This window comes from Nocardia terrae, from assembly GCF_009760405.1.
Classification (GTDB): Bacteria; Actinomycetota; Actinomycetes; order Mycobacteriales; family Mycobacteriaceae; genus Nocardia; species Nocardia terrae.
The window spans coordinates 226,417-276,198 of sequence record NZ_WRPP01000011.1 but is presented as its reverse complement, the minus strand read 5'-3'; the positions used below and the strand labels follow the sequence as shown (position 1 = coordinate 276,198).

49 protein-coding genes (1 of these 49 only partly in view) are annotated in these 49,782 nt (G+C 67.8%); 30 read left to right on the top strand and 19 right to left on the bottom strand.

The features are described from left to right. The first annotated feature begins 214 nt into the window (after window positions 1-214). Window positions 215-1,840 (top strand): peptide chain release factor 3, encoded by a 1,626-nt coding sequence (locus tag GPX89_RS38260; protein ID WP_328602778.1) that lies wholly within the window; start codon window positions 215-217, stop codon window positions 1,838-1,840. 3 nt (window positions 1,841-1,843) lie between these two features. Here the strand turns inward: GPX89_RS38260 and GPX89_RS38255 are convergent, their stop codons facing one another. Both GPX89_RS38255 and GPX89_RS45115 read right to left on the bottom strand, forming a co-directional pair. Further along, window positions 1,844-2,365, bottom strand: coding sequence for a nuclear transport factor 2 family protein (locus GPX89_RS38255; RefSeq protein WP_157392627.1), 522 nt, complete (start codon window positions 2,363-2,365; stop codon window positions 1,844-1,846). Between the two features lie 83 nt (window positions 2,366-2,448). Continuing rightward, window positions 2,449-3,330, bottom strand: coding sequence for a DUF4393 domain-containing protein (locus GPX89_RS45115; protein WP_157392668.1), 882 nt, complete (start codon window positions 3,328-3,330; stop codon window positions 2,449-2,451). Window positions 3,331-3,714: 384 nt separating this feature from the next. On the opposite strand from GPX89_RS45115, the gene GPX89_RS38245 reads away from it, so the two are divergent. Together GPX89_RS38245 and GPX89_RS38240 are read left to right on the top strand one after the other, a co-directional pair. Beyond that, window positions 3,715-4,998: a hypothetical protein gene (locus GPX89_RS38245; RefSeq protein WP_157392626.1), complete on the top strand. Its 1,284-nt coding sequence runs from the start codon at window positions 3,715-3,717 to the stop codon at window positions 4,996-4,998. Continuing rightward, window positions 4,989-5,852 (top strand): Abi-alpha family protein, encoded by an 864-nt coding sequence (locus GPX89_RS38240; RefSeq protein ID WP_157392625.1) that lies wholly within the window; start codon window positions 4,989-4,991, stop codon window positions 5,850-5,852. Before GPX89_RS38245 ends, GPX89_RS38240 begins: the two co-directional genes overlap by 10 nt. Window positions 5,853-5,866: 14 nt before the next feature. On the opposite strand, the gene GPX89_RS38235 is transcribed toward GPX89_RS38240, so the two are convergent. Together GPX89_RS38235 and GPX89_RS38230 are read right to left on the bottom strand one after the other, a co-directional pair. Then, complete coding sequence (locus tag GPX89_RS38235; protein WP_328602777.1) at window positions 5,867-7,666, bottom strand: ABC-F family ATP-binding cassette domain-containing protein; 1,800 nt, start codon at window positions 7,664-7,666, stop codon at window positions 5,867-5,869. A 128-nt stretch (window positions 7,667-7,794) separates the two neighbouring features. Further along, a complete protein-coding gene (locus tag GPX89_RS38230) occupies window positions 7,795-8,718 on the bottom strand; it encodes a 4-(cytidine 5'-diphospho)-2-C-methyl-D-erythritol kinase (protein ID WP_328602776.1) in 924 nt (307 codons plus the stop codon). 140 nt (window positions 8,719-8,858) lie between these two features. Here GPX89_RS38230 and GPX89_RS38225 point away from each other — a divergent pair, with 140 nt between their 5' ends. From GPX89_RS38225 to GPX89_RS38210, 5 genes are read left to right on the top strand one after another with little or no spacing between them, the layout of a single operon-like run. After that, a complete protein-coding gene (locus GPX89_RS38225) occupies window positions 8,859-9,065 on the top strand; it encodes a heavy-metal-associated domain-containing protein (protein WP_157392624.1) in 207 nt (68 codons plus the stop codon). Next, window positions 9,062-9,958: a hypothetical protein gene (locus GPX89_RS38220; RefSeq protein ID WP_328602775.1), complete on the top strand. Its 897-nt coding sequence runs from the start codon at window positions 9,062-9,064 to the stop codon at window positions 9,956-9,958. Before GPX89_RS38225 ends, GPX89_RS38220 begins: the two co-directional genes overlap by 4 nt. Next, window positions 9,955-12,195: a heavy metal translocating P-type ATPase gene (locus tag GPX89_RS38215; protein ID WP_157392623.1), complete on the top strand. Its 2,241-nt coding sequence runs from the start codon at window positions 9,955-9,957 to the stop codon at window positions 12,193-12,195. Before GPX89_RS38220 ends, GPX89_RS38215 begins: the two co-directional genes overlap by 4 nt. Continuing rightward, a complete protein-coding gene (locus tag GPX89_RS45675) occupies window positions 12,192-12,320 on the top strand; it encodes a hypothetical protein (protein ID WP_268893436.1) in 129 nt (42 codons plus the stop codon). Before GPX89_RS38215 ends, GPX89_RS45675 begins: the two co-directional genes overlap by 4 nt. 40 nt (window positions 12,321-12,360) lie before the next feature. Beyond that, complete coding sequence (locus tag GPX89_RS38210) at window positions 12,361-12,861, top strand: LpqN/LpqT family lipoprotein (RefSeq protein ID WP_157392622.1); 501 nt, start codon at window positions 12,361-12,363, stop codon at window positions 12,859-12,861. Here the strand turns inward: GPX89_RS38210 and GPX89_RS38205 are convergent. Then, entirely contained in the window at window positions 12,858-13,052 is a 195-nt protein-coding gene (locus GPX89_RS38205; RefSeq protein WP_328602774.1) for a DUF397 domain-containing protein, read from the bottom strand. The two genes, GPX89_RS38210 and GPX89_RS38205, sit on opposite strands and share 4 nt — an antisense overlap. Continuing rightward, entirely contained in the window at window positions 13,049-13,921 is an 873-nt protein-coding gene (locus tag GPX89_RS38200; RefSeq protein WP_235949014.1) for a helix-turn-helix domain-containing protein, read from the bottom strand. The genes GPX89_RS38205 and GPX89_RS38200 overlap by 4 nt, the downstream gene beginning before the upstream one ends. A 223-nt stretch (window positions 13,922-14,144) precedes the next feature. Here GPX89_RS38200 and GPX89_RS38195 point away from each other — a divergent pair, with 223 nt between their 5' ends. Continuing rightward, window positions 14,145-14,354, top strand: coding sequence for a hypothetical protein (locus tag GPX89_RS38195; protein ID WP_157392620.1), 210 nt, complete (start codon window positions 14,145-14,147; stop codon window positions 14,352-14,354). Between the two features lie 378 nt (window positions 14,355-14,732). Here GPX89_RS38195 and GPX89_RS38190 read toward each other — a convergent pair whose 3' ends face one another. Further along, window positions 14,733-15,293 carry a dihydrofolate reductase family protein gene (locus tag GPX89_RS38190; RefSeq protein WP_157392619.1) on the bottom strand — a complete coding sequence of 187 codons (561 nt, stop codon included), beginning with the start codon at window positions 15,291-15,293 and terminating at the stop codon, window positions 14,733-14,735. Window positions 15,294-15,303: 10 nt separating this feature from the next. Then, window positions 15,304-15,708, bottom strand: coding sequence for a hypothetical protein (locus tag GPX89_RS38185; RefSeq protein ID WP_157392663.1), 405 nt, complete (start codon window positions 15,706-15,708; stop codon window positions 15,304-15,306). A gap of 149 nt (window positions 15,709-15,857) precedes the next feature. On the opposite strand from GPX89_RS38185, the gene GPX89_RS38180 reads away from it, so the two are divergent. The 6 genes from GPX89_RS38180 (at window position 15,858) to GPX89_RS38155 (ending at window position 20,457) form a co-directional block, all read left to right on the top strand. Beyond that, window positions 15,858-16,484 carry a TetR/AcrR family transcriptional regulator gene (locus GPX89_RS38180; protein ID WP_328602772.1) on the top strand — a complete coding sequence of 209 codons (627 nt, stop codon included), beginning with the start codon at window positions 15,858-15,860 and terminating at the stop codon, window positions 16,482-16,484. Between the two features lies 1 nt (window position 16,485). After that, window positions 16,486-17,310 (top strand): helix-turn-helix domain-containing protein, encoded by an 825-nt coding sequence (locus tag GPX89_RS38175; protein WP_157392618.1) that lies wholly within the window; start codon window positions 16,486-16,488, stop codon window positions 17,308-17,310. A gap of 22 nt (window positions 17,311-17,332) precedes the next feature. Beyond that, on the top strand, window positions 17,333-18,451 hold the full coding sequence (locus GPX89_RS38170; RefSeq protein WP_157392617.1) for a serine hydrolase domain-containing protein: 1,119 nt from the start codon (window positions 17,333-17,335) through the stop codon (window positions 18,449-18,451). 252 nt (window positions 18,452-18,703) lie between these two features. Then, on the top strand, window positions 18,704-19,651 hold the full coding sequence (locus GPX89_RS38165) for a helix-turn-helix transcriptional regulator (protein ID WP_328602771.1): 948 nt from the start codon (window positions 18,704-18,706) through the stop codon (window positions 19,649-19,651). 165 nt (window positions 19,652-19,816) lie between these two features. Next, window positions 19,817-20,278, top strand: a complete 462-nt coding sequence (locus tag GPX89_RS38160) for a sigma factor (protein WP_157392616.1) — start codon at window positions 19,817-19,819, stop codon at window positions 20,276-20,278. After that, window positions 20,275-20,457 (top strand): hypothetical protein, encoded by a 183-nt coding sequence (locus tag GPX89_RS38155; RefSeq protein ID WP_157392615.1) that lies wholly within the window; start codon window positions 20,275-20,277, stop codon window positions 20,455-20,457. The genes GPX89_RS38160 and GPX89_RS38155 overlap by 4 nt, the downstream gene beginning before the upstream one ends. Here GPX89_RS38155 and GPX89_RS38150 read toward each other — a convergent pair. Beyond that, the gene (locus tag GPX89_RS38150) at window positions 20,450-21,217 is read right to left on the bottom strand and encodes an SDR family NAD(P)-dependent oxidoreductase (protein WP_157392614.1); all 768 of its coding nucleotides are present in this window, start codon (window positions 21,215-21,217) and stop codon (window positions 20,450-20,452) included. The genes GPX89_RS38155 and GPX89_RS38150 overlap by 8 nt on opposite strands. A gap of 167 nt (window positions 21,218-21,384) precedes the next feature. On the opposite strand from GPX89_RS38150, the gene GPX89_RS38145 reads away from it, so the two are divergent. Continuing rightward, complete coding sequence (locus tag GPX89_RS38145) at window positions 21,385-22,542, top strand: alpha/beta fold hydrolase (protein WP_157392613.1); 1,158 nt, start codon at window positions 21,385-21,387, stop codon at window positions 22,540-22,542. A gap of 73 nt (window positions 22,543-22,615) precedes the next feature. Here GPX89_RS38145 and GPX89_RS38140 read toward each other — a convergent pair whose 3' ends face one another. Further along, window positions 22,616-24,124, bottom strand: coding sequence for an alpha/beta fold hydrolase (locus GPX89_RS38140; protein WP_157392612.1), 1,509 nt, complete (start codon window positions 24,122-24,124; stop codon window positions 22,616-22,618). A 159-nt stretch (window positions 24,125-24,283) separates the two neighbouring features. Between GPX89_RS38140 and GPX89_RS38135 the strand changes: the two genes are divergently transcribed. Both GPX89_RS38135 and rsmA read left to right on the top strand, forming a co-directional pair. Then, complete coding sequence (locus GPX89_RS38135) at window positions 24,284-25,456, top strand: lipase family protein (protein WP_157392611.1); 1,173 nt, start codon at window positions 24,284-24,286, stop codon at window positions 25,454-25,456. Between the two features lie 26 nt (window positions 25,457-25,482). Continuing rightward, window positions 25,483-26,364, top strand: a complete 882-nt coding sequence (rsmA, locus tag GPX89_RS38130) for a 16S rRNA (adenine(1518)-N(6)/adenine(1519)-N(6))-dimethyltransferase RsmA (protein ID WP_157392610.1) — start codon at window positions 25,483-25,485, stop codon at window positions 26,362-26,364. Between the two features lie 211 nt (window positions 26,365-26,575). Here rsmA and GPX89_RS38125 read toward each other — a convergent pair whose 3' ends face one another. Then, window positions 26,576-27,703, bottom strand: a complete 1,128-nt coding sequence (locus GPX89_RS38125; RefSeq protein ID WP_157392609.1) for a resuscitation-promoting factor — start codon at window positions 27,701-27,703, stop codon at window positions 26,576-26,578. A 210-nt stretch (window positions 27,704-27,913) separates the two neighbouring features. After that, window positions 27,914-28,741 (bottom strand): TatD family hydrolase, encoded by an 828-nt coding sequence (locus GPX89_RS38120; protein ID WP_157392608.1) that lies wholly within the window; start codon window positions 28,739-28,741, stop codon window positions 27,914-27,916. Between the two features lie 54 nt (window positions 28,742-28,795). Here GPX89_RS38120 and metG point away from each other — a divergent pair, with 54 nt between their 5' ends. After that, window positions 28,796-30,355 (top strand): methionine--tRNA ligase, encoded by a 1,560-nt coding sequence (gene metG, locus GPX89_RS38115; RefSeq protein WP_157392607.1) that lies wholly within the window; start codon window positions 28,796-28,798, stop codon window positions 30,353-30,355. A 279-nt stretch (window positions 30,356-30,634) separates the two neighbouring features. Here metG and GPX89_RS38110 read toward each other — a convergent pair whose 3' ends face one another. Together GPX89_RS38110 and GPX89_RS38105 are read right to left on the bottom strand one after the other, a co-directional pair. Next, window positions 30,635-31,438 (bottom strand): MmyB family transcriptional regulator, encoded by an 804-nt coding sequence (locus GPX89_RS38110; protein ID WP_157392606.1) that lies wholly within the window; start codon window positions 31,436-31,438, stop codon window positions 30,635-30,637. Window positions 31,439-31,445: 7 nt separating this feature from the next. After that, window positions 31,446-32,252 carry a helix-turn-helix domain-containing protein gene (locus GPX89_RS38105; RefSeq protein WP_157392605.1) on the bottom strand — a complete coding sequence of 269 codons (807 nt, stop codon included), beginning with the start codon at window positions 32,250-32,252 and terminating at the stop codon, window positions 31,446-31,448. Window positions 32,253-32,410: 158 nt separating this feature from the next. On the opposite strand from GPX89_RS38105, the gene GPX89_RS38100 reads away from it, so the two are divergent. The 9 genes from GPX89_RS38100 (at window position 32,411) to GPX89_RS38060 (ending at window position 43,032) form a co-directional block, all read left to right on the top strand. Next, window positions 32,411-33,082 carry a TetR/AcrR family transcriptional regulator gene (locus tag GPX89_RS38100; protein WP_157392604.1) on the top strand — a complete coding sequence of 224 codons (672 nt, stop codon included), beginning with the start codon at window positions 32,411-32,413 and terminating at the stop codon, window positions 33,080-33,082. Between the two features lie 102 nt (window positions 33,083-33,184). Beyond that, entirely contained in the window at window positions 33,185-33,877 is a 693-nt protein-coding gene (locus GPX89_RS38095) for a TetR/AcrR family transcriptional regulator (RefSeq protein WP_157392603.1), read from the top strand. Between the two features lie 382 nt (window positions 33,878-34,259). Continuing rightward, window positions 34,260-35,312, top strand: a complete 1,053-nt coding sequence (locus GPX89_RS38090; protein ID WP_328602770.1) for a 3-oxoacyl-ACP synthase III family protein — start codon at window positions 34,260-34,262, stop codon at window positions 35,310-35,312. An 11-nt stretch (window positions 35,313-35,323) separates the two neighbouring features. Continuing rightward, entirely contained in the window at window positions 35,324-36,235 is a 912-nt protein-coding gene (locus GPX89_RS38085) for a beta-ketoacyl-[acyl-carrier-protein] synthase family protein (RefSeq protein WP_157392602.1), read from the top strand. Next, on the top strand, window positions 36,232-38,046 hold the full coding sequence (locus GPX89_RS38080; RefSeq protein ID WP_157392601.1) for a fatty acid CoA ligase family protein: 1,815 nt from the start codon (window positions 36,232-36,234) through the stop codon (window positions 38,044-38,046). Before GPX89_RS38085 ends, GPX89_RS38080 begins: the two co-directional genes overlap by 4 nt. A 2-nt stretch (window positions 38,047-38,048) precedes the next feature. Beyond that, window positions 38,049-38,318, top strand: a complete 270-nt coding sequence (locus GPX89_RS38075) for a hypothetical protein (RefSeq protein ID WP_198347784.1) — start codon at window positions 38,049-38,051, stop codon at window positions 38,316-38,318. 88 nt (window positions 38,319-38,406) lie between these two features. Next, window positions 38,407-39,447, top strand: a complete 1,041-nt coding sequence (locus GPX89_RS38070) for an NAD-dependent epimerase/dehydratase family protein (RefSeq protein WP_328602769.1) — start codon at window positions 38,407-38,409, stop codon at window positions 39,445-39,447. 12 nt (window positions 39,448-39,459) lie between these two features. Then, entirely contained in the window at window positions 39,460-40,644 is a 1,185-nt protein-coding gene (locus GPX89_RS38065; RefSeq protein ID WP_157392599.1) for a peptide synthetase, read from the top strand. A 216-nt stretch (window positions 40,645-40,860) separates the two neighbouring features. Next, window positions 40,861-43,032 (top strand): MMPL family transporter, encoded by a 2,172-nt coding sequence (locus GPX89_RS38060; protein WP_407939544.1) that lies wholly within the window; start codon window positions 40,861-40,863, stop codon window positions 43,030-43,032. Here the strand turns inward: GPX89_RS38060 and GPX89_RS38055 are convergent. From GPX89_RS38055 to GPX89_RS38045, 3 genes are read right to left on the bottom strand one after another with little or no spacing between them, the layout of a single operon-like run. Further along, window positions 42,978-43,784 (bottom strand): alpha/beta fold hydrolase, encoded by an 807-nt coding sequence (locus GPX89_RS38055; protein WP_157392597.1) that lies wholly within the window; start codon window positions 43,782-43,784, stop codon window positions 42,978-42,980. The genes GPX89_RS38060 and GPX89_RS38055 overlap by 55 nt on opposite strands. Next, on the bottom strand, window positions 43,784-44,329 hold the full coding sequence (locus GPX89_RS38050; RefSeq protein WP_157392596.1) for a dihydrofolate reductase family protein: 546 nt from the start codon (window positions 44,327-44,329) through the stop codon (window positions 43,784-43,786). The genes GPX89_RS38055 and GPX89_RS38050 overlap by 1 nt, the downstream gene beginning before the upstream one ends. Then, on the bottom strand, window positions 44,326-44,910 hold the full coding sequence (locus tag GPX89_RS38045) for a dihydrofolate reductase family protein (RefSeq protein WP_157392595.1): 585 nt from the start codon (window positions 44,908-44,910) through the stop codon (window positions 44,326-44,328). Before GPX89_RS38045 ends, GPX89_RS38050 begins: the two co-directional genes overlap by 4 nt. Window positions 44,911-44,967: 57 nt before the next feature. Here GPX89_RS38045 and GPX89_RS46095 point away from each other — a divergent pair, with 57 nt between their 5' ends. Further along, window positions 44,968-46,167 (top strand): alpha/beta hydrolase fold domain-containing protein, encoded by a 1,200-nt coding sequence (locus GPX89_RS46095; protein WP_157392594.1) that lies wholly within the window; start codon window positions 44,968-44,970, stop codon window positions 46,165-46,167. Window positions 46,168-46,176: 9 nt separating this feature from the next. On the opposite strand, the gene GPX89_RS38035 is transcribed toward GPX89_RS46095, so the two are convergent. Both GPX89_RS38035 and rsmI read right to left on the bottom strand, forming a co-directional pair. Beyond that, on the bottom strand, window positions 46,177-47,415 hold the full coding sequence (locus GPX89_RS38035; protein WP_157392593.1) for a cytochrome P450 family protein: 1,239 nt from the start codon (window positions 47,413-47,415) through the stop codon (window positions 46,177-46,179). 30 nt (window positions 47,416-47,445) lie between these two features. After that, the gene (gene rsmI, locus GPX89_RS38030) at window positions 47,446-48,300 is read right to left on the bottom strand and encodes a 16S rRNA (cytidine(1402)-2'-O)-methyltransferase (RefSeq protein ID WP_328602768.1); all 855 of its coding nucleotides are present in this window, start codon (window positions 48,298-48,300) and stop codon (window positions 47,446-47,448) included. A gap of 366 nt (window positions 48,301-48,666) precedes the next feature. On the opposite strand from rsmI, the gene GPX89_RS38025 reads away from it, so the two are divergent. Continuing rightward, window positions 48,667-49,782, top strand: partial view of a dolichyl-phosphate-mannose--protein mannosyltransferase gene (locus GPX89_RS38025; protein WP_407939543.1) — the 5' portion only. 492 nt of this gene lie beyond the right edge of the window; only the first 1,116 of its 1,608 coding nucleotides appear in the window; the start codon lies at window positions 48,667-48,669; the stop codon falls past the right edge of the window.

Genomic DNA, 49,782 nt, shown 5'->3' with positions numbered 1-49,782 from the left:
GTCGGGCACCAGCAGCGGCAGCAGCTCGATCACCCCGCTGCTGAACGGTCTCACCGGGACCGGCTCGGCCGCCGCCCAGTCCGGCGGAGTGGGCGCTTCGGTGTCCTAGCGATCCGTGGCCGGTCGCCCGGATCCCGGTGGATCCGGGCGACCGGCCGGGGACCCGGTCGCGTACCCTGGTGCGGTTGCCTCGTCCGCACAAAAGGAGTCCCCCGTGAGTTCCCCGACTGCCAGCGCGCCCTCAGCCACCTCCGGGCGGCTGGCCGACGAGGCGGCGCGGCGGCGCACCTTCGCGGTGATCTCCCATCCCGACGCCGGTAAATCCACCCTCACCGAAGCCCTTGCCCTGCACGCCAAGGTGATCTCCGAGGCCGGCGCCATCCACGGCAAGGCCGGGCGCAAGTCCACCGTCTCGGACTGGATGGAGATGGAGAAGGCGCGCGGTATCTCCGTCAGCTCCACGGCGCTGCAGTTCGAATACGGCGACTGCGTCATCAATCTGGTGGACACCCCGGGTCACTCCGACTTCTCCGAGGACACCTACCGTGTGCTGACCGCGGTCGACGCGGCGGTCATGCTCATCGACGCCGCCAAGGGCCTGGAACCGCAGACGCTCAAGCTCTTTCAGGTCGCGCGCGATCGCGGCATCCCGGTCATCACCGTCATCAACAAGTGGGACCGCCCTGGTCAGGCCCCCCTCGAATTGCTCGACGAGATCGTCGACCGCATCGGCCTGACGCCCACCCCGCTGTTCCTCCCGGTCGGCATCGCCGGCGACTTCCGCGGCCTGCTGCGCCGCGGCGAGGAGGGCGCGGCCACCGAGTACATCCACTTCACCCGCACCGCGGGCGGCGCGACCATCGCCCCCGAGGAGCACTACACGCCCGAGCAGGCCGCCGAGCGCGAGGGCGACGCGTGGACCAATGCCGCAGAGGAGAGCGAACTGCTCTCGGCCGCCGGACAGGACCACGATCAGGAGCTGTTCCTGGCCGGGCACACCTCGCCGGTCATCTACGCCTCGGCCATGCTGAACTTCGGTGTGCGCCAGATCCTCGAGACGCTGGTCGAGCTCGCGCCGCCGCCGCGCTCGCGCAAGGACGTCAACGGCAACGAGCGCGAGACCACCGCCCCGTTCAGCGCCGTCATCTTCAAGGTGCAGGCGGGCATGGACACCGCGCACCGCGACCGGCTGGCGTTCATGCGCATCGTCTCCGGCGAGTTCGAGCGCGGCATGGTGGTGACCCACGCCCAGACCGGGCGGCCCTTCGCCACCAAATACGCGCTGACCGTGTTCGGCCGTGAGCGCACCACCGTCGACACCGCCTACCCGGGCGACGTGGTCGGCCTGGTGAACGCGACCGCGCTGGCCCCGGGCCACACCCTGTTCGTGGACAAGAAGGTCGAGTTCCCGCCGATCCCGTCCTTCGCGCCCGAGCACTTCGCCACCCTGCGCGCCAAGACCGCGGACAAGTACAAACAGTTCCGCAAGGCCATGGACCAGCTCGACTCCGAGGGCGTGGTGCAGGTGCTGCGCAACGACGCGCGCGGCGACGCCTCGCCGGTGCTGGCCGCGGTCGGCCCCATGCAGTTCGAAGTCGTCACGGCCCGAATGCAATCCGAGTTCAATGTCGAGACCCAGCTGGACTTCCTGCCGTTCCAGCTGGCGCGGCGCACCGACGCCGAATCGGCGGAGGAGCTCAGCCGCCAGCGCGGCGTCGAGGTCTTCACCCGCACCGACGGCGCGATCCTGGCGCTGTTCAGCGACAAGTGGCGGCTGCAGTACATCGTCAAGGAAATGCCGAAGCTGACCCTCGAACTCCTGGTCGCGGGAACCGAGTAACGCTCAGCCGAGCGTGCCCGACCCGTCGCTGCTGGGTTCGATGCGCGGCGAGTCGGCGGGGTCGCGGGCGATCAGCCCCCAGCGGCTCGACGTCAGGCGCAGGCTCGGCAGGTCGGAGAGCGAGAGCACGACCTCGTAGGTGCGTTCGTATCCGGTGTGGGCGATGCGCCACCGGCCGTCGTCGCACAGCACGTAGCGGTCCGAGTAGAAGGCGGCCCCGCGGAGCAGCATGTTGTGCCCCGGGATGAGCACCGTGTCGGCGAGGTACCAGGTGCCGACCGCCTCGTCCCCGTCCACGTCGATTTCCGGATGGTCGCAGCGGTGTTCGGTGATCACGTGCGGTCCGAGCGTGTTCCGCATGAAGGCCAGGAACGCGTCGCGCGATTCGAACTGGAGGTACTCGCTGTAGGTGGCGGTGGCCTCCGGAATCATGGTGTCGGCGAACTCGTCCCACGCCTTGGTGTCCAACGCCCGCAGGTATCGGAACTTCAGCCGGCTGATCGCTGCGACGGCATCGGAATCCATACCATCAACAATCCCATCAGGTGTAGGAAACCTTTGGGGATCGGCACGGATTTGTACCGGATCGCTATCAGCCGGATACCGAGTCAGCCCTGGATGCTGAAGCAGGTGTTGCAGAAGTCCTCACCGAACTCGGTCAGGCGCAGGCTCTTTCGGACGATCTTGGGGACCCGACCGGCCTTTTTCAGGGCCTGCTCGACGATCGGCTGCACCTCGAGCACCATGTAACGGGACAGGATGACCGGATCCTCCGAGGTCATGGTCAGGCCCAGACGGTTGAGGTTGATCAGGTAGTGCCGCGATCGGTCCGGGTAGCGGACGCCGGACTGCTCCGGAACCGAGGTCAGATCGCCCGCGACCAGCTCGGAGCCGATGCCCAGCGGCCGGTTGGTGCGCACGTCGACCGACGGCTGCGGGCCCTGCAACGCCATGAACCGCAGAATCCGCGCCTCGTCCGGCGCGAGCTGATCGAGGATGCGGTCGTAGGCCGGGTGCACGTCCTCGGTGAAGTAGACGTCGGCCGAGCGGGCCAGCAGCGCGTCGCCGCGGCGGCGCAGCTCATCATTGGTGGCCGAGCGCAGCAGCCCGGTGGTGATGGCCTGCTGCGGCTGGCCGATGGGAGTCGGTACGTAGCTGACGATCTCGCGCACCGAACCCTCGGTGACGCCCAGCGCGCTGCGCGCGATGGACCGGAGCGCCGCCCCCGTGCGCTCGGCGATATCGGCGGAGGACTCGCCGTCCAGCGCGGCCTGGGTCAGCTGTTTGGTGATCTCGAAGCTGGTGCCGACCGCCCACTCGGTCCCCCGCACCGCGGTACCGGCTGCCAACCCCGCCGCCCGGAAGACCCCGCGGATCAGGCGGGCCTCATTGCTGATCTGCCGCTTCTCCACATCCGAACTGCGTTCCACGGCACGAGGTCCCGGACGGGCCACGTCCTGCCCCGGGATCCTGTCTTCCGCCACGTCCATCTCCGAATATCGCCAGGTGAACCAATCGTTCACAGATTATTGCCCCCGACGGACCTTCAGGCATGTTGAACCCGCAAGCCAGACGAAGGTTACCCCAGTCATCGCGCGCCCCTGCGACACGCATGACCCCCAACACAACCCGTTACAGCGCCGATATGGATGTGGTCCCCGCCATTCTCGTGTTCCCATCGAGATACAGGAACATCGAGGCCGTACAGTGTGACTGAGATCTCCGACTCAGACACTCCGCGGCTGGACTCGATTCCTAAAGAGCCAGTAAGGTCCGAGTCGCCGAGGGGTTGTCAACGCCAACGGCGGTGCGTTGCGGGTCGGCAGGAGGGTGTCGTGCTAGAGAGTGTCTTTGGGGTACATCCGACTCTCCTGATGGAATTGATCACGATCCCGCTGTTCACGGGCGTGATCGGCTATATCACCAACTGGACCGGCATCCTGATGCTGTTCAAGCCGATCCGGTTCCACGGGTTCCGGGTGCCCGGTCTGGCCGCGGTGTTTCCCTTGCTGCCCAAGCGGATTCAGGTGCTGCCGCTGCTGCAGTACGACGGGCGCTTCGGCTGGCAGGGGATCGTGCCGTCGCGCGCGGACAAGATGGCCAGCATCGCGGTCGACAAGGGTCTGGCGAAACTGGGGAACGTCGCCGACTTCTATCGGGAACTCGAGCCCGACAAACTCGCTGAACATTTTGTTGAAATCGCGGATTTGCAGATTCGCGACATCGTCGAGGACATCCTCAAGCGCGAGCATCCGCAGCTCTGGTACAACCTGCCGGGTGGGGTCCGGGAGATGATCCACAGCCGGGTGCGCGAGCAGCTGCCCGACATCCTGCGCGAGCTCACCGATGAACTCGGGAACAACATCGATCAACTGCTCGACGTGAAGTCGATGACCATCCGCTACTTCCAGGCCCGACCGCAGATGCTGAACTCGGTGTTCCAGGTGCTGGGGGCCAAGGAACTGCGGTTCATGCAGAACTTCGGCTTCTACTTCGGCGCGCCCATGGGTCTGGTGCTGGTCGCCATCCTGCACTTCACCGGCTGGTCGTCGCTGGTGGTGCTGCCGATCGGCGGCGTGGTCATCGGCTGGGTGGTCAACTGGATCGGCATCAATATGATCTTCGCGCCGGCCTACCCGAAGTGGTGGTGCCCGTGGCGGCAGGGCCTGCTGATCAAGCGGCAGGACGAGATCACCGAGGGCTACGCGGATCTGGTGGCCAGCGAGATCATGACCGTCGCCAATATCGGCGACGAGCTGCTCAATGGGCCGCGCGCCGACCGCACCATGCAGATGCTCCAGGACACCCTCAAGCCCGCGGCCGATCGGGCGCTGGGCCCGGCCAAGTCGGTGGTCAAGTTCGCCCTGGGCGGGCGCGAATACGACTCGCTGCAGGACTCTTTCACCTCCGAGGCGATGACCATCGCGCCCATCGCGTTCGCCGATCCGGCGTTCAACGCGCGCCAGGGCAAGCAGGTGCAGGAGTACATCGCCAAACAAATGGCGGCGCTGCCCCCGCCGGAGTTCGTGGATATGCTGCGATCGGCCATCAAACAGGATGAATGGCTTTTGTTCGTCCATGGCGGCGCGCTGGGCCTCTTCGCCGGTTACGCTCACCTTCTGATCTTCGGTACAGGAGTGGCGAGCACATGGCTATAACCGAATCCGGCAGTGGCGACGACGATCTCGACGTCGTCGGGAACGACCTCGCTGTTCGCGAGGACGCGCCGCTGCCGGTGCCGGTATCCCCCGAGGCGAAGCCCCCGTCGGCGGGGCCCGTGCGCGCGACCGCCGGAGTGGTCGCGGTGGCCGTGTCCGCGGCGGTCGAGGCGAGCTTCTGGAGCCTGCACACCGCGCTGGGCGTGACCTCGGTCGTGTTGCGCGGCAGCATGGCCGGGCAGCCGCCGCGCGCGATCCTGTCCGAAGCCGGTGCGCAGGTGCGGCATTCGGTGCGCCAGGCGCTGGGTGTCGGCGTGACCGAGACCGCCGAGAGCGTCCCGGATTCCAGTCCCACCAACGCATTGCGGGCCCGCGGGGCCGAATTGCTACGCCGCTCGGCCGATTTCCACGCCGACGACGACAACCACCATCACACCGCCTACGCCCGCATCCTCGGCGAGATCACGCCGGACGAGGCGCGCATCGTCCGCCACCTCTACCTGGACGGCCCGCAGCCCGCGGTGGAGGTGCGCGCCGGAAGGACCTCGCACCGCGGCACTTTCAACCTCCTCGGCGAGGACGCCGCGCTGCGCTACCCGAACCGGATCACCGAGTACCTGGCCAACCTGGACCGCCTCGGCCTCATCCACCTCACCCGCGAAGCCCTCGGCAACCCCAACCGGTACCAGCTGCTGGAAGCCATGCCCGAGGTGCGCCGACTGCTCAAGCGCGCGAGCTTCGGCACCAAGGTGCTCTATCGCACCATCGAATTGAGTTCCTTCGGTGCGGGATTCGTGCGCACCTGCCTGCCCGTGCCGGTGCTCGACTCGCAGGCGCTCGAACAGCACGGGTAGCCCGCGACAATCGGTTATCCCGCGTTCTCGGCCAGTTCGAGCCAGCGCTCCTCGGTCGATTCCTTCTCGGCCTGGACCTGCTTCAGCTCGGCGCCGAGGGTGATGAGCTTGTCCGGGTCGGTGGCGGCTTCGGCCAACTGCGCGTGGAGCTTCTCCTCGCGATCGGCGAGCTTCTCCAGGGCGCGTTCCAGCTTGGCCAGTTCCTTGCGAGCCGCGCGGTAGGCGGCCGAATCCGTGGCCGGGGCGGCCGAATTCGAGGCGGCCGGGGCCGTGGCCTTGGCCGGGGGCGCGATGAGGGCGGCGCGCCTGCGCAGGTACTCGTCGATCCCGCCGGGGAGGTTGGTGAGCTTGCGGTCGCCGAACAGGGCCCAGGTCGTGTCGCAGATGCGCTCGATCAGGTAGCGGTCGTGGGAGATGACGACCATGGTGCCCGCCCAGCCGTCGAGCATGTCCTCGAGCTGTTGCAGGGTGTCGATGTCGAGGTCGTTGGTGGGCTCGTCGAGCAGCAGGACATTGGGCTCGGACATGAGGATTCGGGTCAGCTGCAGGCGGCGGCGCTCGCCACCGGACAGGTCGCCGACCGGGGTGCGCTGCTTGGCCGGGGTGAAGCCGAGACGCTCGGCCAGCTGACCAGCGGAGATCTCCTTGTCGCCCAGCATCATTCGCTGCGCCACATCCTGGACCGCTTCCAGCACACGCATGTTCAGCGGCAGGTCGTCGAGTTCCTGACGCAGCCAGCCGATCTTGACGGTCTGGCCCTGAACCCGCTTGCCGGACTTCAGTTCCGCGTCACCGGCCAGCGCGCGCAGCAGTGTGGTCTTGCCCGAGCCGTTCACGCCGACCAGGCCGACGCGCTCGCCGGGCGCGAGCCGCCAGGTCAGGTCGGTCACCAGTTCCCGGCCGTCCGGGGTGGCGAGGGTGGCGTCCTCGAGCTCGATCACCACGCGGCCCAGGCGCTTTCGCGCGAAGGAGGCCAGCTCGACCTTGTCGCGCGGGGCGGGCACATTGGCGATCAGCGCCTCGGCGGCCTCGATGCGGTACTTCGGCTTCGATGTGCGGGCCGGTGCGCCGCGGCGCAGCCAGGCCAGCTCCTTGCGGGCGAGGTTCTGGCGGCGTGCCTCACTGGCGTCGGCCTGCCGGGACCGTTCGGCGCGGGCGAAGATCCAGTCGTTGTAACCGCCCTCGTAGGTCTCGACCTTGCCGCCCTGCACCTCCCAGGTGCGGTTGGCGACGGTGTCGAGAAACCAGCGGTCGTGGGTGACGACGACGAGCGCGCTGCGGCGGTTGATCAGGTGCTCGGCCAGCCACTGCACGCCCTCGACGTCGAGGTGGTTGGTGGGCTCGTCGAGGACCAGCAGGTCGAGGTCGCGGACCAGGGCGGCGGCCAGCGCGGTGCGGCGGCGCTCACCACCGGAGAGACCGGCGACGGGGGTGTCCATGCCGAGGTCGGCGATGCCGATGCCCTCGACCACGGAACGGATGCGGGGGTTGGCGGCCCATTCGTGTTCGGCGACACCGTCGGTGCGCTGATCCTCGGCCAGGCCCGCTAGCACGACCTCGCCGACGGTCGCGCCCTCGGGGAGCACACCGCGCTGGGTGACGACGGCCAGTCGCAGATCACCGCGACGGCTCACGCGACCGGAGTCCGGTTCTTCCAGCCCGGTCAGCACCTCGAGCAGCGTGGTCTTACCGCCGCCGTTCAGACCGACGACACCGATCCGCTCCCCGTCCTGAACCCCGAGGGACACGTTGTCGAGCAGCGGTTTGATGCCGAAGCTCTTGGAGACCGATTCAAGGTTGATCAGGTTGGCCACGGGACAGTCCCGCCTCTCCGTGTCTTTTTACCGAACTGCAAGAGCCTACTCACCGGCCGTTGCGGACCGGCGGTCGCGTACGGAGAGACTCAGCCCGTCCCCGACGAGTTGCCCCCGCAGTTACGAGATCAGTTGTCACCGACAATGCGACGCGCACCCGGGACAGGCCCGTAGGCGGTGCGCACGCTGCGGCACACCCCCGCGCCCGCGAGTTCGGCGGCGACGGTGACCGCAGCATCCTCGCTCTCGCAGAGGAAGGCGCAGGTCGGGCCGGAGCCGGAGACGATGCCCGCCAGCGCGCCCGCGGTGACGCCCGCGCGCAGGGTCCGGCGCAGTTCGGGTTTCAGCGAGAGGGCGGCCGCCTGCAGGTCGTTGCCCAGCAGCGGGGCGAGCTGTTTGGCCTCGCCGGAGGCCAGGGCCTGCAGCAGTTCCTCCGGGCTGTCGAGCCGCGGCGGGTCGCCGACCTCGCGCAATCGGTCCAGTTCGCGGAAGACGGCCGGGGTCGACAGGCCGTCCTTGGCCAGCGCCAGCACCCAGTGAAAGGTATTGCGGGACAGCACCGGGAGCAGTTTCTCGCCGCGACCGCGGCCGAGCGCGGTGCCGCCGTGCAGGGAGAAGGGGACGTCGCTGCCCAGTTCGGCTGCGATCTCGGACAATTCGGTACGGCCGAGGCCGATCTCCCAGAGATCGTTCAGTCCGACCAGGGCCGCGGCGGCGTCCGCGCTGCCGCCGGCCATGCCGCCCGCCACCGGAATGCCCTTGGTGATGGCGAATTCCACCAGCGGCGCGCGCCCGGCCATATCGGCGAGTTTGACCGCGGCCTGCCAGACCAGATTGCCGCGATCGGTGGGCACGTCGTCGGCGCCTTCGCCGGTGACCTTCACCCGCAGGGCCGAGGACGGCGCGATCTGGACGTCGTCGGACAGCGACAACGCCTGGAACACGGTGGTGAGGTCGTGGTAGCCGTCCTCGCGCAGGTCGCCCACGCCGAGGTGCAGGTTCACCTTCGCGGGCGCGCGCACGACGAGCGGGCTGGGCACAACTGAGAGCACGCGCACAGCCTAGTCGACAGATTTCCCGTTCGAGTACTTGCGCAAGGTACCCACGGGGGGTATGTTTCTGGGTGTCGGGGATACCCCCACACCGTATGAATCACCACCGAATCGAAGTTCGACGACACGAGGAGACCGCCATGGCCACCAGCACCTACACCGTCACCGGCATGACCTGCGGCCACTGCGTCGGTTCGGTGCAGAAGGAAATCGGCAAGATCGACGGCGTCACCAGCGTGGACGTGGATCTCGCCACCGGACTGGTCAAGGTCGAGTCCGCCGCCCCGCTCGCCGACGCCGATGTGGTCGCCGCCGTCGACGAGGCCGGGTACGAGGTGGCGGTGTGAACGATCGACTGAGGTTCGCCGCCTTCGGCGGCGGACTGGTCGTCTTGTTCGGAGCCGCGCTCGGCATCGGAGCCCTGGTGGGCGACCGATCCGGCGCGGCCCCGGGCCCGGCCACCTCCGACCACAGTCAGCACGCGGCCGCCGCGACCGGACTCGAGGACAGCCGCTCCGGCTACAGCCTCGGCGAGATCAGCGCCCCGGCCACCCCCGATCAGCCTGGCGCACTGCGCTTCCGGATCACCGGACCGCAGGGCACCGTCACCAAGTACAACGACCTCCACGAGCAGGACCTGCACCTGATCGTGGTCCGCAGCGACGCGAGCCAGTTCCGGCACGTGCATCCGACGCGGGCCGCCGACGGCACCTGGTCCATCGACTGGAAGTGGGCCGCACCCGGCAGCTACCGCGTGTTCGCCGACTTCTCCCCCGCCGACGGGCCGGGCGAGCTGGTGCTGAGCCGCGCCTTCGCGGTCGCGGGCAATGTCACCGACAAGCCGCTGCCGCCGGTTTCCAGGACCGCCGACGTGGACGGTTACCGCGTCACCCTGACCGGCGACCTGACCACCGCGGGCAGCGAGGTGAAGTTCACCGTCACCCGCGACGGCAAACCGGTGACCGATCTGCAGCCCTACCTGGGCGCGTACGCTCACCTGGTAGCGCTGCGGGCCACGGATCTGGCCTACCTGCACGTCCATCCCGAGGGCGAGGTCGGCAAGACCGCACCCGGCCCCGACGTCGTCTTCGAGGCGCAAGCGCCCAGCGACGGCAAATACCGCCTCTACCTGGACTTCCAGCACGGCGGCGCGGTACACACCGCGGAGTTCACCGACGAAGCAGCCACCGCCGCACCCGATTCGGATGCGCCCGCCCACCACGAAGGAGGTCACTCATGAGCGCCCCGGCACCCGAGCGTTCGATCGAACTCGATATCGGTGGGATGACCTGCGCTTCCTGCGCGGCGCGCATCGAGAAGAAGCTCAACCGGATGGACGGCGTCACCGCGTCCGTCAACTACGCGACCGAGAAGGCCAAGGTCAGTTTCCCGGAGTCGGTGACGACGGATGACCTGATCGCCAAGGTCGTCGATACCGGCTACACCGCGGCCGTGCACCACAACGAACCGGTGAAAACCGAGGCCATCGAGAGCGATTCGGGTCCGTCACCGGCGGATCTGTTGCGGCACAAGCTGTTGGTGACGCTGGCGCTGGCCGTGCCCGTGGTCGCCATGGGCATGTTCCCGGTGTTCCAGTTCACCAACTGGCAGTGGCTGTCGCTGACGCTGGCCGCGCCCATCGTGGTGTGGAGCGCGTCGCAGTTCCACCGGGCCGCGTGGGTGAACGCCAAACACGGTGCGGCGACCATGGACACGCTGATCTCGCTGGGCACGATCGCGGCCTTCGGCTGGTCGGTGTACGCGCTGTTCTGGGGCAACGCCGGCATGCCGGGCATGAAGCACCCGTTCAGTTTCGCCATCGAGCGCGGGGACTCGTCCTCGGCCCTGTACTTCGAGGTCGCGGCCACCCTGGTCACGGCGATTCTGGCGGGACGCTACTTCGAGGTCCGGTCCAAGGAGAAGGCCGGTTCCGCGCTGCGCGCCCTGCTGGAGCTGGGCGCCAAGGATGTCTCGGTACTGCGCCATGGCGTCGAAACCCGCATTCCCATCGGCGATCTGCGGGTCGGCGAGGAGTTCCTGGTCCGCCCCGGCGAGAAGGTCGCCACCGACGGCGTTGTGGTGAGCGGCAATTCGGCGCTCGACATGAGCATGCTGACCGGCGAGTCCGTGCCGGTCGAGGCGGGTCCCGGCGATCAGGTGGTCGGCGCGACCGTGAACGCGGGCGGTCTGCTGACCGTGCGCGCCACCCGGGTCGGCGCGGATACCCAACTGGCGCAGATGGCTTCGCTGGTCGAGGAGGCGCAGAACGGCAAGGCGCCCGTGCAGCGGCTGGCCGATCAGGTCGCGGGGATCTTCGTGCCCATCGTCATCGGTATCGCGGTCGCGGCGCTGGGCTTCTGGCTCGGAACCGGCGCGGCGGTGTCCACCGCCTTCGGCGCGGCCGTCGCGGTGCTGATCATCGCCTGCCCGTGCGCCCTCGGATTGGCCACGCCCACCGCGCTTCTGGTGGGCACCGGCCGCGGCGCACAGCTGGGGATCCTGATCAAGGGCCCGCAGGTGCTGGAGTCGACCCGGCGCATCGACACGGTCGTGCTGGACAAGACCGGCACGGTCACCACCGGCAAGATGACGCTGGCGGAAGCGATTCCGGGCGAGGGCGTGGATGCCGACGAGCTGTTGTCGGTGGCCGCGGCCGTCGAGCACGGTTCCGAGCACCCGGTCGCCAAGGCCGTGGTCGCCGGTGTCGCCGAGCGCGGACTCGACACCGAGAAGGTGGAGCAGTTCGTCAGCCACGGCGGCAAGGGCGTGCAGGGTCTGGTCGGTGAGCGCGCGGTCGTCATCGGACGCACCGAGCTGCTGGAGGATTGGTCGATCACCCTGCCGGAAGCCTTGGCGGAAGCCAAGCTTCGGGCCGAGCAGGCGGGCAAGACCGCCATCGTGGTGGCCTGGGACGGGCAGGCGCGCGGCGTGCTGGTCATCGCCGACGCGGTGAAATCCACCAGCGCCCAGGCGATCTCGGAAATGAAGGCGCTCGGGCTCACCCCCGTGCTGCTGACCGGCGACAACGCGGCCACCGCCCGCACCGTCGCGGATCAGGTGGGCATCTCCGAGGTCATCGCCGAGGTGCTGCCCAGCGACAAGCTGGACGTGGTGAAGAAGCTGCAGGACGCGGGCAAGGTGGTCGCCATGGTCGGCGACGGCGTCAACGACGCGGCCGCCCTGGCCCAGGCCGATCTGGGTCTGGCCATGGGCACCGGCACCGATGTCGCCATCCAGGCCGCCGATCTCACCCTGGTGCGCGACGACCTGCGGGCGGTCCCGACCTCGATCAAGCTGTCCCGCGCCACACTGCGCACCATCAAGGGCAACCTGTTCTGGGCCTTCGGCTACAACGTGGCCGCCATCCCGCTGGCCGCCGCCGGCCTGCTGAACCCGATGCTCGCCGGTGCCGCCATGGCGTTGTCCAGCGTGTTCGTGGTCAGCAACAGCCTGCGCCTGCGCCGGTTCAAGGGATGACCACAGCCGATCGACACCCGAGGGCCGCCCGGATCACCACGACCGGGCGGCCCTTCTCGTTGCGCGCCGCCCCCTTCTCGCTGCGCGACACCATCGAGCAATCCGTCGCGGCCGCATCGTGTTGAATGGCTGGTGGACCACCCACCCCCTCACCGAGGAGCCCCGTTGACCACCATCGCCGAATACCTGGCCACCAACCAGATCCAGGCCGCCCCGGTCGACCCCGCGGCCCCCGGCGCGCCCAAGGTCACCGTCGGCATCCCCGAAGGCTGGCAGCAGGTTCCGGCCGGCATGTTCCCCGGCTCCTACGGCGTCTGGACCCAGCCCCCGGTCAATGGCTGGGCCGACAACGCCGTCCTCCTCGTGGCGTCCTTCACCCCGGCTGTCGACCCCGCCGAACTCCTCGCCCACGCCTTCGCCGACGCCCGCCAACTCCCCAACTGGCAGGACCTCGACACCGACACCAACGACTTCGAGGGCTACCCCTCCGCCGGCATCACCGGCACCTACGACGTGGAACAGCTCACCCTCTGGGCCTACAACCGCTACATCCTCGTCAACTCCCCCACCGGCCAGTACATGGTCCAGCTCACCATCACCACCCGCACCGACAGCGACGGCGCCGCCCCCACCACCCTCCTCGAGGGCCTCTCCATCTCGGCCTAGCGCTCCCACACCCCGCTACCGAGAAAGCGGTCCCACTGCTCCCCGGAGAACACGAGCGCGGGACCGCCGGGGTTCTTGGAGTCGCGCACCCCGACCTCGCCGCGGGATAGGAATGCGATTTCGACGCAGTCCTGTCCGCCCGCACTTCGACTGCTCTTGAACCACTCGGCTTGGGCCAACTCACTTTTCACGCTGAGTACTCCTTCGCCAGTCGTCGCAGCAGATTTCTGCTGTCCGCCGGGTTCAACGCTACTCGCTCGAGGGTCCCGAACGCGGTCCGATACTGATCAACGGTGTCCCGCATCTCGAAGTACATTGCGCCCATGTAGCTCTCGACATAGACGACCGTAGGCTCCTCGGGCTCCCCGTCCTCGTCAACTGCGAAATCGAGGATGGTGAACGGGCCTGGCGACACTCCCAGTGGAAACCCTACTGCGGCAGGCAGGATTTGGACGGTCACGTTCGACGGCAGGCCCGCAAGATGCCTCAGCTGGGCGGCCATGACCTTCGGTCCGCCGACCATTCGCCGCAATGCAGCTTCATCGATGACCAGACGTACGGTTGCCGGTTTGCGCTTCCGCGTGATCAGGGATTGTCGTCGTATCCGCAGGTTCACGCGGCGCTCGATCGCCGTCGGCGACTCCCACGGGAAATACGTGTGGTCGAGGGTACGAGCGTATTCCGGTATCTGAAACAGACCGGACACCATGTCGGGTCGGTAAATGGTCAGCCGTTCAGCGGCAGACTCCAAACCCACGTAGACATTGAAGCTGGCGGGAATCACGTCCCCGTATTCGTGCCACCACGATTTCACATTCGACTGCTGTGCAAGCCCTTTCAACGGCTCCACATAGTCCGGTGCGTCGTAGATCCGGCACAGCTCCTCGATATCGCTCGGCTGGATCCGGTCCGTCGCACCGGTTTCCAGTCGTTGCAGGCTGCCGGAGCTGCGCTCGGCGAGCTTGGCCGCCTGCACGATCGACAGCCCGCACTGCTGACGCAGTTCTCTCAAGTACCGCCCGAGTTGGCGACGCGGCAGATTGCTGGAGCGCTTCGACATGACCATCTCCTGGCGTCGGCTCCGAGACCTGAACAAAGTTTGCGCCGAAATCGGGTGGCGTGCTGGGAAAACGCACAGAAATCCTGCGCGCGCAAGAAATCCCCTTCCCAACCCGCAATCGCGGATGTCCCATGACATCGCGCCCCGATCCCAGCCAACCATCCGAGACCTCAACGGTATCCGGGCGAATACCCGACAGTGCACCAGACTCAGGAGGCTCGAAATGCCTTGGGAAACCTGGCCCCTGCTCGCGATCACCGTCCTCTGCATCAGCGTGATCATCTGGTCCTGGTGGGGCTTCCACAGCCAGGCCCACCCGACAGAATCCGCGAACCTACGGCTCACCGTCATCGGCGGCGGCTACCTCGAAGTCCCCTACCGGAGCGGATGCCCCTCCGGCCGACACCGAATCAGGCGGGGGCGGTTCGCATGACGCCCGCCGAAGTGGCCGTTCTCTCGGCCCTCACTCCCGAGCAGAGCCTCACGACCACTCAAATCCAGCAGGTCTCGTCGTTGACCAGTTGGCGTACCCGAAATGCCCTGACCCAACTCAAATCTCGGGGCCTCGTCACCGCTACCCACCCCCGCGGTCGCTGGCGCATCACATCCCGAGGTCGTATCGCCCTCCGAATCAAATCGCCCAGGTTCCGCTGACCCCGAACAAGATCACGGAGCTGTCAGCGCCCAGCTCGCACCGGGAATGGGCTTGGACGTGCACTGCGGCGGTGAGATTGGTCGAAACCGCCATTCGGCCCCGAAGAATGCACGAATAGGCCCATCTCACGCTACGGGGAAGAGGACCCGGCTCGGGTCAGCGGGTGCGCTGGTAGCGGAGGTAGGTGACGCCGGAGGTCAGGGGGCGGGATTCGACCAGTTCGAGGGCGAGGGGTTTCGGGAGGGGCGGGAAGTAGGGGGTGCCGCCGCCGAGGATGATCGGGTAGACGAATTGGCGGTATTCGTCGATCAGGTCTTCGGCCATGGCGGCCGCGGCGAGTGCGGCTCCGCCCAGGGCCACCACGCCGTCACCGGGTTGGCTGCGGAGGCGGTCGATTTCGGTGGCGATATCGTCGGTCGCCAGGCGGGCGTTGCCTGCTACCGAGTGCAGGGTGCGGGAGAACACCACTTTGGGAATCGGCCGCCAGATTCGCGCGAATTCCAAGTCGGCCTCGTCGGACATGGTTTGCTCGGCGGTCTCCCAGACCAGCATCGCTTCGTAGAGGCGGCGGCCGCACAAGTGGGCGGCCACGTCGCGGGTTTGCTCGATGTGGAAGCGGAACAGGTCCGGGTCGGGGGCGGTCCAGCGGATGTTGCCGTCCGGTCCCTCGATGTATCCATCCAGCGAGACGCCCATCGAAAAGATCACGGGCAGCATCAATGCCTCCTCAGCGAACGATCGGTGCGGTCGAGTGGCGATGGACAAGAGTCTGCCAGCGGCGATGGCGATAGCGGTAGATCGCGAGGGCGACCGCGGCGACGAGCGGGGTGAGGCGGCCCGCTTCGATGTCGACGGTGTCGGTGTAGCGGCAGCGGTCCGACGAGAGAGGTTCGACGTGGAGGGTGTGGTTCCAGGTGGTGATCACTCCGCCGTATTCGTGGGTGCGGATGGTCGAGGTGGATTCGTCGACCTCGATCACCTCGATGGTGTGGCGGTATGCCGGGATGAGGTGAAAGGCGAAAAGCCATGCGGTGCCGCGTTCACCGACATGCAGCGGATCCATGCGACCTCGCAGGGCCGGGATGCCGATCAGGCCGCGGCAGACGTAGAGGAACGTGGACGGGGCAAGCATCGCCGCCCATACTCGTGGCGCGTCGGTCGGCAGGTCGGTGTGAATCTCGATGGTGCGCACGGTGTTTCCTCCGCTCGGGCCATTAGGGTTACCTAAGTCTGCGGAGTGATCCGCGGGGTGACTACTCGCATTTCGAGGGGGAGGACGCCGTGACGCCCACCGATCGGTTTCGGCCGCGCAGCCAGCCGAAACAGGAGCGATCCGTCGATACTCGGCGGTGGATTCTCGAGGCGGCTGCTCAGGTTTTCGGCGAGTTCGGATACGGCGCGGGGACGACCAATCGCATTGCGGAGCGGGCGGGGATCTCGATCGGGTCGCTGTATCGGTACTTCCCGAACAAGGACGCGATCCTGCGGGCGTTGATGGAGCAGCACCTCGATGCGGGAGCCGCCCTGTACGAGCAGCGCCTGGCCGCCGGACTGCCACCCGAGCTGGAGGACTGCCTGCGGGTGTTCATCAAGGCCACCATTGACAATCATCGCGACAATCCGCGCCTGCATCGTGTGCTCTTCGAGGAGGCGCCCCGCTCCCCCGATCTCCTCGCTCGGCTGCACGAATTCGAGCAGTTCGCCGTCGCGTCGGTCGCCGCACTGCTCGAGCATCATCCGCAGGTTCGGGTCGCCGATCCGGTGCTGAGTGCCCGTATCGTGGTGGTGACCGTCGAATCGATGGTCCATCGCCTGATGACCGCGGCGAATCCCGTTCCCGCACCACGAATCGAGGACGAGACGGTGATTCTGCTCAGTGGGTATCTGCGTCGAGAGCCGGGGGTCTGACATGGACTGGGATTTCGCGGGGCCGGTGCGGGCCACGCCGGCGGGCGGGACCGTCATCGGGTATCGCGATGTGGGTGGGGCCGGGCTGGATCTGCAGGTCGCGGGGACGGCGGCGGTCACCCTGGTGATCGGGTTCGAGGGGAGCGAGGTGACCGTCGACGACGCGCTCGGGCAGCGCTCGATGGGTGGGTTCGTCGCGGGACTTCCGATCGAGGCCATGCGAATTCGCGGCGAACGGGCCGAATGCGTCGAGATTCGGCTGTCGCCGTTCCAGGCGTATTCGGTGCTGGGCATCTCCCCCATGGAATTGGGCCGGGGCGTCACCGATCTGGAGGAGCTGTGGGGTGAGCGCGCTCGGCGATTGCGCGAGCAGCTCGCGGCCGCCGGGACCTGGGACGAACGGTTCGAGCTGACGAAAACAGCTCTCGCGCAGGGTGGTCGGCGCGCACGCGGGCCCGATCCCGAGGTGCTGGCGGGGTGGGAGCACATTCTGGCCTCCCGCGGACAGGTGCGGATCGGCGAGCTCGCGCAGGAACTCGGCTGGAGTCACAAGCGGTTGTGGGCGCGGTTCGAATCCCAGATCGGGCTGACGCCCAAGCGGACGGCGATGCTGGTCAGATTCCGGTGCGCGGTCGACGGACTGCTGGCGGGCGGGCCCGCCGCCGAGGTCGCGGCCGGCTGCGGGTACGCCGATCAAGCCCATTTGTGTAGGGACATCTCGGCTTTCGCGGACCGCACGCCGGGCGCGTTGACGGCGGACTACCTGCCCGACATCGCCCGGCAGCGCTATCGGGCATGGGGAAAATTTCTTCAATACCGGGCATGACCTGGCGGTTGATAGTGGTCCCATGACCAACACCCTCGATACCGCGAAGCTCCGGGCCGCACTGAAGGGTATCCATCGGGCCGGTGTACCCGGCGTCTTCGCCGAAGTACGCGACCACGACCAGATCTGGTCCGGCGCAGCCGGATTCGCCGACATGACCACCGACAACCCCGTCACGCCCGACATGCGCCACCGCGTCGGCAGCCTCACCAAGACCTTCACCGCCGCCGCCGTGCTGTACCAGGTCGACAGCGGGGAGGTCGAACTCGACAAACCGATCGGACACTATCTGCCGCACCTGGTTCCGGGCGAACGCGGCGAACAGATCACCGTCCGCAGCCTGATCAACCACACCAGCGGCCTCGCCGAATACCTCCCGTACGCCTACTCGTCCCTGCGCGCGTTCCCCGTCATGGCGAAAACGACGCCCCAGAGCCTGGACGACAACCGATTCACCCACTTCGACCCGTTGGAGCTGATCGCGATGGGCGTCTCGGCGCCGGCCACCGGCACCCCGGGCGGCAACCCCGGGGTGTACTCGAACACCAATTACCTACTGCTCGGCCAACTTCTGGAATTGGTCACGGGCACCTCCGCGGAGAAATGCATCACCCGCGACGTGATCGAGCGAGCGGGCCTGCGGGACACCGAACTTCCGACCGGGACGCGGATCAGCGGCCCGCATTCCCTGCACTACGAATCCTGGTTCGGCATGATCGACCCGCCCCGCGACTACAGCGTCTACGACATGTCCTTCGTCGGCCCAGCGGCTTCCCTGATCTCGACGGTCGCCGACCTCAACCGCTTCTACGGGCTACTGCTGGACGGCGAGATCATCAGCGAATCCGCCCTCGAGCACATGCAGCGCACCGTCCCCGTCATCTCCTTCGAAGGCAAGACCCTCGAGTACGGCCTCGGCCTGCACCGCATGACCATTCCCGGCCACGGCACCTTCTGGGGTCATGACGGTTCCGTCTGGGGCGGCGGCGCGATCACCTGGACCCGAGACGAGGGCGAACGGCAGCTGTCGCTAGCGGTGAACCTGCAGCGCTGGAACCGCCTCGACGCCACCGGCCGACCACAACCCCACCCCATCGACACCGCACTGCAAACCTTCGTTCAACTCGCCCTGTGCGGCTGATCGGGATTGCAGAACAAGGAAGCTCTCGCCGGGGAATTCCGTCCGAATTCCCTCGGCGCGGGCTCCTTGCTCCTTGGTCCCCGCACGTTCGACCACCAATGGACCACCGACGCGGACCGGCACGGGCGAGAACGAGGTGACCGTCATGAAGGTTCGGAAGTAACTGAGAAGTCGCGGCACGAGCGGGATTCGGACGCGCGGAAGCGGGTATCCGTGGAGTTTGATCGACCGGAGCCCTGAGGAGGTGCGTTCGTGCGAAATCTGGTTTTCGAGAGTGACGACCTCGGTGCGACCGAGGACTTTCTCAACAGCGCGTATACGAAGATGTCGATCGGCAACGACAGCCCGGCCGGTGGGTCGGCCAGCATTCGCCGGGACATGCTCGGCCAGGTGAGCCTGGACCGGTTGGATCTGCGGTTCGCCATGCGATACGACGCCGATCCACTGGAGAAGGTGTGCCTGTGCGTCGTGGAGACCGGCTCGATCGAGGAGACCTACCGCGATACCGGGGTGGACGTGTTCCTGCCCGGGCAGGTCGGGTTGCTGACGCCGCCCGAGCTGCCCTATGAGGGCGTGATCCATTCGTCCCGGTACCGCATCGTCATGTTCGATCCGCGGCTGCTGAATCGGGTCGGCGGCACGGCCGACGACCGCGAGGCGATCCGGTTCACCGGACACCGCCCGATCTCCCCGGCGGCCGGGACACGCCTGAAGCGGGTGCTCGAACACCTGCAGGACGTCGCGGCCGACCCGGACGCCTCGGCGTCACCGCTGGTGGCGTCCACCGCCGCGGACTATCTGGCCGCCACCGTGCTCGACACACTGCCGACGACCACGGTGGCCGAACCGAGCGCGGCCGACCGGCACGACGCGCACGCCGACACCGTGCGCCGCGCGATCGCCTACATGGAATCGCATCTGCGCGAGGACATCTCGGTCGCGGAGATCGCCGCGGCCTGTTTCGTCACGGTCCGATCCCTGCAGTTGGCGTTCCGCCGTCACCTGGACACCACCCCCACGGGCCGGCTGCGCCGGATGCGTCTGCACGCGGCACGCGAGGAGTTGCGCGCGCTCTCGCCCGGTGACGGTCACACCGTCACCTCGACGGCCCAGCGTTGGGGGTTCGCCCATCCCGGCCGGTTCGCGATCGAGTACCGCCGGGCCTACGGGCAGTCCCCGAGCGCCACGCTGCGTGGCTGAGCCGTTCGTTTCCCGTACAGGGACCGGTACGGCGGTTTCGTTTCCCGTACTGACAGCCCCCGCACCGGCCTGACAGGGTGGATACAGCGGTACGGGAAACGAGACGGGCAGCGTTCAACCCCAGAGCGTGCGGTCCGCTCGCAGGGTGCCGCGGAAGAGACGCTGATGACCCAGCCCACCGACACCCGCCCGCCGACCCGTGAAGGCGGCGTTGCGCGAGAAGACCTCCTGCATCGGTACGCTCCCCTGGCCCAGCAGCTCGCCCGCCGCTTTTGCGGGCGCGGGGAAACCTACGACGACCTCTATCGGGTGGCCTCTCTGGGCCTGGTCTTCGCGATCGAACGCTACGACCCGACCCGGGATGGCCCGTTCCTCGATGTCGCCGTGCCCGCCATGGTCGGCGAAATCGGGCGATACCTCCGCACGCACGGCCTGTGCGGTCGAAATCCGCAGCGGGTCAGCGAGATTCAGCGGCGACTCGATCCGACCATCGACAGCCTGCGTGAACGCCTGTCCCGCATGCCCACCGGCTACGAGATCGCCGCGGCACTCGGCGTCGACATCGCCGAGGTCGTCCAGGCCATGGTCGGCCGGCGCGAACCTCCGAGAGACAGGAGCCAGCCATGAACACGAAACGAGGTCGCACCCCGCTGTCGCTCATCCAGGTCCGATGGTCGCCCACGCACCACGCCTACGTGGCCTGGCACCGGCACGATCCCCGGCTCGTCACCCGCGACCCCCACTCCTCCCTCGCGGCGCTCGACGGGCTGCTCCGCCTGATCGAACAGTCCGAACCCGCTACATGAGGGCGCCGCCGTCGACGCGGAGTTCGGTACCGGTCATGTAGCGGCCGTCGTCGGAGGCGGCCATGGCGACTACGCCCGCGATGTCTTCGGGCTTGCCCAGGGCGCCGCCCTCGATCCAGCCGGGGAGGCGGGCCATGAGGGTCCAGTCGGCGTCGGCGGGCAACTCCAGGCCGGAGGTGATGCCGGTGCTGATGCCACCGGGGACGATGTTCACCGCGCGCAGGCCCTTTTTCACGTATTCGAGGGCGATGGAGTGGGTCAGGGCGTTCACGCCCGCCTTCGACGCCGAGTAGGCGGCCATGTACGGGTTGGAGCCGAAGGCGGCGGTCGAGGAGAAGTTCACGATGACGCCGTGGCCCGATTCGACGAGGGCGGGCAGGTTGGCCTGGATCATGAGGAAGGTACCGGTCAGGTTGACGCCGATGACCTTGTTCCAGGCTTCGAGAGGCATGTCGTGGGTGTGCGCGGCGCGCAGGATGCCCGCGGCGTTCACGAGAACGTCGAGGCCGCCGAGGAATTCGTGCGCCTGGGTCGTGGCGGCACGCACGGCGTCCTGATCGGAGATGTCGAGGGTCAGCGTGCGCAGGCGATCGCGTTGCTCGGCGGGCACGGCGTCCACCATCGCGGCGAGCCCGCTCTCGTTGACGTCCGCGGCGACCAGCCGCGCGCCCTCGGCCAGCAGGCGCACGGCGACAGCCTGCCCGATGCCCGACCCCGCTCCGGTGACAATGACGCGACGACCTTCATATCTGCTCGACATGGCGAGAAATTAGAACAAGTTTCAAGACCAGTCAATGGGTAGGCTTTCCCGCACCCCGATAGCTAATTGCCAGAGTGTTCTCATACTGGTCCGTCGTTCAAATGCCTTAGGCTCGAAACCCGAATATGGCTCGTGTTTCGGGTCGGGAGAAACCTGATGGAGGATTCATGCGGTTGGATGGTTGGCGGACGCGGTTCTTCACCGCGGCCCTAGCGTCGACGGGTGCACTGCTGGTCATGCCGGGCAGCCCGGCCCATGCCGATCCGGCGGGCACCACGATCGCCACCACCGCCGCACCCGACGGCTTCCGGGGCCTGAGCAACGGCACCATCATCGACTACTGGACCACCCGCTCCAATGGCGAACCGGTGAAAGCCAGTGGCGCGCTGTTCGTTCCGTCCGGCCCGGCCCCCGCGGGCGGCTGGCCGATCATGGCCTACGACCACGGCACCTCCGGCATGGGTCCCGGCTGCGGCGGGCAGACCGACACCTCGAAGCTGAGCCGCCCGAAGGAAGACCAGGTCATCCAGTACTTCGTGAACAAGGGCTTCGCCGTCGTCGCCCCGGACTACCTGGGCCTGGGCCGCTTCGACACCGGCCCGCACCCGTACCTGGAGATCAGCACCGAGGCCGGATCCACCATCGACCTGGTCAAGGCGGCACGCGCCACCGACCCGGCGCTCTCGAAGACCTGGGCGGTGACCGGCTTCTCGCAGGGCGGCCAGGCCGCCCTCGGCACCGCGCACCTGCAGTCCTCGACCGCGCCGGACCTCGACTTCCGCGGTTCCATCGCCGTCGACCCGGAATCGGATCTGGAGAAGATCACCCCGTTCGTCGGCCCCTGGGTACCCGAGATCCCGGGCCAGGCCGGCACCGCCGTGAACGGCTTCGTGGTCAGCATGCTGGCCGGGCTGCGGGCCACCCACCCCGAGGTCGACGTCGACAGCTACCTGACCCCGCGCGGCAAGCAGGCGGTGGACGCCTCGCAGAGCCTGTGCTTCCTCGACATCATGAAGGTCGTCGACGGCATGGGCATCGGCGACATGCTCTCGCGGCCGCTGAACGACCCCGCCTTCCAGGCCGCCATGACCGAGTACATGCAGGTGCCGGTCAACGGCTACGACGCGCCGATCCTGTTGCTGCTCAACACCAATGACACCACCGTGCCGTCCCCGCTGCACGCCGCCCTGGCCGCCCAGTTCGCCGCCAACGGCGTGGACTTCCAGACCGTGGTCGGCAACGGCACCCACACCCAGGTCAGCCCGCAGATGTGGGATGCCATCGGAACCTTCACCGATCGCATCCTGGCCACCCCGGTCAAGTAGTCACCCCGGCATCGTCGTTCCGGCGTGGTTCACGCCGGAACGACGAGGGATGTTCGCGCGAATTCAGCGCGAATTACTGTGGGAACCAGGAGAAGTCGGGCTCACAGGTGACGTCCTGGGCGGGACGCACGCCGGTCGCCAGGTAGGTGTTCACGATGTCGATCAGGCACGGGCTCAGGCCCGGCCGGAAGGCACCGTGAACCCTGGTGTCGGCCAAGGTGACCAGGCGCGACTCGGTCAGATCCCGGTGCAGCGCAAGCCCTTCCTGGTAGGCGGTGCGGGTGTCGTGGACGTTCGCCAGCATGAGAACCGGTGTCGCGTTGCGGACCTCGGTGGGCGGTTCGACCGCGTCCGGCCAGAACGCGCACGCGGTGATGTTGTTGGCGAACGCCCCGAACACCGGCTGGGTCTTGCGGGCGGCGTCGACATTGGCGTAGTACCAGGCGGGATCGCGCGGCGCGGTCTTGTCGCCGCACATGATCGCGGCCAGCGCCGAGGCGTCGAGGGGCACCGCGGCGACGATCTTCGCCTTGAGCGCGTCCATGTCGATGGGCCCGCCCGCCACGCCGACGTCCAGCATGTGCACCACCTCGGCGAGGTTGGTGTTCAACTGCGGATTCACCAGCAGCGCAAGCAACATCATCGGGATGGTGTGCTCGTCGACCAGGTAGCCCGCGCCGTAGATCTCGTGCCCGACCGAGCGCCGGATCAACTCCTCGACGAAGCCGCGGACCTGCTCGCGGGTCGACCCGTAGTGGTACTCGTCGTCGTGCCGCGCCGCCCAGGTCGCCCAGTCGTCGAGCGCGTACTCGTTGAGCGGGCCCATGTCCTGGTAGAGCCCGACATAGTAGCGATCCGGGTCGATCGGGCTGTCCAGGATCATGCGGTCGGTGTGGTCGCCGAACATCTGCGTGTAGACCGAGCCCAGATACGTGCCATAGGACGCGCCATAGAAATTGAGCTTGTCCTCACCGAAAGCGCTTCGGATGACGTCCATGTCGCGCGCGGTATTGCGAGTCGTCATGTGCCGGGCCTTGTCCGGATCGGTGCCGACGCACGCGGCGGCCAGCGCCGCGCCGACGGTGGTGTCGCGGGCGAAGCCGAAGACGTCGTACCCGGCCGAGAACAGCATGGAGGGCACGGGAATCGTGCAGCTGACCGCGTCCGAGCGGCCGATGCCGCGCGGGTCCATGCCGACCAGGTCGTACTGCGCGAGCACATCCGGGGTGAGCATCTCCGCGAGCTGGGCGGTGTAGTGCAGGCCCTGGCCGCCGGGACCGCCCGGGTTCGACATCAAGATGCCGCGGCGGCGACTCGGATCGGTGGCAGCGACGCGGGAGACGGCGACGGTAATGGTGCGGCCATCCGGATTGTCGTAATCGAGCGGCACCCGGACACCCGCGCACTGCCCGCCGACCGCGTCGAGAACCGCGTCGTTGCACGGCTTCCAGTCCAGGCTCTGGTGATAGAACCGGTCCAGGCCGGGCGCGGCGTCCGCGTTCGCCGGTCCCGCGGGTAGCGCGACGGCCGCGGTGAGCAGGGTCGCTCCCAGGACGAGCCGTCGAATCCGCTGAGCCGGCATGCATTCTCCTCACGGTCTGGTTCCCGAAGGGGGACGCTACCCGGGCAAGGGATGAAAAACCCTGCGAGATGGCGTATTTGGTTCGCGCCACGCCCCGCCGCCACGCCCGGCACACCTCCGGCAAATCTTCAGCGACCGCTGGTTCTAGACTTTCGAACCATGCGGATCACCGGCCTGTTAGCTCGAACCCTGACCGTCGCGGCCCTGACCGCCGGTGCGCTGCTGAGTGTTCCGCCGATATCGGCGCAGGCCGAAACCGCGGGCTCGCTCATCACAGCAACCGGTCAGCCCGACGGCTGGCACAACCTGTGGGGCGGGTCGGCCGTCGAGTACTGGACCACCCGATCCAACGGCGAACCGGTGCAGGCCAGCGGCGCGCTGTTCGTGCCCACCGGGCAGCCGCCCGCCGGAGGCTGGCCGATCATGGCCTGGGATCACGGCACCACCGGTCTGGGCCCCGAATGCGGCTGCCAGGCCGACCCGGCACGCGAGGTGCTGCCCTACCGCCGCCGCGAGGAAGAGGCGATCATGCGCCTGTTCCTGTCCAAGGGCTACGCGGTCGTCGCGCCGGACTACATCGGGCTCGGGGTGTTCGACACCGGGCCGCACCCGTATCTGGAGATCAGCACCGAGGCGGGCGCGACCATCGACATGGTGAAGGCGGCCCGCGCCGCCGAGCCGTCGCTCTCGCGCACCTGGGCGGTGAGCGGCGCGTCCCAGGGCGGGCATGCGGCCCTGGGCAGTTCGAGCTATCAGGTGCGCACCGCGCCCGACCTCGACTTCCGCGGCACCATCGCCATCGACCCGGCCTCCGATGTGGAGAAGGCGCTGCCGATCGCCGGGCCCTGGGTGCCCGCGCTGCCCGGCCCGTCCGGCCAGGACACCAATGCCTTCTTCACCTCCATCCTGATCGGCATGCGCGCGACCCGGCCCGACGCGCAGGTGGACAGCTATCTCACCGACTACGGCCGCCAACTCCTCGACAGCATCCAGTACGACTGCCTGGACACGCTCACCGATCGCATGGCGGGTGTGGACACCGGCGCGATCCTGTCCCGCCCGCTGTCGGAGGGCCCGTTCCCCGCGGTACTGCGCGACTACATGACCGTCGCCACCCGCGGCTACGACGCGCCGATCCTGTTGCTGATCAACGCGACCGACACCACGGTCCCCTCACCGCTGCACGCCGCGCTGATGGCCGAGTTCGCCGCGAACGGCGTCGATTTCAGCTCGGTGCTGGGCACCGGCGGCCACACCGAACTGAATCCGGCGATGTGGGCGGCCATGAACGCCTTCACCGATCGCATCTTCGCCGCCCCCACCGTCTCCTGAATCGGCAGCTTGATAGGTTTTTCAGAATGTCCGAACCCGAGACCGCCGGTCGTGGAAAAGCCGCCCTGCTGGGCCCCGCCGAAGTGCGTGAGCTGGCCGAGCGCTTCGGCGTCCGCCCGACCAAGCAGCTCGGACAGAATTTCGTCCACGACGCCAACACCATGCGCCGCATCGTGGCCACCGCGGGCGTCGGCCGCGACGACGTCGTGCTCGAGGTCGGTCCGGGCCTGGGCTCGCTGACCCTGGCCGCCTTGGACGTGGTCGATCGCGTGATCGCCGTCGAGATCGACCCGACCCTGGCGAAGCACCTGCCGGAGACCGTCGCGGCGCGCGCCCCCGAACTCGCGGACCGCCTGACCGTCGTCCCCATGGACGCCATGAAGGTCACCCACGCCGACCTGCCCGCCGAGCCCACCGCCCTGGTGGCCAACCTCCCCTACAACGTGGCGGTCCCGGTCCTGCTCCACCTGCTGGCCGAATTCCCCAGCATCCGAACCACTCTCGTCATGGTGCAGCTCGAGGTCGCCGACCGGCTGTCCGCCACGCCCGGCGGCCGCATCTACGGCGTGCCCAGCGTCAAGGCGGGCTTCTACGGCACCGTCCGGCGCGCCGGAACCGTTGGCCGCCAGATCTTCTGGCCGGTGCCCCAGGTCGAATCCGGCCTGGTCCGCATCGACCGCTTCCCCGAAGCGCCCTGGCCCCAGGACGAATCCTTCCGCCGGGCCGTCTTCGCCGTGGCCGACGCCGCCTTCGCCCAGCGCCGCAAGACCCTGCGCGCCGCCCTGGCCGGCTGGGCGGGCTCGGCCGCCGAGGCCGAAAAGCGCCTGGTCGCCGCCGGAATCGACCCCACCGCCCGCGGCGAGACCCTCGACACCGCCGCCTACGTCCGCCTCGCCCAGCAGGTCTGAGCCGCCAGCGGACTTCTGACGCCGCGACCAGCAATATCGCGCGGAAATCCCGTCATCCCGGCGTGCTTTGGCCGGGATCCAGAGCCAACCGGGTGGATTCCGGCCAAAAGCATGCCGGAATGACGAGGGAGATGCCCCCGATGAGGTGACTGCCAGGTGTGTTGTCTCCGCGCTCAGCTGGCCCCGCGGCAATCAACTGATGCCGGGGCGATCAGCTGATGCCGAGGCGCGAAGTGCAGGCGGGCCACGCGCCCCAGCCTTGGCGGGACTGGGTCACCGCGGCGATGGCGATCTGTTCCTCGCGGGTCGCGAGATCGGCGCGGGGCGCGTAGCGGGTGCCGCCCTGGCGTTCCCAGGTGTTCTGGTCGAACTGGATGCCGCCGTAGAAACCGTTGCCGGTGTTGATGGCCCAGTTGCCGCCGGATTCGCACTTGGCCAGGGCGTCCCAGGTGGCGCCGTTCTGCACCGGCGGCACCTCGGTGCCGGGCTTGGCGCCCTTGCGGATGGTCTTGGGCTGGGCGGGGACGATCACCGTGGACTTGATCGGATCCTTGCCCGCCTCTTTGCCGTTCACGATGGAGACCGCGAAAGTCACGTCCTGCGTGCCGGGTACACCCGGATTCTCGACGACCGTGCGACTCATATTGAGCGTCTGGTCCTCGATGATGTTCTCCGGCGGATCCAGCGGGATCCGCTCGGTGCGGTTCTCCACGACCTTGCGGGTGACGGTGATCTTCATGCCGTCGGTGAGCGGGGTGCTCGCGGCCGGCTCCACGAAGTCCTGATTGACCAGTGGATGGCCCTGCACCTGCAGCAGTTCGCCGACGGTCGGGGCGGCCAAGCGGACCAGCGAGGCCGGAACTCCGTTGTCGGAGAGCTCGACCGTGCGCGGGTTGGTGATCAGCAGTTGCGCACCCTCGAGCGGCAGCGGGCTGGGCCGCGAGGGCGAGGTGAAGACGTCGCCGGGCAGGTTCAGCTTGGGGATGGCCTCGGCCACGGTGAGCGCGGTCGTCCACGCCTTGGACGGGGTGCCGTCGATGATGAGCGAGACCTCGCGGGCGCGGTTCAGCGTAATGGTCGATCCGTCGCTGATTTGCGCTCCGGCGGAAGGCGATACGTCGTCTCGGCTGCTGAGGCCGTAGCCGGCGTCCTTGAGCGCGCCGCGCACGTCACCGCGCATGGTGCTCGCCACGAACTTCGCGCCGTCGATGACGAAGGTCACCTGCTTCTTGCTCATGATGGCGACCCCCGCGCCGACGATGAGCGTGACGAGCATCGCCGCGATGGCCCCGTACAGCATCGGGGAACGCGACGAGTTGATCTTCGTCAAAGCGTGCATCGGAAATCCCGGCATGGTCACAGTACGATAACGAGGGGGTCATGGATTGACAACCACTACCGGCGGAACTGCAGGGACGAAAATTACGACCCGATATCGAACCGCAGGTAAATCACGATCGCGGCAGATCATAGTGAGCCGTGCCACACCATCACAACTCGTGTCGCGAACACACAGGATTCGTGCGAACGCGAAAAAAGGTGCGGTAGATCAGATTCCGTACACTCGCCTGGCGTTCGCCGTAGTGATCTTGGCGAGTTGCACCGGATCCTGTTCCCGAAGTTCGGCCAGCGCCCGCACCGTGAACGGCAGCATGTACGACTCGTTGGGCGCGCCACGGAAGGGGTGCGGCGTCAGGAATGGCGCATCGGTCTCGACCAGAATCAGTTCGTCCGGAACGAGTTTCGCGGCCTCGCGCAATTCATGCGCATTCTTGAAACTGACCGTGCCCGAAAAGCTCAGCACATAGCCCTCTTCCACGCACGCCTGCGCCATGTTCGCGTCCGAGGAGAAGCAGTGGAAGATCACCGTCTCCGGCGCGCCCTCGTCCAGCAGCACCGCGAGCAGGTCGTGATCGGCCTCACGATTGTGGATCATGAGCGGCTTGCCCAGCCGCTTGGCCAGATCGATGTGCCAGCGGAAACCCTCGACCTGATCCTCGATGTCCGCGCAGCCCTCGAGCTTGCCCGGCCAGTAGTAGTCGAGTCCGGTCTCCCCCACCGCGACCACGCGCGGATCCGCGGCCAGCTGTTCCAGCTCGGCCTTGGCCGCGTCGTCGAGTGCGTTGGCGCGCGTGGGATGCAGCGCGACCGCCGCGTACACGCGATCGTCCCAGTTCGCGGCCTTGACCGCGAAGCGCGCGGCCTCGAGATCGTCGGCGACCGTCACCAGCTCGCGTACGCCGACCGCGCGGGCCCGCTCCACCAGCGCCGCAACCGATTCCGGATCGGTCGCCCCGCAGGCGTCGATGTGGGTGTGCGCGTCGATGAGCGGCGACAGCGGCTGCGGCGGCTCGGGCGCGGGCCGACGGCTACTCATGGACGGGGATATTCACGCGAGCGACGAAGGACACGCAGATAGAGTAGACACACCATGAGCGCATCCGAACGCCCCGCCTTTTACCTCACCACGGCCATCGCGTACCCGAACGGCGTCCCGCACATCGGGCACGCCTACGAGTACATCTCCTCCGATGCCCTGGCCCGCTTCAAACGGCTGGACGGCTTCGATGTGTTCTATATGACCGGCACCGACGAGCACGGTCAGAAGGTGCAGCAGGCCGCCAAGGCCGCCGGGCTGTCGGAGCAGGAGTACGCGTCCGGCAACTCCGATGTCTTCGAGAAGATGGACAAGGCGCTCGACATCTCCTTCGACCGCTTCATCCGCACCACCGACGCGGACCATCTCGCCGCGTCGGCGGCGATCTGGGAGCGCATGGTCGAGGCCGGCGACGTCTACCTCGACACCTACGCGGGCTGGTACTCGGTGCGCGACGAGGCGTTCTACACCGACGAGGAGACCACCGTCCTCGAGGACGGCACCCGCGTCTCCACCGACACCAAGACCCCGGTGGAGTGGACCGAGGAGTCGAACTACTTCTTCCGCCTGTCCAAGTACCAGGACAAGCTGCTCGAGCTGTACGAGACGCACCCGGAGTTCATCGCGCCCGCGACCCGGCGCAACGAGATCGTCTCGTACGTGAAGGCCGGGCTGAAGGATCTGTCCATCTCCCGCACCACCTTCGACTGGGGTGTGCCGGTGCCGGGCCATCCCGAGCACGTCATGTACGTGTGGGTCGACGCGCTCACCAACTACCTCACCGGCGCGGGCTTCCCGAACACGGATTCGGCCTCGTTCCGCAAGTATTGGCCCGCGGACCTGCACATCATCGGCAAGGACATTTCGCGGTTCCACACCGTGTACTGGCCCGCGTTCCTGATGAGCGCCGGAATCGAGCTCCCCAAGCGGGTTTTCGTGCACGGCTTCGTGAACGTCAAGGGCGAGAAGATGTCCAAGTCGGTCGGCAATGTGGTCGATCCGATGGATCTGGTCGAAACCTTCGGCCTGGACGCCGTGCGCTTCTTCCTGCTGCGTGAGATCTCCTACGGGCAGGACGGGTCCTACAGCGACGAGGCGATCATCGGCCGGATCAACTCCGACCTGGCCAACGAGTACGGCAATCTCGCGCAGCGCTGCCTGAAGATGGTGGGCCGCGACTTCGGCGGCGTCGTGCCGACCCCGGGCGAGCTCACCGAGGACGACAAGGCCCTGCTCGAGCGCGCGAACGGCCTGCTGGAGAAGGTCCGCGCCGAATTCGATCAGCAGCAGATCCATCTCGGCTTGGAACAGCTGTGGCTCACCCTCGGCGAGACCAACCGCTACTTCTCGGCCCAGGCCCCGTGGACGCTGGCCAAGTCCGGCACGCCCGAGGACGTGGCCCGCGAGGCGACGGTGCTGTACGTGACCATGGAGGTGCTGCGCATCGTGTCGATCCTGGTGCAGCCGGTCATTCCGGCCTCCGGGGGCAAGATCCTGGACCTGCTCGGCGTCACCGACCGCAACTTCGCCGACATCGCCACCCCGCTGGTGCCGGGCACGACCCTGCCGGAGCCGGAAGTGGTGTTCCCGAAGTACGTGGCCCCCAAGGCCTGATACGTCTTCGTAGCTCCCGAACGAATCCGGTGCCGCCCGCCCCCCTTCGGCGGGCGGCCACCGAATCACACCCGTCCACCCCGGGTGGAGATTCCCCTCCGAACTCCACCATCGGAATGGGAATAGGTGCGGCGAACACACGACTGCCCGATCCGGAGGAACGGAATCGGATCGGGCAGCAAGTGATCTCGCCGGATCAGCATCCGATCCGGTTGCGGTGCCGGTCAACCCGTGGAACCGGCACGATTTGGGGCACCTGTTCTGACCAGGGCGTCTGGGTCAGTCGATCACGAGCGGGTCGACCGTGGGGGTCTCTGGACTGCGCGGCGTGAGCATGAACAGCTGGTAGCCGCACTCCGGGTGAAAAGCGTTGTAGTGGCGCATGGTGAACCGCATGGGGGCGTCCATCCCGGGCAAGCGGACCTGCACACACGAATCGTTGTACAGCTCTTCACTCATAGGAGCGGCCCAGAGCCGCTCGAAGTCGGGATTGGTCCGGCAGCTGTCGAGGATCTGCTCGAACCGCTCGGGGGCGACCAAACCGGGCGACAGCACCCGCAGCGCGAACAGCAACCGGTGCACGACGGTTTCCCAATTGATGATCAGCTCCCGCGCCTCGGGAACGGTCATGAACTGCTCGAGGACGTTCACCGGTCGCTCGGTGTCGAGGCTCGCGGGCGCCAGCCACGGGAAGGCCCCGAGCGCGATCCCATTGGCGGCGAGCACGTCCTGTTCGGGAGATCGGTGGAAGAACGCCGGAACCGGTAGCGCTTCCAGATGTTCGAGGTCTTCTACCCGCAGCACGGGCGGCCAGGACCCGACCGCCAGCTGTGACAGCCTCGGCAGGGCGAGCGAGAGCATCTTCTCGAGCATCCACTTCGGCGCGTCCATGGCCGCACACCAGTCCTCGATCCGGTCGGCGGACATGGCGCGCTCGCCGTTCTCGAGCTTCCGATACAGCGAGACGCTGATGAACATCAGCCGGGCGGCGTCCTCCTGGGTGAGGCCCAGCGTCTCTCGCCGGTAACGCATGTACATCCCGACCAGTGGCTGTTCGAGAATGAGGTCGAGCGCTTCCACCATGTGGCTCCTACCGTCCGGCGAAGGTGTCGACCGCGGACGTCCCGGAAGTCCGCGGTGTGAGCATGAACAGCTGGTATGGGCAGTTGTCGGGATGCCAGGCGTTGTAGGAGCGCATGGTCAGCGATATCTCGCCTCCGGTCTCCGGATCCCGCACCAGCACCAATGAATCGTTGAACTCCGCCTCGCTGAGATCGGTGGTCCAGAAGCGCTCGAAATCGGGGTTCACCCGGCAGGTGTCCAGGATCTGCGCGAGCCGTTCCGGGGCGACGGTGCCGGGCGCGTTCACCCGCAGAATGAACAACAGCCGGTGCACGATCAGCTCCCAGTTGATCAGCACCTCACGCGCCAGGGGTACGGTCATCATCTGCTCGATGACGTTCACCGGCCGTGCGGCGTCCACGGGCGCGGGCAGCAACCACGGAAAGGCTTCGCGCGCAGCTTGATTCGCCGCAAGAATCTCGTACTCGGGCGTGCGGTGGTAGAAGGCCGGGAACGGCAGCGCCTCCAGGTGTTCGACATCCTCCGCGCGCAGCGCCGGTGGCCAGACCCCGGATTCGACGGCGGATGGAATCGGCAGCGCCAGCGACGCCATCTTGCGCAGCAGCCACACCGGGGCCTCCATGGCTCGCGACCAGCCCTCGAGCCGTTCCGGTGAAAGCGCGCGTTCCCCGTTCTCGAGCTTTCGATAGAGGGACAGACTGATGAACATGCGTTGTGCGGTTTCCTCCTGGGTCAGGCCCAACAGTTCCCGCCGATATCGCATGTACATCCCGAGCAGCGGCTGCTCGGGAATCGTGTCGACCGCTTCGAGCACCCTGTCCGCCTATCTTCTAGCAATCCTCCCGCTAATTTCTACCGAAGAGCTCGACGAGGATCCAATTTTCCGGCCAGGCAAGCCTACTGACCTGGGCGAGGTGCACGGCGATCGGAGCCGTGATGCGGTAGTTGCAGACCTAATGCAACGATGTGCATATGCGTCCCCTCGATACGGAACCTACCTCGTCACCACGAATCGACAACCGCACCGACCGGCATCGGGCCGCGCGGGAGGCGTTGTTGATCTCGCAGCGGGGACGGTTGCTGGAAGGGATCAGCGAGTGCGTGGAGGTGAAGGGGTACAGCGCGACGACCTTGACCGATATCGTCGGGCGGGCTCGGGTTTCGCGGAGCACGTTCTATGAGCACTTCGAGAACAAGGAGGAGTGCTTCGTGGCGGCGGTGGAGGCCGGGGCGCAGTTGCTGTACACCCGGATTTCCGAGGAGATGGGGCGGCTCGAGCATCCGGATGCGCGCGCACTGGTCGCGAATTCACTGAGCACCTACTGCGAGGTCATCGTGGCCGAGCCGCAGTTGTCGCGGCTGGTGCTGGTGGAGGCGTTCAAGGCGGGCGGGGCGGCGGTGCGGCGGCACGACGAGTCGCTGGATCTGTTCACCTCGCTGTATCGCGAATTTCATCTGCGGGCACGGCAGGAGTTCGAGGATGTACCGGCGGTGAGCGACGAACAACTGGCGTTGATCATCGACGCCATTGCCGAACGCACTCGGCGGGTGATCGAGCGCGGGGAGATCGAGCAACTGCCGCAACGCATTCCGGACCTGCGGGCCTTCGCCTTCGCAGTGCTGCGACTGCCGCCGGGGGAATGAACTGATGTCGGCTGCCCGCAATGCCGACCCGCCCCCGCGGCCGTCGCACATAGATAATGACGGCTATCTGAAGAGCCAGCGGTTCAGTGAGAGAGGGAATGGATGCGCGACAGGCAGGTCCGGACGACGGCTCACGAATTGCAGGGGACCATGCTGCAGCGCACCAACTTCGACCAACGGCATCGCGCCGCCCGCGACGCCGTCCTCACCTCCCAGCGCGGCCGGCTCATCGAGGCCATGGTGGAGTGCGTCGAGGCCAAGGGCTACAACACCACCACGCTGACCGACATCGTCGCGCGGGCGCGGGTTTCGCGCAGCACCTTCTACGAGCACTTCCGGAACAAGGAGCACTGCTTCGTCGAGGCGGTACGGACCGGGTCCGACATCATCGCGACCCGCATCGCCGAGGAGCTCGCCCAGCTGCCCACCGACGCCGGCGCGCACGAGCGCATCGAGTCGATCGTGGTGACCTTCTGCGAAACCGTGGCCTCCGAACCGGATTTCACGCGCCTGATGCTGGTCGAGGCGTTCAAGGTGGACCAGGAGTCGGTGGCCCTGCGCGATCTGGCGGTGGATCGCTTCGCCGATCTGTACCGGGTCTTCTACGCACAGGCCCGCGAGAACGACCCGAGTCTGCCGCTGATCGCCGACGAGTTGTTCGCCCTGATTCCCGACGCCATCGGCGAGCGCACCCGCCGGGTCATCGTGGCCGACGGCGCGCACCGGGTACCCGAATTGGCGCCGCTGTTCGTGGAATTCGTCATCGCGGTGCTGGGGCTTCCGCCGCGGGGCTGACGGACCAGCGAAATACGCTGTCGCTCAGACAGTTTCCACGCCGGGCCGGCCGAGGCCCGAGAATGTGATCCGCGCGGGTGAACTCACTCACAGCGGGGACCTCGGTTCGTCATCCTCGGGCCATACCGATGACACATAACGGTCGGTAGCCAGGAATTGACCAGCGACCAGTACTTTGCCGTACCACCCACCTCAGCACGCACATGGGGGCGCAGGCTGGCGGTCGATATTGCGCGAAACCGTACGTAACACTAAGCATGCGTTCACGATTCGTCTCAGACAGCCACACGGAACGCTCGAGTTCCCCAAGCTAGTTACTCTCGGGTAGCCTCATTCGCATCCGAGCTTGACGTTCACTTTCCTCCCAGTTCAGGAGTCCCCCGTGCCGCAATCTCGATTCGAGTCCATCGGCGCTTATCTACCCGAAAAGCGTGTGACCACAGCCGAATTGCTTTCGCAATTGAAAGAAGTTCCGGAATTCGATCTCGAGCGAATCACAGGCGTCAAGGAACGACGCTTCCGTGACACCCGACCGGACAGCCACGAGGACTCCTTCGTCCTGGCCATGAAGGCCGTCGAGGACAGTCTGTCCAGGTCATCCTATGCCGCAGGCGATCTCGACGTCATCATCTCCACCTCCATCACCCGCTCCAAGCACGGCACCAAGATGTACATGGAGCCGTCCTTCGCCGGCGCGATCGCGAAAGCCATCGGAGCGCGCGAGGATGTCATCGCCTTCGATCTCTCGAACGCCTGCGCGGGCATGATGAGTGGCGTCTACATTCTCGACCGCATGATTCGCAGCGGTGCGGTGAAACGCGGCATCGTGGTCAGCGGTGAGGCCATCACTCCTATTGCGGAAACTGCCGTCAATGAGATTTCCAGTAAATACGATCTGCAATTCGCGTCGCTGACCGTCGGCGATTCCGGCGCCTGCGTGGTGCTCGACGAGGCCGTCGACGACAACGACAAGATCCACTACATCGAACTCACCACCGCGTCGGAGTTCTCGCACCTGTGCCTGGGCATGCCCAGCGACAAGACCAATGGCGTGGCGCTCTACACCGACAACCGGAAGATGCACAACGAGGCGCGGTTCCTGCTGTGGACCGACACCCAGCGCACCTTCATGGAGGAGCGCGGAATCAGCTTCGCCGACGAGGAATTCGACTACATCATTCACCACCAGTTCGGCGCGGCGGCCATTCCCTACATGAACGCCATTGCCGAGCGCGAGTTCGGCCACCCCATGCCGCCGGACCTGAACGTCATCGAGAAGTACGGAAACACCTCCAGCACTTCGCATTTCATCGTGCTGCACGATCAGCTGAGCCAGCAGAACATCGCCTCCGGCGCCAAGATCCTGATGATCCCGGCCGCCTCCGGCATCGTCGGCGGCTTCCTGTCCACCACCGTCTCGTCGCTGAAGGTCTGAGGTCTACGAACATGGGCGTGCGCATCAAATCCACCGGGATCAGCCGGGACACCGACACTTTCAGCATCGTGGAGCTCAGCGGCCGGGCCGCTCGTCGCGCCATGGAGAGCGCGGGCGTGCAGCCCGGGCAGGTCGGGGTCATGATCAACGCGGGCATCTTCCGCGACAGCAATACCGTCGAGCCGGCCGTGTCGGCGCTCATCCAGAAGGCCGCGGGCATCGGACTGGACTATGTGAAGGAGGACCCGCGGTCGTTCTCCTTCGACCTGATGAACGCGGGCACGGGCGTGCTCAACGCGGTGCAGGTGGCGCAGGCGGTGCTGGCCACCGGCAGCTCCGAGCACGTGCTGATCGTGTCCGGCGACACCCACCCGTCGCTGACCCGCTCGGCCGCCGATGACGAATTCCCCTACGCGACAGCGGGTGCCGCGCTGCTGCTGGAGCAGACCGACGAGCCCGAGGGCTTCGGCCGGGTGTACACCCGCGCCGCGGAGGGCACGCCGGGCGTGGAGTCCTACGTGGACGCCGCCACCATGGGCGATCGGGGACGCGGGCTCATGACCGTGGAGCGCGAGCCGGACTACCTGGAGCGGCTGCTGGCGCTGGCCGCCGAGGCCGCCCGGGCCGCGCTGGCGGGCAGCGACATCGACGAGACCACCACGGCCCTCATCGCTTCCACGCCCAGCGGCGACTTCCCGGCCCTGCTGGCCGCCGAGCTCGGCATCGCCGCCGACGCCGTCTTCACCCCGGACCTGTCCCAGGGCGACCCGCACACGGCCTCGCTGTCGCTGGCGTATCACGCTGCCGCCGAGGCGGATTCGCTCGCGGCCTACCGCGACGTCCTGTTCGTCGCGGCGGGCGCGGGTCCCTCGGCCGCCGCCGTCGTCTACCGGCTCCCGGCCCTCGCGGGAGCCGCGGCGTGACGACCGCGACCTATTGGCAGGCCATCGACCGCTTCCGCGCGGTGGTGGCCGCCGATCCGGACCGTGAGGCGGTGATCTACCCCGCGGGGAAGACCGCCTCCGGCCTCCCGGACTACCGCCACCTCACCTACCGTGAGCTCGACGAGTGGTCCGACACCATCGGCCTGCACCTGGCCGCCGAGGGCGTGGGCCGCGGCACCCGCACCATCGTGCTGGTGCTGCCCAGCCCGGAGCTGTACGCGATCATGCTGGGGCTGTTGAAGATCGGCGCGATCCCGGTGGTCATCGACCCGGGCATGGGGCTGCGCAAGATGCTCAACTGCCTGCGCGCCGCCGAGGCCGAGGCGTTCATCGGCATTCCGCAGGCGCACGCCGCGCGCAAGCTGTTCGGCAAGTACTTCAAGAACGTGCGGGTCACTCTCACCGTCGGCCCGCGCTGGTTCTGGGGCGGCCCGACGCTGCGCAGCTGGGGAGCGCCGGCGACCACGGGCCGCCTCGGCGACCGGCTGCGGGGCGAGCTCGCGACGGCCGGGCCCGCCAGCGCCAAGGTGGCCGCGCGGCTGGACGAACTGCTGACCACCCTCGCCGCGAGGCGCACCACCGATCACCGCGCGCCGTTCGACGCCTTCACCCTGAAGGACCGCGTCCCCGCGCCCGCCGACGAGACGCTGCTCATCGCCTTCACCACGGGCAGCACCGGCCCCGCCAAGGCCGTGGAGATGACGCACGGGAATCTCAGCGCCATGGTCGAGCAGGTGCACGCCGCACGCGGCCGGGTGGAGCCGGGAACCTCGCTGATCACCCTGCCGCTGGTCGGAATTCTGGACATGCTGCTCGGATCCCGGTGCGTGCTACCGCCCTTGGTGCCGAGCGAGGTCGGCTCGACCGAACCCGTGCACGTGGTCGACGCCCTCAACCGGTTCGGCGTGAAGACCATGTTCGCCTCGCCCGCCGTCCTGATTCCGCTGCTGCGGCACCTGGAACAGCACAAGACGCCGGTGCCGACGCTGCACAGCATCTACTCCGGCGGCGCGCCCGTTCCGGACTGGTGCATCGCCGGACTGCGGCGCGTGCTGGCCGAGGACGCCGAGGTGTACGCGGGCTACGGGTCCACCGAGGCGCTGCCCATGTCCACCATCGAATCCCGGGAACTGCTCGACGGTTTGGTGGAGCGCGCCCACCTGGGCGACGGCACCTGCGTCGGCCGGCCGGCCGAGGGCGTGCGGGCGCGGCTGGTCGCCATCACCGACGACCCGATCCCCACCTGGGCCCAGGCCGAGGCCCGGGAATCGGAACTGGTGGGCACCCGCGGCATCGGCGAGCTCGTGGTGTCGGGCCCGAACGTGAGCACCCGGTACTACTGGCCCGAGTCGGCGAACCTGGCGGGCAAGATCCGCGAGGACGACGTGATCTGGCATCGCACCGGCGATCTGGCCTGGATCGACGGCGAGGGCCGGATCTGGTTCTGCGGGCGCAAGAGTCAGCGCGTGCACACCACCGACGGGCCCATGTTCAGCGTGCAGGTCGAGCAGGTCTTCAACACCGTGTCGGGCGTCGCGCGGACCGCGCTGGTCGGCGTCGGATCGCGGGGTTCGCAGCTGCCGGTGCTGTGCGTGGAGGCCCAGCCGGGCGCCGACACCGCGGTGCTGGCGGCCGAGTTGCGCAAGCGCGCCGCCGAATTCGACGTCACCGCACCGGTTTCCACGTTCCTGTTCCATCCGAAGTTCCCGGTCGACATCCGCCACAATGCCAAGATCGGCCGCGAACAGCTCGCGGTCTGGGCGGCGGAGCGGCTCGGAAAGGACAACTGACGATGAAGGTGACTGTGCTGCGGGCGATTCCGGTGCTGGGCTGGCTGTATCTGGCCCTGGGCGTGCTGCTGGCGGCGGGCGATCGCGCGCCCGCGAACCGGCTGCTGCGCGTGGCGTTCTGGATCGACGCGTTCCTGTCCATCGTGGTGCACGCGGCGCAGATCCCGGCCGCGTTGAAGGCCACCGCGGGCACCGAGCACTCGGCGGTCAAGACGGCGGCCATGACCCAGATCTTCGGAATCACCTGGTGGAAAACTCAGGAGGCCGCATGACCGGGTCAGGCACGGAGGCGCCGCTCCACCTCCCTGCGCTTGCCTGCGTAACCACGAAGTGCCCCCGGGCATGCGAAAGGGGAACAGCGTGAAAGCGCTCGTGACGGGAGCGTCCGGGTTCCTGGGCGGGGCGCTGGTGCGCCGCCTGGTCCGCGACGGCGACTACGAGGTGGCCATTCTGGCGCGGGCCACCAGCAATCTGCGCGATCTCTACGACGTGATCGACCAGATCGAGATCATCACCGGCGACCTCACCGACCAGGTGTCGCTGGAACGCGCCACCAAGGGCGTGGACGTGGTGTTCCACAGCGCGGCGCGAGTGGACGATCGGGGCACACGGGCGCAGTTCGTGGCCGAGAACGTCACGGCCACCCAGAATCTGGTGCGGGCGGCCAAGCGCAACGGCACCTCGCGCTTCGTGTTCATCTCCAGCCCGAGCGCGCTCATGGACCGCGACGGCGGCGATCAGGTGGACGTCGACGAGTCGGTGCCCTACCCGCACCGGTACCTGAATCTGTACTCGGAGACCAAGGCCGAGGCCGAGCGCTTCGTCCTGTCCTCGAACACAGCGGAATTCACCACGTGCGCGCTGCGGCCGCGGGCCATCTGGGGCGCGGGTGACCGGTCCGGGCCGATCGTGCGGCTGCTCGGCCGGGCGGCCGAGGGCACACTGCCCGACCTGTCCTACGGCAAGCAGGTAAAGGCTTCACTGTGCCACGTGGAGAACATCGTCGAGGCGTGCGTGCTGGCGGCGGGCTCCGAAAATGTCGGCGGCAAGCCGTATTTCATCGCCGACGCGGAGCAGACCGACGTGTGGGGCTTCCTCGGCGAGGTGGCCGGGGATCTCGGCTACGCGAAGCCGACCCGGCAGCCGAACCGCAAGGTCCTCGACGCGATCGTCGCCGCCATCGAAACCGTCTGGCGCATACCGTTCGTCGCCACCCGGTGGTCGCCGCCGCTCTCGCGGTACGTGGTGGCGCTGATGACCCGCACCGCCACCTACGACACCTCCGCCGCCACCCGCGATTTCGGCTACCGGCCGATCGTGGACCGCGACACCGGCCTGGCCGATTTCCTGGCCTGGCTCGAAACCCAGGGCGGCGTCGTTTCTTTGAACGAGAAGATCTAGGCAGGTAGGCACATGTTCCGCCGTCCCATCTCCCCCACCGAACTCATCTACTTCCCCATGCGGGATCTGGCTCCGCCGTTCCTGATGCAGCTCGTGGTGGAGGGTCAGGGCAGCATCGACGCGGAGGCGCTGCGGCGTGCGGTCGCCACCGCGGCCGAGGCGAATCCGGGTGCGCGCCTGGTCCGCGACGGCAAGCAGTGGATCGACAGCGGGGTCGCGCCGAGCGTCCGCGTCGTCGACCACGCGCTGGAATACCCTGCGCTGGAAGCCGATCCGGTCCTCACCAGCCCGATCGGTCCCACCCCGGCGGCCACGGTGGAGGTGCTGCTGCTCACGGCCGCGCCCACCACCCTGGTGTTCCGGGTCTTCCACGGCGTCATGGACGGCATGGGCATGGTCATGTGGGCCACCGACGTACTGCGCGTCCTGCGCGGCGAGGAGCCGGTCGGCGCGCCCGACCCGATCGCCGACGCCGAATTGGTGCGCAAGGTCGGCGCGCCGGGACGGCCGACGCTCGTACTGCCGAAGTTCCGTTCGGCCCTCGGGCACGGCCGCCAGGAGTCCGGCGAGCACCGGCACCTGTTGCGCGCCCGCACCATTCACGCGACCGGTCCGGGTGCGCTAATGCGGGTGGCGGCGATGCTCGCCGACGAGGGCGGCCCGATCTCGCGCATCATGATCCCGGTCGACATCCGCCGCCACGACCCGACGCTGCGCTCGACCGCGAATCTGGCGCTGCCGCTGTTCCTCGATGTGCGGCCCGGCACGGACTGGAAGCAGCTCAACGAGATCAAGCGCGCGGGCCTGAAGGAGAACCGCGAACTCAACCAGATGGACAACGGCGGCCTGAAGTACCTCCCGCCGGCCGCGGGCCGGGGACTGCTGCGCACCCTGAACGTGCTGGGCGCGCGCACCGGCCGGAACCTGGCCTCCGCCACCGTCTCCCACATGGGCCGCTACGACCTCGACGAACTCGCGGTGCCGGGCTTCTCCCCCACCGCCATCAAGGTCATGCCCCAGCACAGCGTGGCCATGCCGCTGCTCATGGGCATGACCGAATGCGGCGGCCGCACCGAGCTGACGGTGTCCGTCCGCAACGGCCGAGGCATCGAGGAACGCCTGGACGCCCTGCTGGACCGCATCGTCCGGACGCTGGAAAGCGAACTCACACCCACGAATTCGGACGCAGGCCGCTGACCACCGCCTGCCCTGACCAACCCTGACCTCCGCCATTCCTCCGTCGTTCCGGCGCGGTTCTGGCCGGAATCCATGCCGGCTGATGTGGTTCCCGGCCAAAGGCACGCCGGGATGACCAGGGGACCGGCATGCCGGGTTGACGTGTAGGCCCCCTGGTCTGCCGCTCGGCGCACGCAGAGATCGGAGTGCACCATGACTGCCATTGACAGTTCGCCCGTGACTACGAAAGCCGTGGAATCCGGTGGCCCGATCGCGGTCTGGGCGCGGGTCGTGGTGGCACGACCCAAAACCGTGCTGGTCGTCGCCGTGCTGTTCGCGTTGGCGTGTGGGCTGTTCGCGGCCGGACTGCAGCAGCGGGTGAGTTCGGCCGGATTCGTGGTGCCCAAGGGGGAATCCGCGTCGGTGGACGCCTGGGTCACCGAGCGGCTGGGGCCGCAGAACCCCGATGTCATCGCCATCTACACCGCGCCCGAGGGGAAGTCGCTGGCCGATATCGGGCCGCAGGTCACCGCGGCGATCGGGACGATCGATCCCGCGCTGCTCGACCGGCCGGTCGAAAGCTTCTGGAACAGTCCGCGATCGAACTACCTGCGGTCTTCGGATGGGCGGCAGGCGGTCGCGGTCGTGTTCTCGGCGGGCGATGACAATCAGCGGGTCGCGGAGTATCCGAAAATAGCGGCCGCGCTGCGGGTTCCGGGACTCGACACGAAGCTGACCGGATACAGCGCCCTGGCCGACACCATCAGCGATCAATCGCGGCACGATCTTGTTCTGGCGGAGTCCATTTCGATTCCCCTGACCGCGATCGTCCTGGTGCTGGTGTTCGGCGGCGTGGTGGCGGCCTCGCTGCCGGTGCTCATCGGCACCCTCGCGGTGGTGGGCGCACTCGGCGTGGTCGGGATCATGGCCCGGATGACCGAGGTCAGCGTGTTCGCCATGAACGTGGTGTCGCTGCTGGGACTCGGATTGGCCATCGACTACGGGCTTTTCATCGTCGGGCGGTTCCGGGAGGAGCTGGGACAGGGGCGATCGACCGAGGAGGCCGTGACCCGGACGCTCCAGACCGCCGGGCGCACGGTGCTGTTCTCGGCGCTGCTGCTGATGTGCGCGTTCGCGGGCACCTTCGTGTTCCCGCTCGCCGTCCTGCGCTCGCTGGGCATGGGTGCGATCGCCGCGGTCGGACTGGCCGCACTGCTGTCGGTGACCGCGCTGCCCGCGATCCTGGCCCTGCTGGGTTCGCGCATCGGCAAGTGGAGCTGGCGCGCGGACGCCTTCGAACGTTCGGAGGCACGGGCGCAACGGTTCTGGGGACGGGTCGTCACCGCGGTCATGCGACGTCCCGGCGCGGTCGCCCTCGCGGTGGGCGCGATCCTGCTGGTGCTGGCCGCGCCGCTCACCGGGGTTCGGCTCGGCGATATCGACCACACCGCATTGCCCGCGGGCAATGAAACCCGGGTCGCCGTCGAGGAATTGAGCGCGCACTTCCCGGTCGCCAACAGCGGTGCGACCATCCTGGTGCGCGAAACCGATGGCAGCGCACCGACCCCGGCCGCCGTCAGTACCGCGCTGCGGGAGATCGGCGGCGTCAAGGGTGTCCGTCAGGCCATGGCGCTCGATACCCGTGACAACACCACCATCGTGCACGCCGCACTCGCCGCACCCGACCGCTCACCGAAGGCGCAGGACATCGTCCGCGATCTGCGCGAGCTGCGGCTGGACGGACTGGAGTTGCGGGTCGGCGGTGAGAGCGCGAGCACCGTCGACAGCGTCGCCGCCGTGCTGGACCGGCTGCCGCTCATGATCGCGGTCATGGTGGCGGTGACCCTGCTCATGCTGGCCCTGGCCTTCCGCTCGATCATGTTGCCGCTCAAGGCCGTTCTGATGGCGTTCCTGAGCCTGACCGCGACCTTCGGGGTGCTGACCTGGATTTTCGACAAGGGGCACCTGGCGGGCGTGCTGCACATCAGCGTCGGCCCGCTCTCGGCCGGAATGCTGGTGCTGATCATCGCGGTGGTCTTCGGACTCTCCACCGACTACGAGGTTTTCCTGCTGTCACGCATGGTGGAGGCCCACGATGCGGGCGCGGACACCGAGGAATCGGTGCGCGTCGGCACGGTGCGGACGGCTCGCGTGATCACCGCGGCGGCAACGCTTCTCGTACTGATCACCGGCGCTTTCACCCTGTCCCCGCTCACGCCCATGCGCTTCCTGGGTCTGGGCATGGTGATCGCGCTGATCATCGACGCCACCCTGGTCCGCATGCTGCTGGTTCCGGCCCTGGTCAAGCTGATGGGGCCCGCCAACTGGTGGGCCCCGGGTAATCGGAACAAGGTTCAGCCGAAGAATTCGATCAGTGCGGGAGCCAGGACCGGGGCCTTGACCAGGTGAGTCTGGCCCGGCAGCACCCGGTGCGTCGCACCCGGAAGCACCTGCGCCAGTGCCGCATTCGCATTGCGCATCCAGGCGGGGCTCTTGCTGCCCGCGATCACGGTGAACGGCACATCCAGGCCGGACCAGCGATCGGCGGGCAGCGGGCGGCCGCGCTGGAACGCCTGGACGTACTGCAGGTCGTAGGCGATGGTCGGGGCCACCTTCTTGAGGTGACTCCAGCCCGGGAACAGCGGGAACGCGGCCACCATGAGCGCGGGCAGATGCACGCCCGCACGCATGAAGTACTTGATCGCGTCACCGTTCTTGCCCTGCGCCAGCAGGGAATGGATGTGCTCGACATAGTCGGCCGGGGCCGGTGAGCGGGTGTCGTCGACCACGAACGGCACCTCGTAGAGCGCGACCTTGCGCGCCGTACGGCCACTGAGCAGATAGTCCAGGATCAGTCCGCCACCCGAGGAGATGCCGTAGAGCATCACCGGTTCCCCGGCCAGGTCGGTGACCGCGTCCAGGTCCTCGAATTCCCGCTCCACATCGACGGGCAGGTTCTCACCGCTTTCGCCGCGCCCGCGCCGGTCATAGGTGAAGACGGTGTAGCGGCTCGAAAGCGCCTCGGCCAGTGACTTGTTGGGCCCGAACTCCTGGGCGGCGAGGGCGCCGTCGACGAGCACGACCGCCGGGCCCGAACCGTATCGGGTGTAGGCGATCCGGGTGCCGTCCTTGGAGTCGACGAAGGCTTTGACGGGTTCCATCAGTTTTCCTTGCTGTAAGTCAGGGATTGAATGCCGCTGCCGAAAGTGGTTGCGGCGGTGAGTCGTAATGGAAGTCGAGGACCGGTCTCGGGGAACATTCTCTCGCCGGAGCCCACGACCAGGGGGTGAATCATGAAGGTGAGGTCGTCGAGCAGCCCGTGCTCGAGCAGCGCCCGCACCAGGCTGATGCTGCCGTGCACGCCGATGGCGCGGCCGGGCCGCGCCTTCAGCTCGATGAGTTCCTCGACCAGTCGTGCCGGGGCGATCACCGTGGTGTTCTTCCACTCCGGATCCCGCAGTGTCGAGGACACCACCAGCTTCGGGCTCAGGTTGAACCAGTCCGCCATCTCCCCGGTCCGCTCCGGCCAGGCTCCGGCGAAGATGTCGAAGGTCTTGCGGCCCAGCAGCACGGTGTCGGCGGCGCGCATCCCCGCCAGCACCGCCTCCTGGGTCGCGTCGTCGTGATACGGAAAGTGCCAGTTCTCCGGCGCTTCCACCACGCCGTCGAGGGAGAGGTAGACGCTGGCGGTGATGCGGCGGCTCATGCTCGCGCGTCCTGCCGGGTGTAGGTCAGCACCACCACTCCGCAGTCCAGGGGACGGCAGTCGGTGAGGGTGAAGGTGGCGGGCGCTTGATCGAGGGTGAAGAACCGCGCGCCGGGACCGCCCAGAATCATCGGGAAGAACAGCAGCTGCAGTTCGTCGAGCAGGTTCTCGGCGATCAGCCAGCGCACCAGGGTGCCGCTGCCGCCGATGCCGATCTGCTGATGCCGCTCCTTGAGCGCGCCGATCTCCTTGACCAGGTTGTCCCGCAAGACCGTGGTGTTGTTCCAGTCCGAGGACTCGAGGGTCGTGGAGACCACGTACTTGGGCATGGCGTTCACGGCGTCGAAGTACGGGCCGGACTGGCTGGTGAAGAAGCCCTTCAGGTTCTCGTAGGTGGTGCGACCCAGCAGCATGGCGTCGTTGCCCGCCATCAGCTCGCCCACCGCCTGCTGCACCTGCGAATCGTTGAAATACGGCGCGGTGAGCGGGTCCATCGGCGAGATCGCCGGGCTCAGCCCGGTCCAGCCGCTCTCGGTCACGCCGTCGAGTGAAAGATACTGCCCTGCAATGATTTTTCCCATGCGTCCACGGTCGCAGTTTCGGAAAGCCCAGGGAATTGCCGGGTCAGCAAGACAGCGATGCCGCTGCGGAATGAATCCCCGGCGGGCATACTCGGGCGCATGGTCGAGCCGCTACCTCAGACCCCCGAGGGCGTGGAACTCCGGCACCTGCGCGCCTTCGTCGCGGTCGCCGAGGAACTGAACTTCGGCCGCGCGGCGCAGCGGCTGTACGTCACCCAGCCCGCCCTCAGCCGGACCGTGCGGGGCCTGGAGAAGCTGGTGGGCTGCGATCTCTTCCACCGCAATACTCGCAGCGTGAGCCTCACCCCCGCGGGCGCGGCACTGCTGGATCGGACCCGTGACGTGCTCACCGACCTCGACGCGGCCCTGACGGCGGCCAGGTCGGCGGGCGGGGCCCTCTCGGCCCGCATGGGCCAGCTGTGGAGTCCGGTCGAGGAGACCTTCAACGGCGAGCTCGCGCCCATGCGGTCGGCCTTCGAACTCATGCACGCGGAGTTCCCGATGCCCGAGGGCATCCGGCTGGAACCGGTGAACGCCGGCGGCGTGCCGGGAATTCAGCTCGTTCCCGCCGAGGACTTCGACACGACGGTGGTCTACGCGCACGGCGGCGGCTTCATGATGGGCTCGGCCTACGGCTACCGCGGCATGGCGGGAGCCGTCGCGCAGGCCGGGCGGGCCCGGGTGCTGGTCCCGGAGTACCGCCTCGCGCCCGAGCATCCGTTTCCGGCCGCCCGCGACGATGTGGTGACCGCGTACCGCTGGCTGCTCAACACCGACACCGAGCCGGAACAGATTGCGCTGGTGGGTGATTCGACCGGAGCGATGCTGCTGCTGTCGGTCCTGGTCCGGGCCCGCGACGACGGCCTGCCGCTGCCGCGCGCGACCGTCCTGCTCTGTCCCGCGGTCGACTTCTACGCCCCCGAGGACGATCCGCCCGCGGATGTGGAGCAGCACATGCGGTTCCAGAACGCCTATCTGGCCGGGCGCTCGGCGAGCGACCCGGAGGCCAACCCGCTGTGCGCGGATCTGAGCGGACTGCCGCCGACCCTGGTGCAATCCGGGGAGTTCGACGGGCTGGGCCGCAATACCGATGTGCTCGTCGCCCGGCTCGCCGCGGCCGGAAACACGGTCCGCCACGACATTTTCGGGGTCGACGGACACGCCTTCCAGATCTACTGGTCGTTCCATCCGGAGGCGGCCGACGCCGTTCAACAGGTCGGCGAGTTCCTCCAGAAGCCGGCCCCGCTCACAGCGTGAAGTCCGGCGTCACGGTCGAAGTCGCACCGGCAGGCCGGTCAAGCCGCGCACGATAAGGCTCTTGCGCCAGGTCAATTCGGCGTTGGCGGCCAATTCCAGATCCGGATAGGCCGCCAGCAGCCGGGTGAGCGCGATCCCGCCCTCCATCCGCGCCAGGGGCGCACCCACACAGCGGTGCACGCCGTACCCGAAGGCGAGGTGGCTCTTGTCGGCGCGATCCAGGTCGATCGTATGCGGGTCCGGGAATCGGGCCGGGTCACGGTCGGCGGCGGCCATCGATATCAGAATGCGCTGGCCCGCAGGGATTTCGACACCGCCGAGGGTGACCGGAACCGTCGTATAGCGGAAAGTGCCCTCGCTGGCCGGGGACTCGAAGCGCAGCACCTCCTCCACGAAATCCGCCATTCGATCCGGATCCTGGACGAGCGCGGCGCGAACCGCGTTGTCGGACATCAGGATCGCGGCCGCGTTGGAGATCAGGTTGACGGTGGTCTCGAACCCGGCGATCAACAGCAGGAACACCATGCTGATCAGTTCGCGATGGGAGAGCTTGTCACCGTCCTCGCTGACCGAGATGAGTTCGGACAGCAGATCATCGGCCGGCGCGGCACTCTTCGCGCGGATCAGCTGATCGACATAGGCGAGGAACATGCCCACCGCCGCGCCCCGCGCCTCGGCGGACTCACCCTCGGAGACGAGGGTGGTCGACCAGGCTCGGACATTGTCGCGTTCACCGGCCGGCACGCCGAGCAGTTCACAGATGACCAGGATGGGCAGCGGAAAAGCGTAGCGGTCCAACAGATCCTGCTCGGCCGCCGCGTCCGCCGCCAGGTCGGCGAGCAGGGCATCGGCGATGTCGGAGATGCGCGGGGCCAGCTCGCGCACGGCCCGGCTGCTGAAGGCCCGATTCACCAGGGTGCGCAGGCGGGTGTGCTCCGGCGGGTCGTAGAACAGCATCATGTCGCCGAACATGGCCCCGGCCGTCTGCCCGCCGTCTCCGGCCAGCGCGGCCCGCGCGCCCTCGGATTTGAGCTCCTTGCTGATGGCCGGATCCAGAAACGCGGCCTTGGCCGCCTCGTAATCGGTGACCAGCCAGCCGGTTCCACCGTCGGGGAAGCGCACGAAATGCGCCGGGCCGCGCCCACGCAACTCGTCATAGGCCAGGTGGGGACGCTGATAGAAATCCGCGGTCAGCTCGAACGGCGCGATAGCCAATTCGCTTGCCGCGACAGTGTTCTCGTACCCCATGATCGGCGACTCTAACAGCGCGCCGCCGCGCTAGTCGGCCGATCGCGCGGCCAGCACCGCGTCGTAGAGCTCACGACGGGAGGCCCCGGTGGCCGCGGAGACCTCCGCGCAGGCGTCCTTGAGTCGCAATCCCGACTCGATCAACGCCTCCACCTGCCCGACCAGATCGGCGGGCTCGGCCGAAACCGGTTGCGCGCCCTCGAGAACCACGGTGATCTCGCCGCGCGCCCCGTCGACCGCCCAGGCGGCCAGCTCGCCCAGGCTGCCGCGCACCACCTGCTCGTAGGTCTTGGTCAGCTCGCGGCAGACCGCGGCGCGGCGATCCGCGCCCAGCACCTCGACGGCGTCGGCCAGGCAGTCGGCGAGCCGGTGCGGAGCCTCGAAGAACGCGACCGCGCGCGGTTCGGAGGTCAGCGTGCGCAGCCACTCCTTGCGCTGCCCCGATTTGCGGGGCGCGAACCCGTCGAAACAGAACCGCTCCACCGGCAGACCCGACAGCGCCAGCGCGGTGGTCACCGCCGACGGCCCCGGCAGGCAGGTGATCGGCAGGTCCGCCTCCACACAGGCCGCCACCATCCGGTACCCCGGATCGCTCACCGACGGCATCCCGGCGTCGGTCACCAGCAGCACCGTCCGCCCGGACCGGATCTCCTCGAGCAGCATCGGAATCCGCGCGGTCTCCACATGGTCGTAGAAACTCACCACCCGCCCGCTGATCTCCACCTCGAGCGCCTTGGCGAGTGACTTGGTCCGCCGCGTGTCCTCGGCCGCCACCACATCCGCCGTCGCGAGCGCGTCCCGCAACCGCCGCGAAGCGTCACCGATGTCCCCCATGGGCGTGGCGGCCAGTACCAGCCGGCCGCCGGAACTCGGCTCCGCGCTCACATTCGCTCCTCGTCCTCGGGCATCCACGTCGCCCCCGACTCTATCCACGCGGGCACGGCCCACCCGCCACAGCATCCGCGTGCGCTACTCGGCCGAGCTCTGCGCGGCGCCGCCTTACCGGTCCGAGTCCACGGGTCCGCGCGAACCATGCCATCACCGCGGCAGTCCCCGTCGCCTCGGCCGACCCGGGAATCGGAGTTGCGCGACCGCGAGCGGCCCAACGATATCGGCTCCGAGTCAGCGCAGCCGCGGCACGCGGGATCCGGGCCACCGGGCCGGGCGGCGGGCGGGCCCGAGCGGCGGCGGCGGGAGCGGGCGGGTACGCGAGGCGGGACTCTGGGCGAGCTACCGCTTACGATCGGACGCGTGACCCAGGTGACCGACGTGCGACCGGCAGCGGCGGGGGCGGAGACGGCGGCGCTGTCGAGTCCGGCTCCGCTGATGCCCTCACCCGATTTCGGGCCCACGGATTGGGCTCGGGGGTGGGTGGTCACGGCGTTCCTGACGACCATCACCGCCATCACCCGGTTCCTGTTCCTGAACTATCCCACCGATCTGCACACGCCCGTCTTCGACGAGAAGCATTACGCGCCACAGGGTTGGCAGGTGCTCACCGGCGGCGGGGTGGAGGACAACCCGGGATACGGGCTGGTGGTGCATCCGCCGGTCGGCAAACAGATGATCGCCATCGGCGAGGCGATCTTCGGGTATTCGCCCTGGGGATGGCGATTCACCGCCGCGGTCTCCGGAACGCTGATCGTGCTGCTGACCATCCGCATCGTGCGCCGGATGACCCGTTCCACCCTGATCGGCGCGTTCGCGGGCATCCTGCTGATCTGCGACGGGCTCACCTTCGTGTCCTCGCGCATCGGCATGCTCGACATCTTCCAGGCCCTGTTCGTGGTCGCGGCCTTCGGCTGTCTGGTGGTCGACCGCGACGACATCCGGGCGCGCATCGCACTGGTCGCGGCCGAGGGCCGGATCGACGACAGCGAATACGGGCCCCGATTCGGGGTGCGCTGGTGGCGGTTCGGGGCGGGCATCCTGCTCGGGCTGGCCTGCGGCACCAAATGGTCGGGCGCGTACTGGATCATCGCGTTCACCGCGCTGTCGCTGGCCTTCGACCTCTCGGCGCGACGCGGCTACCGGGTACGACGGCCCTGGGCCGGCACCGCGGTCCGCGATCTCGGGCCGACCGTCTACGCGATGTGCGTCATCCCCGTCCTGGTCTACCTGGCCTCCTTCTGGGGCTGGTTCGCCAGCGAGACCAGCTACGACCGCTACGCCGTCGGCGTACGGGTCGGGCGCGGCGGCGACTTCTCCTGGGTGCCGAGCGCGTTGCGCGGGCTCTGGTACTACGGCGGCGAGGTGCTCACCTTCCACGAGGGGCTCACCAACTCCGCGGGCAATCACCATCCGTGGGAATCCAAACCGTGGACCTGGTTCATGGGCCTGCGGCCGATGCTCTATTACTACGCCGAC

Excerpts from the sequence above, each read along its gene's own strand:
- GPX89_RS38145 (WP_157392613.1), top strand. The coding sequence starts at position 21,385 with ATGCGGTTGGATGGTTGGCGGACGCGGTTCTTCACCGCGGCCCTAGCG.
- GPX89_RS45115 (WP_157392668.1), bottom strand. The coding sequence starts at position 3,330 with ATGGACGTGGCGGAAGACAGGATCCCGGGGCAGGACGTGGCCCGTCCG.
- GPX89_RS38160 (WP_157392616.1), top strand. The coding sequence starts at position 19,817 with ATGACCCAGCCCACCGACACCCGCCCGCCGACCCGTGAAGGCGGCGTT.
- GPX89_RS38200 (WP_235949014.1), bottom strand. The coding sequence starts at position 13,921 with ATGTCGAAGCGCTCCAGCAATCTGCCGCGTCGCCAACTCGGGCGGTAC.
- GPX89_RS38125 (WP_157392609.1), bottom strand. The coding sequence starts at position 27,703 with ATGCACGCTTTGACGAAGATCAACTCGTCGCGTTCCCCGATGCTGTAC.
- GPX89_RS38135 (WP_157392611.1), top strand. The coding sequence starts at position 24,284 with ATGCGGATCACCGGCCTGTTAGCTCGAACCCTGACCGTCGCGGCCCTG.
- metG (WP_157392607.1), top strand. The coding sequence starts at position 28,796 with ATGAGCGCATCCGAACGCCCCGCCTTTTACCTCACCACGGCCATCGCG.
- GPX89_RS38240 (WP_157392625.1), top strand. The coding sequence starts at position 4,989 with ATGGCTATAACCGAATCCGGCAGTGGCGACGACGATCTCGACGTCGTC.
- rsmA (WP_157392610.1), top strand. The coding sequence starts at position 25,483 with ATGTCCGAACCCGAGACCGCCGGTCGTGGAAAAGCCGCCCTGCTGGGC.
- GPX89_RS38190 (WP_157392619.1), bottom strand. The coding sequence starts at position 15,293 with ATGCTGCCCGTGATCTTTTCGATGGGCGTCTCGCTGGATGGATACATC.
- GPX89_RS38195 (WP_157392620.1), top strand. The coding sequence starts at position 14,145 with ATGCCTTGGGAAACCTGGCCCCTGCTCGCGATCACCGTCCTCTGCATC.
- GPX89_RS38175 (WP_157392618.1), top strand. The coding sequence starts at position 16,486 with ATGGACTGGGATTTCGCGGGGCCGGTGCGGGCCACGCCGGCGGGCGGG.
- GPX89_RS38215 (WP_157392623.1), top strand. The coding sequence starts at position 9,955 with ATGAGCGCCCCGGCACCCGAGCGTTCGATCGAACTCGATATCGGTGGG.
- GPX89_RS46095 (WP_157392594.1), top strand. The coding sequence starts at position 44,968 with ATGCCGCTGCGGAATGAATCCCCGGCGGGCATACTCGGGCGCATGGTC.
- GPX89_RS38120 (WP_157392608.1), bottom strand. The coding sequence starts at position 28,741 with ATGAGTAGCCGTCGGCCCGCGCCCGAGCCGCCGCAGCCGCTGTCGCCG.
- GPX89_RS38050 (WP_157392596.1), bottom strand. The coding sequence starts at position 44,329 with ATGAGCCGCCGCATCACCGCCAGCGTCTACCTCTCCCTCGACGGCGTG.
- GPX89_RS38095 (WP_157392603.1), top strand. The coding sequence starts at position 33,185 with ATGCGCGACAGGCAGGTCCGGACGACGGCTCACGAATTGCAGGGGACC.
- GPX89_RS38045 (WP_157392595.1), bottom strand. The coding sequence starts at position 44,910 with ATGGGAAAAATCATTGCAGGGCAGTATCTTTCACTCGACGGCGTGACC.
- GPX89_RS38185 (WP_157392663.1), bottom strand. The coding sequence starts at position 15,708 with ATGCTTGCCCCGTCCACGTTCCTCTACGTCTGCCGCGGCCTGATCGGC.
- GPX89_RS38110 (WP_157392606.1), bottom strand. The coding sequence starts at position 31,438 with ATGGTGGAAGCGCTCGACCTCATTCTCGAACAGCCACTGGTCGGGATG.
- GPX89_RS38065 (WP_157392599.1), top strand. The coding sequence starts at position 39,460 with ATGTTCCGCCGTCCCATCTCCCCCACCGAACTCATCTACTTCCCCATG.
- GPX89_RS38085 (WP_157392602.1), top strand. The coding sequence starts at position 35,324 with ATGGGCGTGCGCATCAAATCCACCGGGATCAGCCGGGACACCGACACT.
- GPX89_RS38100 (WP_157392604.1), top strand. The coding sequence starts at position 32,411 with ATGCGTCCCCTCGATACGGAACCTACCTCGTCACCACGAATCGACAAC.
- GPX89_RS38255 (WP_157392627.1), bottom strand. The coding sequence starts at position 2,365 with ATGGATTCCGATGCCGTCGCAGCGATCAGCCGGCTGAAGTTCCGATAC.
- GPX89_RS38140 (WP_157392612.1), bottom strand. The coding sequence starts at position 24,124 with ATGCCGGCTCAGCGGATTCGACGGCTCGTCCTGGGAGCGACCCTGCTC.
- GPX89_RS38035 (WP_157392593.1), bottom strand. The coding sequence starts at position 47,415 with ATGGGGTACGAGAACACTGTCGCGGCAAGCGAATTGGCTATCGCGCCG.
- GPX89_RS38170 (WP_157392617.1), top strand. The coding sequence starts at position 17,333 with ATGACCAACACCCTCGATACCGCGAAGCTCCGGGCCGCACTGAAGGGT.
- GPX89_RS38225 (WP_157392624.1), top strand. The coding sequence starts at position 8,859 with ATGGCCACCAGCACCTACACCGTCACCGGCATGACCTGCGGCCACTGC.
- GPX89_RS38055 (WP_157392597.1), bottom strand. The coding sequence starts at position 43,784 with ATGGAACCCGTCAAAGCCTTCGTCGACTCCAAGGACGGCACCCGGATC.
- GPX89_RS45675 (WP_268893436.1), top strand. The coding sequence starts at position 12,192 with ATGACCACAGCCGATCGACACCCGAGGGCCGCCCGGATCACCACGACC.
- GPX89_RS38150 (WP_157392614.1), bottom strand. The coding sequence starts at position 21,217 with ATGTCGAGCAGATATGAAGGTCGTCGCGTCATTGTCACCGGAGCGGGG.
- GPX89_RS38245 (WP_157392626.1), top strand. The coding sequence starts at position 3,715 with ATGGAATTGATCACGATCCCGCTGTTCACGGGCGTGATCGGCTATATC.
- GPX89_RS38155 (WP_157392615.1), top strand. The coding sequence starts at position 20,275 with ATGAACACGAAACGAGGTCGCACCCCGCTGTCGCTCATCCAGGTCCGA.
- GPX89_RS38075 (WP_198347784.1), top strand. The coding sequence starts at position 38,049 with ATGAAGGTGACTGTGCTGCGGGCGATTCCGGTGCTGGGCTGGCTGTAT.